This window comes from Bradyrhizobium cytisi, from assembly GCF_008123515.1.
Classification (GTDB): Bacteria; Pseudomonadota; Alphaproteobacteria; order Rhizobiales; family Xanthobacteraceae; genus Bradyrhizobium; species Bradyrhizobium cytisi.
Map to the genome: position 1 here is coordinate 1 of NZ_VSSR01000016.1, position 52,773 is coordinate 52,773.

Annotated in this window: 63 protein-coding genes and 1 riboswitch (1 of these 64 only partly in view); of the genes, 31 read left to right on the top strand and 32 right to left on the bottom strand. The window is 64.2% G+C overall.

What is annotated here, in order from left to right; translation table 11 throughout:
* Nucleotides 1-143: 143 nt before the first annotated feature.
* Nucleotides 144-707, bottom strand: coding sequence for an NUDIX hydrolase (locus tag FXB38_RS09050; RefSeq protein ID WP_148750527.1), 564 nt, complete (start codon nucleotides 705-707; stop codon nucleotides 144-146).
* Between the two features lie 67 nt (nucleotides 708-774).
* Nucleotides 775-1,638, bottom strand: coding sequence for an archaetidylserine decarboxylase (gene asd, locus FXB38_RS09055; protein WP_148750528.1), 864 nt, complete (start codon nucleotides 1,636-1,638; stop codon nucleotides 775-777).
* A gap of 35 nt (nucleotides 1,639-1,673) precedes the next feature.
* Between asd and FXB38_RS09060 the strand changes: the two genes are divergently transcribed.
* Nucleotides 1,674-3,338, top strand: coding sequence for an aminotransferase class III-fold pyridoxal phosphate-dependent enzyme (locus tag FXB38_RS09060; RefSeq protein ID WP_148750529.1), 1,665 nt, complete (start codon nucleotides 1,674-1,676; stop codon nucleotides 3,336-3,338).
* A gap of 146 nt (nucleotides 3,339-3,484) precedes the next feature.
* Here FXB38_RS09060 and FXB38_RS09065 read toward each other — a convergent pair whose 3' ends face one another.
* From FXB38_RS09065 to FXB38_RS09075, 3 genes are all read right to left on the bottom strand, one after another.
* Nucleotides 3,485-4,144, bottom strand: coding sequence for a hypothetical protein (locus FXB38_RS09065; RefSeq protein WP_148750530.1), 660 nt, complete (start codon nucleotides 4,142-4,144; stop codon nucleotides 3,485-3,487).
* A 150-nt stretch (nucleotides 4,145-4,294) separates the two neighbouring features.
* Nucleotides 4,295-4,984: a class I SAM-dependent methyltransferase gene (locus FXB38_RS09070; protein WP_148750531.1), complete on the bottom strand. Its 690-nt coding sequence runs from the start codon at nucleotides 4,982-4,984 to the stop codon at nucleotides 4,295-4,297.
* 32 nt (nucleotides 4,985-5,016) lie between these two features.
* Nucleotides 5,017-6,069 carry a glycosyltransferase family 4 protein gene (locus FXB38_RS09075; RefSeq protein ID WP_187434758.1) on the bottom strand — a complete coding sequence of 351 codons (1,053 nt, stop codon included), beginning with the start codon at nucleotides 6,067-6,069 and terminating at the stop codon, nucleotides 5,017-5,019.
* Nucleotides 6,070-6,343: 274 nt separating this feature from the next.
* On the opposite strand from FXB38_RS09075, the gene FXB38_RS09080 reads away from it, so the two are divergent.
* Together FXB38_RS09080 and FXB38_RS09085 are read left to right on the top strand one after the other, a co-directional pair.
* Nucleotides 6,344-7,048, top strand: a complete 705-nt coding sequence (locus FXB38_RS09080) for a L,D-transpeptidase (RefSeq protein ID WP_148750533.1) — start codon at nucleotides 6,344-6,346, stop codon at nucleotides 7,046-7,048.
* Nucleotides 7,049-7,286: 238 nt separating this feature from the next.
* Nucleotides 7,287-7,625: a GIY-YIG nuclease family protein gene (locus tag FXB38_RS09085; RefSeq protein WP_148750534.1), complete on the top strand. Its 339-nt coding sequence runs from the start codon at nucleotides 7,287-7,289 to the stop codon at nucleotides 7,623-7,625.
* A 162-nt stretch (nucleotides 7,626-7,787) separates the two neighbouring features.
* Here FXB38_RS09085 and FXB38_RS09090 read toward each other — a convergent pair whose 3' ends face one another.
* Both FXB38_RS09090 and FXB38_RS09095 read right to left on the bottom strand, forming a co-directional pair.
* Complete coding sequence (locus FXB38_RS09090) at nucleotides 7,788-8,060, bottom strand: hypothetical protein (RefSeq protein WP_148750535.1); 273 nt, start codon at nucleotides 8,058-8,060, stop codon at nucleotides 7,788-7,790.
* Nucleotides 8,057-8,842, bottom strand: coding sequence for a DUF899 domain-containing protein (locus tag FXB38_RS09095; RefSeq protein ID WP_148750536.1), 786 nt, complete (start codon nucleotides 8,840-8,842; stop codon nucleotides 8,057-8,059). Before FXB38_RS09095 ends, FXB38_RS09090 begins: the two co-directional genes overlap by 4 nt.
* Nucleotides 8,843-8,941: 99 nt before the next feature.
* Here FXB38_RS09095 and FXB38_RS09100 point away from each other — a divergent pair, with 99 nt between their 5' ends.
* The 7 genes from FXB38_RS09100 (at nucleotide 8,942) to FXB38_RS09130 (ending at nucleotide 17,395) form a co-directional block, all read left to right on the top strand.
* Nucleotides 8,942-10,162: a helix-turn-helix domain-containing protein gene (locus FXB38_RS09100; RefSeq protein ID WP_148750537.1), complete on the top strand. Its 1,221-nt coding sequence runs from the start codon at nucleotides 8,942-8,944 to the stop codon at nucleotides 10,160-10,162.
* A 27-nt stretch (nucleotides 10,163-10,189) separates the two neighbouring features.
* Nucleotides 10,190-10,828, top strand: a complete 639-nt coding sequence (locus FXB38_RS09105; protein ID WP_148750538.1) for a Vgb family protein — start codon at nucleotides 10,190-10,192, stop codon at nucleotides 10,826-10,828.
* Nucleotides 10,829-10,958: 130 nt separating this feature from the next.
* Nucleotides 10,959-12,527, top strand: coding sequence for a DUF4403 family protein (locus tag FXB38_RS09110; protein WP_148750539.1), 1,569 nt, complete (start codon nucleotides 10,959-10,961; stop codon nucleotides 12,525-12,527).
* Nucleotides 12,528-12,837: 310 nt separating this feature from the next.
* Entirely contained in the window at nucleotides 12,838-13,962 is a 1,125-nt protein-coding gene (locus FXB38_RS09115; RefSeq protein WP_148750540.1) for an ABC transporter ATP-binding protein, read from the top strand.
* A gap of 67 nt (nucleotides 13,963-14,029) precedes the next feature.
* Entirely contained in the window at nucleotides 14,030-15,088 is a 1,059-nt protein-coding gene (locus FXB38_RS09120; protein WP_148750541.1) for an ABC transporter substrate-binding protein, read from the top strand.
* 217 nt (nucleotides 15,089-15,305) lie between these two features.
* Nucleotides 15,306-16,568 (top strand): ABC transporter permease, encoded by a 1,263-nt coding sequence (locus FXB38_RS09125; RefSeq protein ID WP_148750542.1) that lies wholly within the window; start codon nucleotides 15,306-15,308, stop codon nucleotides 16,566-16,568.
* Entirely contained in the window at nucleotides 16,565-17,395 is an 831-nt protein-coding gene (locus FXB38_RS09130) for an ABC transporter permease (protein WP_187434759.1), read from the top strand. Before FXB38_RS09125 ends, FXB38_RS09130 begins: the two co-directional genes overlap by 4 nt.
* A 163-nt stretch (nucleotides 17,396-17,558) precedes the next feature.
* Here FXB38_RS09130 and FXB38_RS43715 read toward each other — a convergent pair whose 3' ends face one another.
* The 14 genes from FXB38_RS43715 to FXB38_RS09195 all read right to left on the bottom strand — a co-directional run bounded on the left by FXB38_RS43715 (nucleotide 17,559) and on the right by FXB38_RS09195 (nucleotide 28,520).
* Nucleotides 17,559-17,948, bottom strand: coding sequence for a hypothetical protein (locus FXB38_RS43715; protein WP_246229768.1), 390 nt, complete (start codon nucleotides 17,946-17,948; stop codon nucleotides 17,559-17,561).
* Nucleotides 17,949-18,073: 125 nt separating this feature from the next.
* Entirely contained in the window at nucleotides 18,074-18,835 is a 762-nt protein-coding gene (locus tag FXB38_RS09140; RefSeq protein WP_148750543.1) for a hypothetical protein, read from the bottom strand.
* A gap of 781 nt (nucleotides 18,836-19,616) precedes the next feature.
* Nucleotides 19,617-19,838 (bottom strand): hypothetical protein, encoded by a 222-nt coding sequence (locus tag FXB38_RS09145; protein WP_148750544.1) that lies wholly within the window; start codon nucleotides 19,836-19,838, stop codon nucleotides 19,617-19,619.
* A 124-nt stretch (nucleotides 19,839-19,962) separates the two neighbouring features.
* Nucleotides 19,963-20,328 carry a hypothetical protein gene (locus tag FXB38_RS09150; protein WP_148750545.1) on the bottom strand — a complete coding sequence of 122 codons (366 nt, stop codon included), beginning with the start codon at nucleotides 20,326-20,328 and terminating at the stop codon, nucleotides 19,963-19,965.
* On the bottom strand, nucleotides 20,315-20,731 hold the full coding sequence (locus tag FXB38_RS09155; protein WP_148750546.1) for a P27 family phage terminase small subunit: 417 nt from the start codon (nucleotides 20,729-20,731) through the stop codon (nucleotides 20,315-20,317). The genes FXB38_RS09150 and FXB38_RS09155 overlap by 14 nt, the downstream gene beginning before the upstream one ends.
* A 680-nt stretch (nucleotides 20,732-21,411) precedes the next feature.
* The gene (locus tag FXB38_RS09160; protein ID WP_148750547.1) at nucleotides 21,412-21,636 is read right to left on the bottom strand and encodes a hypothetical protein; all 225 of its coding nucleotides are present in this window, start codon (nucleotides 21,634-21,636) and stop codon (nucleotides 21,412-21,414) included.
* Complete coding sequence (locus FXB38_RS09165; RefSeq protein WP_148750548.1) at nucleotides 21,629-22,168, bottom strand: hypothetical protein; 540 nt, start codon at nucleotides 22,166-22,168, stop codon at nucleotides 21,629-21,631. Before FXB38_RS09165 ends, FXB38_RS09160 begins: the two co-directional genes overlap by 8 nt.
* Nucleotides 22,169-22,172: 4 nt before the next feature.
* Nucleotides 22,173-23,489, bottom strand: coding sequence for a hypothetical protein (locus FXB38_RS09170; RefSeq protein WP_187434760.1), 1,317 nt, complete (start codon nucleotides 23,487-23,489; stop codon nucleotides 22,173-22,175).
* Between the two features lie 382 nt (nucleotides 23,490-23,871).
* Nucleotides 23,872-24,126 carry a hypothetical protein gene (locus FXB38_RS09175; RefSeq protein WP_148750550.1) on the bottom strand — a complete coding sequence of 85 codons (255 nt, stop codon included), beginning with the start codon at nucleotides 24,124-24,126 and terminating at the stop codon, nucleotides 23,872-23,874.
* Nucleotides 24,126-24,602 (bottom strand): hypothetical protein, encoded by a 477-nt coding sequence (locus FXB38_RS09180; protein ID WP_148750551.1) that lies wholly within the window; start codon nucleotides 24,600-24,602, stop codon nucleotides 24,126-24,128. Before FXB38_RS09180 ends, FXB38_RS09175 begins: the two co-directional genes overlap by 1 nt.
* Nucleotides 24,603-24,839: 237 nt before the next feature.
* A complete protein-coding gene (locus tag FXB38_RS09185) occupies nucleotides 24,840-26,228 on the bottom strand; it encodes an AAA family ATPase (protein WP_148750552.1) in 1,389 nt (462 codons plus the stop codon).
* 314 nt (nucleotides 26,229-26,542) lie between these two features.
* Nucleotides 26,543-26,680: a hypothetical protein gene (locus FXB38_RS42625; protein ID WP_187434761.1), complete on the bottom strand. Its 138-nt coding sequence runs from the start codon at nucleotides 26,678-26,680 to the stop codon at nucleotides 26,543-26,545.
* Between the two features lie 4 nt (nucleotides 26,681-26,684).
* On the bottom strand, nucleotides 26,685-26,996 hold the full coding sequence (locus FXB38_RS09190; RefSeq protein ID WP_148750553.1) for a helix-turn-helix domain-containing protein: 312 nt from the start codon (nucleotides 26,994-26,996) through the stop codon (nucleotides 26,685-26,687).
* Nucleotides 26,997-27,272: 276 nt separating this feature from the next.
* Complete coding sequence (locus FXB38_RS09195) at nucleotides 27,273-28,520, bottom strand: site-specific integrase (protein ID WP_148750554.1); 1,248 nt, start codon at nucleotides 28,518-28,520, stop codon at nucleotides 27,273-27,275.
* A 443-nt stretch (nucleotides 28,521-28,963) separates the two neighbouring features.
* On the opposite strand from FXB38_RS09195, the gene FXB38_RS09200 reads away from it, so the two are divergent.
* Nucleotides 28,964-30,172 (top strand): ABC transporter substrate-binding protein, encoded by a 1,209-nt coding sequence (locus FXB38_RS09200; RefSeq protein WP_148750555.1) that lies wholly within the window; start codon nucleotides 28,964-28,966, stop codon nucleotides 30,170-30,172.
* A gap of 58 nt (nucleotides 30,173-30,230) precedes the next feature.
* On the opposite strand, the gene FXB38_RS09205 is transcribed toward FXB38_RS09200, so the two are convergent.
* Entirely contained in the window at nucleotides 30,231-30,785 is a 555-nt protein-coding gene (locus FXB38_RS09205) for a PRC-barrel domain-containing protein (RefSeq protein WP_148750556.1), read from the bottom strand.
* A gap of 213 nt (nucleotides 30,786-30,998) precedes the next feature.
* Nucleotides 30,999-31,571, bottom strand: a complete 573-nt coding sequence (locus tag FXB38_RS09210) for a hypothetical protein (protein ID WP_148750557.1) — start codon at nucleotides 31,569-31,571, stop codon at nucleotides 30,999-31,001.
* A 179-nt stretch (nucleotides 31,572-31,750) separates the two neighbouring features.
* On the opposite strand from FXB38_RS09210, the gene FXB38_RS09215 reads away from it, so the two are divergent.
* Together FXB38_RS09215 and FXB38_RS09220 are read left to right on the top strand one after the other, a co-directional pair.
* Nucleotides 31,751-32,491, top strand: coding sequence for a response regulator (locus FXB38_RS09215; protein WP_148750558.1), 741 nt, complete (start codon nucleotides 31,751-31,753; stop codon nucleotides 32,489-32,491).
* Between the two features lie 15 nt (nucleotides 32,492-32,506).
* Nucleotides 32,507-33,832: an ATP-binding protein gene (locus FXB38_RS09220; protein ID WP_148750559.1), complete on the top strand. Its 1,326-nt coding sequence runs from the start codon at nucleotides 32,507-32,509 to the stop codon at nucleotides 33,830-33,832.
* Between the two features lie 2 nt (nucleotides 33,833-33,834).
* Here FXB38_RS09220 and FXB38_RS09225 read toward each other — a convergent pair whose 3' ends face one another.
* A complete protein-coding gene (locus FXB38_RS09225) occupies nucleotides 33,835-34,050 on the bottom strand; it encodes a hypothetical protein (protein WP_187434762.1) in 216 nt (71 codons plus the stop codon).
* A 239-nt stretch (nucleotides 34,051-34,289) separates the two neighbouring features.
* On the opposite strand from FXB38_RS09225, the gene FXB38_RS09230 reads away from it, so the two are divergent.
* The 9 genes from FXB38_RS09230 to FXB38_RS09275 all read left to right on the top strand — a co-directional run bounded on the left by FXB38_RS09230 (nucleotide 34,290) and on the right by FXB38_RS09275 (nucleotide 41,948).
* Nucleotides 34,290-34,736 (top strand): lytic transglycosylase domain-containing protein, encoded by a 447-nt coding sequence (locus FXB38_RS09230; protein ID WP_148750560.1) that lies wholly within the window; start codon nucleotides 34,290-34,292, stop codon nucleotides 34,734-34,736.
* Between the two features lie 54 nt (nucleotides 34,737-34,790).
* Nucleotides 34,791-34,935, top strand: a riboswitch (TPP riboswitch).
* The gene (locus tag FXB38_RS09235) at nucleotides 34,924-35,943 is read left to right on the top strand and encodes an FAD-dependent oxidoreductase (protein WP_148750561.1); all 1,020 of its coding nucleotides are present in this window, start codon (nucleotides 34,924-34,926) and stop codon (nucleotides 35,941-35,943) included. It overlaps the preceding riboswitch by 12 nt.
* Nucleotides 35,934-36,131 (top strand): sulfur carrier protein ThiS, encoded by a 198-nt coding sequence (thiS, locus tag FXB38_RS09240; protein ID WP_148750562.1) that lies wholly within the window; start codon nucleotides 35,934-35,936, stop codon nucleotides 36,129-36,131. Before FXB38_RS09235 ends, thiS begins: the two co-directional genes overlap by 10 nt.
* A 174-nt stretch (nucleotides 36,132-36,305) precedes the next feature.
* A complete protein-coding gene (locus tag FXB38_RS09245) occupies nucleotides 36,306-37,088 on the top strand; it encodes a thiazole synthase (protein WP_148750563.1) in 783 nt (260 codons plus the stop codon).
* Nucleotides 37,075-37,701: a thiamine phosphate synthase gene (locus FXB38_RS09250; protein ID WP_148750564.1), complete on the top strand. Its 627-nt coding sequence runs from the start codon at nucleotides 37,075-37,077 to the stop codon at nucleotides 37,699-37,701. The genes FXB38_RS09245 and FXB38_RS09250 overlap by 14 nt, the downstream gene beginning before the upstream one ends.
* Before the next feature lie 166 nt (nucleotides 37,702-37,867).
* A complete protein-coding gene (gene thiC, locus FXB38_RS09260; protein ID WP_148750566.1) occupies nucleotides 37,868-39,766 on the top strand; it encodes a phosphomethylpyrimidine synthase ThiC in 1,899 nt (632 codons plus the stop codon).
* Between the two features lie 164 nt (nucleotides 39,767-39,930).
* On the top strand, nucleotides 39,931-40,344 hold the full coding sequence (locus tag FXB38_RS09265) for a hypothetical protein (protein WP_148750567.1): 414 nt from the start codon (nucleotides 39,931-39,933) through the stop codon (nucleotides 40,342-40,344).
* Between the two features lie 208 nt (nucleotides 40,345-40,552).
* Complete coding sequence (locus FXB38_RS09270) at nucleotides 40,553-41,095, top strand: mismatch-specific DNA-glycosylase (RefSeq protein WP_187434787.1); 543 nt, start codon at nucleotides 40,553-40,555, stop codon at nucleotides 41,093-41,095.
* A gap of 196 nt (nucleotides 41,096-41,291) precedes the next feature.
* Nucleotides 41,292-41,948, top strand: a complete 657-nt coding sequence (locus FXB38_RS09275; protein WP_148750569.1) for a glutathione S-transferase family protein — start codon at nucleotides 41,292-41,294, stop codon at nucleotides 41,946-41,948.
* Here the strand turns inward: FXB38_RS09275 and FXB38_RS09280 are convergent.
* The 3 genes from FXB38_RS09280 to FXB38_RS09290 form a co-directional block, all read right to left on the bottom strand.
* Nucleotides 41,945-42,673 carry an SDR family oxidoreductase gene (locus FXB38_RS09280; RefSeq protein WP_148750570.1) on the bottom strand — a complete coding sequence of 243 codons (729 nt, stop codon included), beginning with the start codon at nucleotides 42,671-42,673 and terminating at the stop codon, nucleotides 41,945-41,947. The genes FXB38_RS09275 and FXB38_RS09280 overlap by 4 nt on opposite strands.
* Before the next feature lie 190 nt (nucleotides 42,674-42,863).
* Nucleotides 42,864-43,301: a VOC family protein gene (locus FXB38_RS09285; protein ID WP_148750571.1), complete on the bottom strand. Its 438-nt coding sequence runs from the start codon at nucleotides 43,299-43,301 to the stop codon at nucleotides 42,864-42,866.
* A 319-nt stretch (nucleotides 43,302-43,620) separates the two neighbouring features.
* On the bottom strand, nucleotides 43,621-44,106 hold the full coding sequence (locus tag FXB38_RS09290) for a DUF4262 domain-containing protein (protein WP_148750572.1): 486 nt from the start codon (nucleotides 44,104-44,106) through the stop codon (nucleotides 43,621-43,623).
* Nucleotides 44,107-44,288: 182 nt separating this feature from the next.
* On the opposite strand from FXB38_RS09290, the gene FXB38_RS09295 reads away from it, so the two are divergent.
* A complete protein-coding gene (locus tag FXB38_RS09295) occupies nucleotides 44,289-44,741 on the top strand; it encodes a hypothetical protein (protein ID WP_246229770.1) in 453 nt (150 codons plus the stop codon).
* An 11-nt stretch (nucleotides 44,742-44,752) separates the two neighbouring features.
* The gene (locus FXB38_RS09300; RefSeq protein WP_148750573.1) at nucleotides 44,753-45,445 is read left to right on the top strand and encodes a glutathione S-transferase family protein; all 693 of its coding nucleotides are present in this window, start codon (nucleotides 44,753-44,755) and stop codon (nucleotides 45,443-45,445) included.
* A gap of 134 nt (nucleotides 45,446-45,579) precedes the next feature.
* Here FXB38_RS09300 and FXB38_RS09305 read toward each other — a convergent pair whose 3' ends face one another.
* On the bottom strand, nucleotides 45,580-46,014 hold the full coding sequence (locus FXB38_RS09305) for a hypothetical protein (RefSeq protein ID WP_148750574.1): 435 nt from the start codon (nucleotides 46,012-46,014) through the stop codon (nucleotides 45,580-45,582).
* 434 nt (nucleotides 46,015-46,448) lie between these two features.
* On the opposite strand from FXB38_RS09305, the gene FXB38_RS09315 reads away from it, so the two are divergent.
* Both FXB38_RS09315 and FXB38_RS42630 read left to right on the top strand, forming a co-directional pair.
* Nucleotides 46,449-46,832 (top strand): RidA family protein, encoded by a 384-nt coding sequence (locus FXB38_RS09315; protein WP_148750576.1) that lies wholly within the window; start codon nucleotides 46,449-46,451, stop codon nucleotides 46,830-46,832.
* A 154-nt stretch (nucleotides 46,833-46,986) separates the two neighbouring features.
* On the top strand, nucleotides 46,987-47,247 hold the full coding sequence (locus FXB38_RS42630; protein ID WP_187434763.1) for a hypothetical protein: 261 nt from the start codon (nucleotides 46,987-46,989) through the stop codon (nucleotides 47,245-47,247).
* Between the two features lie 335 nt (nucleotides 47,248-47,582).
* On the opposite strand, the gene FXB38_RS43720 is transcribed toward FXB38_RS42630, so the two are convergent.
* Both FXB38_RS43720 and FXB38_RS09330 read right to left on the bottom strand, forming a co-directional pair.
* Nucleotides 47,583-47,870, bottom strand: a complete 288-nt coding sequence (locus FXB38_RS43720) for a hypothetical protein (RefSeq protein ID WP_246229772.1) — start codon at nucleotides 47,868-47,870, stop codon at nucleotides 47,583-47,585.
* A 172-nt stretch (nucleotides 47,871-48,042) separates the two neighbouring features.
* Nucleotides 48,043-48,528, bottom strand: coding sequence for a J domain-containing protein (locus FXB38_RS09330; protein ID WP_148750577.1), 486 nt, complete (start codon nucleotides 48,526-48,528; stop codon nucleotides 48,043-48,045).
* A 111-nt stretch (nucleotides 48,529-48,639) separates the two neighbouring features.
* Between FXB38_RS09330 and FXB38_RS09335 the strand changes: the two genes are divergently transcribed.
* From FXB38_RS09335 to FXB38_RS09345, 3 genes are all read left to right on the top strand, one after another.
* Nucleotides 48,640-49,407: an SDR family NAD(P)-dependent oxidoreductase gene (locus FXB38_RS09335; protein ID WP_148750578.1), complete on the top strand. Its 768-nt coding sequence runs from the start codon at nucleotides 48,640-48,642 to the stop codon at nucleotides 49,405-49,407.
* A 199-nt stretch (nucleotides 49,408-49,606) separates the two neighbouring features.
* Nucleotides 49,607-49,855, top strand: a complete 249-nt coding sequence (locus tag FXB38_RS09340) for a helix-turn-helix domain-containing protein (protein ID WP_148750579.1) — start codon at nucleotides 49,607-49,609, stop codon at nucleotides 49,853-49,855.
* Nucleotides 49,856-49,977: 122 nt separating this feature from the next.
* Nucleotides 49,978-50,496, top strand: coding sequence for a collagen-like domain-containing protein (locus FXB38_RS09345; RefSeq protein ID WP_148750580.1), 519 nt, complete (start codon nucleotides 49,978-49,980; stop codon nucleotides 50,494-50,496).
* Between the two features lie 13 nt (nucleotides 50,497-50,509).
* On the opposite strand, the gene FXB38_RS09350 is transcribed toward FXB38_RS09345, so the two are convergent.
* Nucleotides 50,510-50,725, bottom strand: a complete 216-nt coding sequence (locus FXB38_RS09350; protein ID WP_148750581.1) for a hypothetical protein — start codon at nucleotides 50,723-50,725, stop codon at nucleotides 50,510-50,512.
* Between the two features lie 96 nt (nucleotides 50,726-50,821).
* A complete protein-coding gene (locus FXB38_RS09355; RefSeq protein ID WP_148750582.1) occupies nucleotides 50,822-51,088 on the bottom strand; it encodes a DUF2277 domain-containing protein in 267 nt (88 codons plus the stop codon).
* Nucleotides 51,089-51,322: 234 nt separating this feature from the next.
* Between FXB38_RS09355 and FXB38_RS09360 the strand changes: the two genes are divergently transcribed.
* Together FXB38_RS09360 and FXB38_RS09365 are read left to right on the top strand one after the other, a co-directional pair.
* Nucleotides 51,323-52,384, top strand: a complete 1,062-nt coding sequence (locus FXB38_RS09360) for an alpha/beta fold hydrolase (protein ID WP_148750583.1) — start codon at nucleotides 51,323-51,325, stop codon at nucleotides 52,382-52,384.
* Between the two features lie 140 nt (nucleotides 52,385-52,524).
* A protein-coding gene (locus FXB38_RS09365; protein ID WP_148750584.1) for a hypothetical protein crosses the window boundary here: on the top strand, nucleotides 52,525-52,773 show its 5' portion. 96 nt of this gene lie beyond the right edge of the window; 249 of the gene's 345 nt are visible here — the first part of the coding sequence; its start codon is at nucleotides 52,525-52,527; its stop codon lies off the right edge, out of view.

Genomic DNA, 52,773 nt, shown 5'->3' on the forward strand with positions numbered 1-52,773 from the left:
TCCCCATGTGAGCAATCCAGAGTCCCTCCGCGGAAAGATTCTGGATTGCTTCGCTATGCTCGCAATGACGACGCGGAGAGAGCTGGCTCTCGTCCATCCGCATCAACGCGCGGATGTACCCGCAAGCGAGGCGCGCAGACTGCTCACGCCTCGCCGCGCAGCCAGGCCCGCACCTTTTGCAGCAGGCCGTGCCGCAGCTCATCGACGGAGGCAGCCTCGGCGGGCGTCAGGGTCTGCAAGGCCCCGTCGATATCGTCGGCCGCGAGCGTCGGCTCCGGCGCGGGTGACGATGCGAGGCCGGCCGCGGCGATCGCGATCGGGCCAACCTGGGTGAGGAAGGCGCGCTCGTATTCGCGCGACAGGCGCGCGAGCGCGTCGTCCAGCGTCAGCCAGTCGACGGCCTTGATGTCGTTCATGAGCTTGCGGACGGGACCGGCCCCAGCCTCCATCCGCCAGAAATGCACGATCTTGATGGGGCCGCCGGACTGGTAGGCGATCGTGCCCAGAAACTCTTGCACGACCACGTCGTGGCCGGTCTCCTCCAACACCTCGCGATGCGCGGCTTGCTTCGGCGTCTCGCCATCGTCGAGCTTGCCCTTGGGCAAAACCCATTCATTGCGCTTGCGTTGGCGCACAACCGCGATCAGCGGCGTGTCGCCACGCCGCAGCACAATACCACCCGCCGCCATCACCGGCGCCCGCGCCATCACAAGATCCGTGTCGATCGAATTGTCCCGGCGGACGATATAGGCGGCCGAGACGGCGGATTGAAGGCTAGTTTTTCCTCAGCAGCGCTTGACCGGCGCGGATGCGCGTCCCCTCAGTGATACCGTCGCAGAACGAAAAATCACCGGGCGCCAGGATGATGATGGTCGACCCGTGCTCGAACCAGCCGAGCTCCTCGCCCTTGGTCACACTGACGTCGCAGGGGAAGTTGACGGGACCGCGTGTCTGCGCATTCAGCACCATGTCGAGGAAATGCAAGCGGATGCTGGCGACCAGGATCGCGGCGACCGGCACCAGCGTCACGGCCTCGCCGGTCGACAAATGCGTGCGGATCACCGCGCGCTCGTTCTTGCAAAACAGCCGCTCGACCCGCTTCAGCGCGATCGGGTTGACGTTCCAGACGTCGCCATGGATCAGCGTGACGCGCTCGATATGCGCATCGAACGGTGCGTGGAAGCGGTGATACATGCTCGAGGTCAGCCGCAGCGTCACGAAGCTTCCGTTGCGGTGCTGCTCGACCAGCGCGGGATCGCCAAGCAGGTCGAGCAGCGAATAGGGCGCGCCCTTGACCTGGAACAGTTCGGTGTCGGCGATACGGCCATGGGCGCCGACAATGCCGTCCGAGGGACTGGCGACCACCGACGGATCCGGATCAAACGGCCGTAGGCCCGGCTTGAGCTCACGGGTGAAGCAGTCGTGCAGACTGCTGAAACGGTCTTTCTTCGCCTCCGACAGATCGAGGTCGGAGAACAGCTTCCACAGCGCGATGGAGCCGTCCCGCACCAGCGGGTTCTCGATCTTGGAGAACCACCCCATGAAGCGGGTCAAGCCTGCGCGGGGGATGCGGTTGGTCAACAGGAAGTTGAGGTCTTCCTGCTGGGTGAAAGAGGCGATGAGGGCTTTGACTGTCATGAATCTGTCAGCTCGCAGTATTAGCGCTTGTTGTCATGGAAACGACACTCCCGATTCTCTCATTTTCCGTGGCCGCCGCAGCGTCCGCTGCCGCCGCCCTCCCGAAGCTGAAGGCGCGGATCGAACTGTCCCGCGCCAAGCACCGCTCGCTCGCCGGGCACTCCAAGATGTCGCGCCGGGTGGCAAAGCTGCTGCCGTTCTACGAGTTCGAGGGCGACAAGTATTTCGGCTGCGACGGCGCGCCTGACGACGTGGTGATGCAGCGCAAGGAGGCCTTCTTCCGCCTCGCAGCTCTCTACGCCGATCGCTACCCCAAGGGCCGCGCGATGACGAAGGAAGCGGCCGAGACGATCTCCGACCTGCATTTCACTGAAACCTACCGCGTGCCGTTCCAGTTCTCGCGTCTCGTCCGCGAGCATCTCGGCACCTCGACCTTCATGGAATCGTCGAGCGGCGTTACCGTCACGGATGTCGACGGCAACACCTCCTACGACCTCACCGGGTCCTATGGCGTCAACATCTTCGGCAACGATTTCTACAAGGAATGCATCGAGGGCTCCCAGAAGCGGGCGCACGTGCTCGGCCCGGTGCTCGGCCCCTATCATCCCGTCATCCTCGAGAACGTGCAGCGGCTCTGCCAGATCTCGGGTCTCGACGAGGTCTCGTTCCACATGTCCGGCACCGAAGCGGTGATGCAGGCGGTGCGGCTCGCGCGCTACCACACCAAGCGCACCCATCTGGTTCGCTTCGCCGGCGCCTATCACGGCTGGTGGGGCGACGTGCAGCCGGGTGTCGGCAATCCGATCAATGCGCACGAGACCTACACCCTCTCCGAGATGTCGGAGAAGACGCTGCACGTGCTGCGCACGCGCAAGGACATCGCCTGCGTGCTGGTCAATCCGCTGCAAGGGCTGCATCCGAACGCCAACGCGCCCGGCGATTCCTCGCTGGTCGACTCGTCGCGCGGCGGCAATTTCGATCGCGTGGCCTACACCGAGTGGCTGAAGCAGCTGCGCGAGGTTTGCACCGAGCGCGGCATCGTGCTGATCTTCGACGAGGTCTTCGTCGGCTTCCGGCTCGCCGCCGGCGGCGCCCAGGAATATTTTGGCGTCAAGGCCGACATGGTGACCTACGGCAAGAGCCTCGCGGGCGGCCTGCCGGTCGGCGTGGTCTGCGGCAGACACGAGCTGATGCGCCGCTTCCGCGACGACCGTCCCGCCGACATCTGCTTCGCCCGCGGCACCTTCAACTCGCATCCCTATGTCATGACGGCCATGGACGAGTTTTTGAGCCGGCTCGCCAGCCCGAACTTCCGCGCCATCTATGACGGGCTGGACGCGACCTGGAACGGCCGCGCGCAAAAACTCAACCAGATGATGACCGACGCCAAGCTGCCGGTGGAGTTCGCAAACTTCTCGTCGATCTGGACGGTGAAATACACCACCCCGTCCCGCTACAACTGGATGCTGCAATATTACCTTCGCGCCGAAGGCCTGTCGCTGAGCTGGGTCGGTACCGGCCGGCTGATCTTCAGCCTGAACTACACCGACGCCGACTTCACTGAGGTCGCCGTCCGCTTCGTCCGCGCCGCCGGGAAGATGAAGGCCGACGGCTTCTGGTGGCACGATGGCGCGCTCACCAACAAGAACATCAAGCGGCAGATCCTGAAAGAGATGCTGGCCAAGCGCTTCGGGCGCTGAGGCTAGTTCCTCCAACGCCGTCATGGCCGGGCTTGTCCCGGCCATCCACGCGCTTCTGCACGAAACTTCCAAGACGTGGATGCCCGGGACGAGCCCGGGCATGACGTAACCATCAGACATCGGAGTGGTCGGTGTGCGCAGCGCGTTCAGGCGTGCTGCTCTTCGAGCGTGGGCTCGGAGATCAGGCCCAGCGTGTGCTCGGGGTTGAGGTGCAGGCCGGGGTCCATCAGCTCGCCGCGCATCAAGGCGAGCGGGGCGCTGCGATAGAGCATCAAATCGTGGAAGGGGTCGGTCAGGATCTTGGTCATCCAGACCAGGCCGGTCTCGACGTCGCGGATGAAGAACAGGTGCACGGTGCGGAACAGGAGACCGCCGCCGCCGATCACGAGCCAGATCTTGGCGACCTGCCGCATGAAATCGGTCGCGCTCGCCCAGGGGGTAAACAGGCCGAACAGCGTGGGGTCGACGAACAGCACTAGCGGGGATGCCGCCCAGATCGCCATCAGCACCACCTTGCGCTGAAGGTTGTAGCCGACCTTAATGTCTTCCTTGTACTCATGCGTCGCCTGGTTGATGTGGTCGTAATCATGCGGCTCGAAGAAGAAGTGACCGGCCTGGCGCGAGGTCATCGAGACCAGCCAGCCGACCAGCGCCGAGATCATGGGATCGACGAACAGCCAGACATAGGCAAAGAGAAAGCTCAGCGCGCTGACGAAGTGCAGGCTCTGATTGATGCGGCTGTGGTGATAGTAGCGATGGTCGTCCCAGCGCTGGATCCGCAGCTGCTCGATATAATTCTTGATCATGCTCTCCCCCAAAATGCTTTCGGGTTCAGGATTTACAGGGATTCGATGTAGGCCGTGTGACATCATGATTTTGTCATGTGACGATGCAGCGACGCGATGACGCACGCGAACGCGTGAGCGGCGGATCGCGCCGCTCCGACGCAGACTTGCTCAGGCTGCCTTGGCGACGTCGACCTTGCGGAAGCGCACCAGCGAGAAATGACCGAGCGGCGGAATCAGGCGGCGCTCGGCAAGCTCGATGCCCTTGGCGCCAGCCAGCCACTTCGCATAGCGCGACCAGGCGAACTCGGCGGTGCGGAAGCCGAGCGGACGCACCACCGGCTGGAGCTTCTGCTCGATGAAGCGGCGCATGCCGGTGTCGGCGCTGACGCGGGTGAGGATGATCAGCTCGCCGCCCGGACGCAGCACGCGAGCGAATTCATCGAGCGCGACTTCCGGATTCGGCACTGCGGTGACGACATACTGCGCCATCACGACGTCGAAGGAATTGTCGGGGAATTCGAGCTTCTCGGCGTCCATCACCGCGAGGCCTTCGACGTTCTTCAGGTTGCCCTCGGTGACGCGCTGGCGTGCCTTGTCGAGCATCGCTTCCGAAATGTCGGTGCCGAAGATGCGCAAGTTCGGGGCATAAAGCGGCAGCGAGATGCCGGTGCCGACGCCGACCTCGAGCACGCGGCCGCCGATCTTGTTGGTGGCTGCGATCGCGGCCTGACGGCCCTTGGCGAATACGCCGCCGAACACGAGATCGTAGACCGGCGCCCAGCGATCATAGGCCTGCTCGACCGTGCCGCGGGTGAGATCGAGCTGCTGGGTGCCGTCAAGGTTCATGATCTTAGCCATCGATGAGGTTCTCGCTGTGGGTCAAAGTATGATCAGCCGCGCACCGGCCGCCGCGCCATGCGAGGCGAGGCGCGCAGGATGCGGCTGGGCTGGAGTGAGGTGAGATTGCCGACGAACTGGCGCGCGCTGTTCTCCCAGGAACGCTCCAGCGCGAAGTTGCGGCAGGTCTCGCGCGACATGGTGAGTGCGCGCAAGCAGGCGGCGCGCAGATCGTTGTCGATCGCGCCGATCGGATGATCGGCGATGACGTCCTTCGGTCCCGTCACCGGAAACGCCGCAACCGGCGTGCCGCAGGCGAGCGCTTCGAGCTGCACCACGCCGAACGTGTCGGTGAGGCTCGGGAACACGAAGACGTCGGCGGCGGCGAGATGCGCGGTCAGATCCGCGCCCTTCTTCTCGCCGAGGAAGACGACATCGGGATATTTCTTCTCGAGCGCCGCCTTCTGCGGGCCGTCGCCGACGACGACCTTGGTGCCGGGCAGATCGAGCGCGAGGAACGCCTCGAGATTCTTCTCCACCGCAACGCGGCCCATGGTCATGAAGATAGGACCCGGCAGGTCGAGCCTGGCCGGAGCGTCCGGATGAAACAGCTCGGTGTTGACGCCGCGCCCCCAGAAGCCGAGCCGCTTGAAGCCGCGCCCCGACAGCTCCTGCCGCAGCGACGGCGTCGCCACCATGGTCATGGCGGCGGCATCGTGGAAGTGGCGCAGCACGGCATAGCCGACGGCATCAGGGATGCCGGTCCGCACCGAGACGTATTCCGGAAAGCGCGTCGTGTAGGAGGTGGTGAAGGCGAACCCGTTGCGGCGGCAATAGGCGCGCGCCGCCCAGCCGATCGGGCCTTCGGTTGCGATATGCAGCGCTTCGGGCGCGGCCTTCTCGATTCGCCGCGCGATCTCCTTACCCGCAGGCAGCGCCACGCGCAGGCCCGGATAGGTCGGCAGCGGCCACGACCGGAAGCCGTCCGGCGTCAGGAAGTCGATCTCGACATCGAGGGCCTTGGCGGCGGCCGCCAGCGAGGTCAGCGTCCGGACCACACCGTTGACCTGCGGATGCCAGGCGTCAGTCGCGATTAATACCCGCATGGGGAAATCCCGAGAGTTTGATGATTCTCGGCTTAGGACCATCAACCACGGATATTTCAGGCGTGTGACGTCACATAAGTGTCGGCGCGCTGTTTTGTTCGTTAACAGCCCGGCCGGGCCACGAAACTGTCATGAAACAATCCTTGCCGCGACGAAACCGTTTTCGGTTTTCCGTGCAAACGTCCCGAAACTTCTTGTCGTTAGTGATTGACGCAACGGAGCACCGAAACGGTGCCGGGGTGACCAAGAAACACCACGCAGACAGGGGCGATCAATGTTCAATCTGGACACGTTCAAGACGTTTTCGCGTGCCGTTGCCGTCGGTGCAGTGGCTGTGACCGCAATCGCATTTGCCGGCCCGGCCAAAGCCGCGCCCGTGCAGCTCTTCCCGTTCTTCCAGCCGCTGCCGACGATGACTGCGCCGCAGCCGCTTCAGCCGTACCAGCCCTATCAGGCGCCGACCTATCAGACCGCACCGTCCGAGGATCAGGACGCGGTCGAGACGCCGGCCCGCTTCCGCCGCCAGACCGTCAGCTACGCAACACGTGAAGCCCCGGGCACCATCATCATCGATACGCCCAACACCTATCTTTATTACGTGCTCGGCAACGGCCAGGCGATCCGCTACGGCATCGGCGTGGGCCGCGATGGCTTCACCTGGTCCGGCACGCAGGCGGTGACCAAGAAGGCCGAGTGGCCGGACTGGACCCCGCCGCCGGAAATGATCCAGCGTCAGCCCTATCTGCCGCGCCACATGGCCGGCGGCCCCGGCAACCCGCTCGGCGCCCGCGCCATGTATCTCGGCGGCACCGTCTACCGCATCCACGGCACCAACGCCCCCGACACGATCGGCAAGCACGTCTCCTCCGGCTGCATCCGCCTGACCAATGACGACGTCTCCGACCTCTACGCCCGCGTCAACGTCGGCACCAAGGTGATCGTGCTGCCGATGACCGAGCGGAGAGCGGAGCTTCGGTAGCGCGAGGCGTAAGCTGCGAACGAGATTAGGATGCGAACAGCCCCGGCGACGCCGGGGCTGTTTTCGTTTGAGGCCGGTGATCGTGGCCATCCTTCGAGACGCCCGCCTTCGGCAGGCTCCTCAGGATGAGGACGGAGTGCGCCGCGGCTCCGCAGCGCTTGCGCTACATCGCCGATGCCAGTTAACCTCATCCGGGGAGCGCGCCCTTGCGCGCGTCTCAAATGATGGGGCGTTCACGATGACCGAAGGCGCCTACCTCTACATTCTCAGATGCGCCGATGGCAGCTACTACATCGGCACGACGCGGACCGAGCTCGAAATCAGAGTTGCGCAGCACAACGCTGGCACTTTTGCCGGCTACACAAAGTCACGCAGACCCGTAACGCTAGCCTTCTCCCAATGGTTCGACCGCATCACCGATGCGATCGAATGCGAACGCAAACTCAAGAAATGGAGCCGCGCCAAGAAGGAAGCCTTCATGCGCGGCGACTTTGCTGAACTCCATGAACTAGCGAAGCGCGGCTCTCATCATCCTTCGAGACGCCCGCCGTCGGCGGGCCCTCGGGATGAGGGCTGAGGCCGGCGCGAACAAAAACCAGGTTGCCGCAAAACCGGCGCGCGCTAATCCCATGCTACGCCGCAGATGCAAGTTAGCCTCATCCTGAGGAGACCGCGAAGCGGTCGTCTCGAAGGACGAGGCGTTCACGCGGGCGGAGGCCCCTCACCTCTCGCCCACGCGTCACCGCTCCGTTATCAATCGCAGCCACGCCGCCGCGTGAAACGCGCTCATCAGCAGATACATCGGCACCATCCCGCCGAGCATCGAGCCGTGCCCGGCGGCGCAGAGCATGTCCGCCGGACCACCGCCGAGAACCGCCGTCAGCAGGGCCATGACCGCGAAGGTCGGGGTAGCCGCAAGACCCAGCCATCTGGCGACGTGGGATGCGGTCACCACCTCTCCGCCAGCACGGCCGGCGTCGGCAGCCGCGCCGGCGGGATGGGCCTCGGTCACTGCGCGCCCTTCTCGCGAAGCGCCTTTTCTCCGGCATCGGACACCTCGACCCACTTCTTGTCGGGCGCGCTACCGTCCTCGTAGCTGTCGTGCCAGTTCCACCATTTGTAGGTCGGCGTCTGCGGATAGCCGGCCGGCGAGTCCTCCCAGACCTCCTGGCGGCCGAGCGGGGTGATGTCGAGATAGTTCCAGGTGCCGCCCATCTGCTCGTCGCCGCGGCTCTTGATCAGATAGGTGCGGAAGATGCGCTTGCCGTCGCGGTAGAACACGTTGGTCCCGTGCCATTCGCCGACACCGAAATCGGCATCAAAACTGTCGGTGATGGTGACCCACGGGATGTTCCAGCCCATCCGCGCCTTCAGCCGCGCGATATCCGGCTGCGGGGCGCGCGAGGCGAACACCAGCGTGGTGTCGCGGGCGTTCAAATGCGCGACATGGGCGACCTGGTCGGCCACCATGGAGCAGCCGCGGCAGGCATGGTCGGGCCAGCCGAACACGCCCGGCTCGAAGAAGGCCCGGTACAGGATCAGTTGCCTTCGGCCCTGGAACAGATCGAGCAGACTGGCCTTGCCCGAAGGCGTCTCGAATGCGTAGGTTTTGTCGACTTCCATCCACGGCATGCGCCGGCGTTCGGCGGCGAGTGCGTCGCGGGCACGGGTATGCGCCTTTTCCTTCACGAGCAGTTGCTGACGGGCTGCCTCCCAGTCCTGCGGCGACACCACTGGTGGTGTTTGCATGGCGGGCTGTCCGTTGGTTCCTGCTTTTTCTGCTGATGTCATCATGGCTCTCCAAACTTCTTGCTCACCGCACATTGTCGGCCGTCAACGACTTCTGGCACCGGACGGTTGCCTGGTGGGAGTAACAAGTGTGGCGGGATTTTCATGGAATCGCTGATCACGGCCGCCGCCCGCGCGCTCGAAGCCGGCGATCCGCTCGGCGCCCTGAACCGCGTCGCGTTGCGCAACGATGCGCCCTCGCTGGCGCTGCGCGGCATCGCGATGGCGCAGCTCGGCGATCTCGCGAAAGCGAAGACGCTGCTGCGCAGCGCCGCGCGCGCGTTCGGGCCGAGAGAGGCGGTCGCGCGCGCCAGATGTGTGGTGGCCGAGGCCGAGATCGCGCTCGTCTCGCGCGACCTGAGCTGGCCGGCGCCGTCGCTCGCAAGCGCGCGGGCGACGCTCGCAAGCCATGGCGATCTCGCCAATGCCGCCCATGCCGGCCATATCGAGGCCCGCCGTCTTCTCCTGCTCGGACGCGTCGACGAGGCCGAGCGCACGCTGGCCGAGATCGGCATCTCCCCGCTCCCGCCTGCCTCTCTCGTCGTTCGCGAGCTGGTGGTTGCCGGCATCGCCATCAGGCGGTTGAAAACAAGAGATGCGCGTACAGCCCTCGACCGCGCAGGCAAGGCAGCGCAGCTGGCCAAAATCCCGGCGCTCGCCGCCGAGGTCGACGCAGCGAGCCTGATCCTGAACACGCCGGCCGCGCGCCTGATCGCGCGCGGCAGCGAGCACCCGCTGCTGCTCGGCGAGGTCGAGAGACTGGCGACCTCGACAGCGCTCGTCGTCGACACCTTCCATCATGTCGTGCGCAGGCAAGGCACGGCCGTGTCGCTCGGAACGCGACCCGTGCTGTTCGCGCTCGCCCGCCTGCTGGCGCAGGCATGGCCTGCGGATGTCTCGCGCGAGGCGTTGATATCAGGCGCGTTCCGGGCAAGGCATGTCGACGAGTCGCACCGCGCGCGATTGCGCGTCGAGATCGGGCGGCTGCGCACCCAGCTCAAGCCGCTGGCCGAGATCAGCGCGACCAGGCAGGGTTTTGAGCTGGCGCCGCGCAAGACGCGCGACGTCATCGTGCTGGCCCGGCCCGTCGAGGAGAAGCACGCCGCGGTCCTCGCCATTCTCGCCGACGGCGAGCCGTGGTCGAGCTCGGCGCTCGCGCTCGCACTTGCCATGAGCGCGCGCACGGTGCAGCGGGCCCTCGAGGAGCTGGCGCGGTCGAACAAGGTGCAGTCGTTCGGCCACGGCAGGGCGCGCCGCTGGGTGACCCCGCCCGTCCCCGGATTCCCGACAGGCTTGTTACTCCCGGGACCGCTATTAAAGGCTTAGGTTGGTCGCATCACAGGGATCGAGCAGATGAAACGTTCCGCCGCAGAGATCGTCAAGGAGTACGGGCCGTTTCCGGGCGTCGAGGCCGTGCATGGCATCACCTATGACGGCACCCATGTCTGGTTCGCATCGGGCGACAAATTGAATGGCCTCGATCCGGCCAACGGCAAGATCACGCGCTCGCTCGATGTCGCCGCACATGCGGGCACGGCGTTCGACGGCCGCCACCTGTTCCAGATCGCGGAGGATCGCATCCAGAAGATCGACGCCGCGACAGGCAAGGTGCTCACCACGATCCCCGCGCCCGGCGGCGGCGGCGATTCCGGGTTGGCCTGGGCCGAAGGCTCGCTCTGGGTCGGTCAATATCGCGAGCGCAAGATCCATCAGATCGATCCGGACACCGGCACCGTGCTTCGCACCATCGAGAGCAAGCGTTTCGTGACCGGGGTCACCTGGGTCGACGGCGAGCTCTGGCATGGCACCTGGGAAGGTGAGGACAGCGACATCAGGCGGATCGACCCTGAAACGGGCAAGGTGCTCGAGCAGCTCGACCTGCCGGCCGCGACGATGGTTTCAGGATTGGAATCCGACGGCGGCGATCGCCTGTTCTGCGGCGGCGGCGCCGCCGGCAAGGTGAGAGCGGTCCGCCGTCCCAGGCGCAGTTAGCTGTGCACTGAGGGCCTGGATCGACGGAAACAGCCGTTAACCGATTTGCCGCAATTCCACCCCATCGGTGCGCTCTAGCGCCCTGCTCGCCTGCCCTGTAAAATCCCCGTCGGGGCGGCTTGGGGGATCGATGCGACTAACCTTGAACTTGAAGACTGTCCTGATCGCCGTTGTGGTGCTAGCTGCGTCGTTTTTCATCAGCCTGAAGGCGATGGACTTGCTGTCGCCGCGCGCGACCAATTCGGCGCCGCCGGTCGCGCAACTGCCGCCGCTGCCGCCAGTGTCCAAGAGCTCGATCGTGGTGGCGCCCGTGGCGATCGCGCTGTCGGCGATCCGGGACCAGGCCGAGAAGGCATCACCGCGCAACTTCGCCGGCAAGGCCGAAAATCCGATCTCGCAGATCCTGCAGGACGCCGATATCGGCTGGGCCGCCGTCCGCGGGCCGATGTCGGCGACCGGCGACAAGGACGTGCTGACGCTGTCGACGCCGATCAGCGGCAAGCTGAACGTGACGGGGTCGCTGTCGGCGAAAGCGACCGGCGCGCTCGGCGATGCACTAGGCAGCGTGCTCGGCGGCGACGCGGCGAAACGGATCGGCGCGGTCAACATCAAGAACTTGAACGCCAGCGCCGAGATCAAGGGCAATGTGGTCGTCACCTCGCGCCCGAAGCTCGCGGCCGCCTGGCATCTCGAGCCGAATTTGGGCGCACAGGTCAATCTCGGCGACACCAACCTCAACGTCGCCGGCGCCAAGGTCAACGTGCCCGCGCAGGTGAAGCCGCTGATCGACAAGACGGTCGGCGATCAGCTCAACGTCGTCTCGGAGCGCATCCGCAACGATCCCAGCCTGCGCGAGAACGCCAAGGTGCAATGGGCCAAGGCCTGCCGCTCGATCCCGCTGCAAGGTAGCGGTTCCTCGGCCGCGCTGCCGCCGCTCTGGCTCGAGATGAAGCCGACCCGCGCGATTGCAGCGCAGCCGCGCGTCGACGCGCAGAACGTGACGCTGCTGCTCGGCCTCGAGGCCGAGACGCGCGTGACCTCGACGCAGACCAAGCCGGACTGCCCGTTCCCCGACAAGATCTCGATCGTGCCGCCGACCGGCACCGGCGTGAACATCGGCGTTCCCATCGACGTTCCCTTCACCGAGATCAACAAGCTGATCGCAGCCCAGATGGTCGGCCACACCTATCCAGAGGACGGCTCCGGTCCGGTCGAGGTCACGGTGAAAAGCGTCAACGTCGTCCCCTCCGGCGAGCGGCTTCTGATCTCGCTGCTGGTGCGCGCCAAGGAGAAGAAGAGCTGGCTCGGGCTCGACGCCGAGGCGACCGTGCACATCTGGGGCCGGCCGATGCTCGACCAGGCGCAGCAGACGCTGCGGCTCGCCGACATCCAGCTCGCGGTGGAGTCCGAGGCGGCCTTCGGTCTGCTCGGCGCCGCGGCCCGCGCGGTGGTGCCTCAAATGCAGCAGGCGCTGGTGCAAAAAGCGACACTCGACCTGAAGCCGATCGCCGCCAACGCGCGCGAGAAAATCGCAGGCGTCATTGCCGACTTCCAGAAGAGCGAGGACGGCGTCAAGGTCGAGGCCAATATCAGCAGCCTCACGCTGGCCGATATCGCCTTCGATTCCAGGACGCTGCGCGTGGTCGCCGAAGCCGGCGGAACGCTGAATGTGTATGTGACCAGGCTGTCGGGGATGTAGAGCGCCTTCGCGCACCTGCCCCCGCAGGGCGATCGCGTATGGCATTTTGCACAACCTGAGTGGCGCCTCGTCCTTCGAGACGACCGCTTCGCGGTCTCCTCAGGATGAGGCTTAAGCAACATCGGTGCTCGTCAAAACTACAGCCGCACACTCGGTCCTCATCCTGAGGGCCCGCCAACGGCGGGCGTCTCGAAGGATAGCCACAGGGGAATCACTCCCATGCGACTGCCCTGCCGCGCGCCGCTGGCGTTCTCGTCGGAGGGTGCTAAGCTGTTTCTCGATAGCATCGTAGGGGACACGCGAGGACAACATGGAAGCCGGCCTGGTCACGCCTGCGCCGGCACTGGTGCGCTTTTCCGGCATTCAGAAGACCTATGATGGCGAGCATCTCGTGGTGAAGAACCTCGATCTCGACATCAGGAAGGGCGAGTTCATCACCCTGCTCGGCCCCTCGGGCTCGGGCAAGACGACCACGCTGATGATGCTGGCCGGCTTCGAGGTTCCGACCCAGGGCGAGATCTACCTCGCGGACCGGCCGATCAAGAACATGCCGCCGCACCAGCGCGACATCGGCATGGTGTTCCAGAACTATGCCCTGTTTCCGCACCTGACGATCGAGGAGAACGTCGCCTTTCCGCTGTCCGTGCGCAAGATCAACAAGGCGGAAACGCAAGCGCGCGTCAAAGCGGCGCTGCGCATGATCAAGATGGAAACGCTGGCGCAGCGGCGGCCCGGGCAACTGTCCGGCGGCCAGCAGCAGCGCGTGGCGCTGGCCCGCGCGCTGGTCTTCAACCCGCAGCTCGTGCTGATGGACGAGCCCCTGGGCGCCCTGGACAAGCGCCTGCGCGAGCAGATGCAGCTCGAAATCAAGCAATTGCACGAGACGATGGGCATCACCGTCGTCTATGTCACCCATGACCAGAGCGAAGCACTCACCATGTCGGACCGCATCGCCGTGTTCAACGACGGCATCGTGCAGCAAATCGACCGGCCCGACGCGCTGTATGAGCATCCGGTCAACAGCTTCGTCGCCAACTTCGTCGGCGAGAGCAACGTGCTGGCCGGCACCGTGGAGACGATCGAGAAGGACTATTGCCGCGTCGCGCTGGCGGCCGGCGGCTCCGTCATGGCCCGTGCGGTCAACATAGCAGGCGCAGGTGCTTCGACCTCGTTGTCGGTGCGGCCGGAGCGGATCGCCATTATCCCTGATGGCGCCTCCAGCGACGGACCGAACCGGCTGCCGGCCAAAGTGCAGAACACGATTTATCTCGGCGACCACGCGCTGGCCGTGCTCGATGTCGCAGGGAACGCCGAGTTCATGGTCAAGCTCCAGCCGGGGGCGCATGATAGCCTGCGGCATAGCAGCCTAAGACCTGGCGAAAACGTGTTCATCACCTTCCGCCCCGAGGACTGCCTCGCCCTCGATCCCGTCTGATCCCGATGCGAGTGGCACCTGCATCGATCAACCTCAACGCAACGCAGATGAAGAAGGAACAAGGACCATGCTGAAGCGCAAGATTGGCAAGATTGCTCTGGGTTTCGCCGCGGCGTTCAGCGCCAGCGCCGCGCTGGCCACGGTCGCGCAGGCGCGTGACCTCACCGTCGTGTCATGGGGCGGCGCGTATCAGGATGCCCAGAAGAAGGTCTATTTCGAGCCGTTCAAGAAGGCGGCCGGTGTTGCCATGAACGATGAGTCCTGGGACGGCGGCGTCGGCGTGTTGCGCGCCAAGGTCCAGGGCGGCGCCGCCACCTGGGACCTCGTCCAGGTCGAGAGCGACGAGCTCGCGGTCGGCTGCGAGGAAGGGCTGTTCGAGAAGCTGGACTATTCCAAGATCGGCGGCGAGGCCGCTTACATACCACCGTCGGTCAATCCCTGCGGCGTCGGCGCCATCCTCTACGATTTCGTGCTCGGCTACGACAAGGACAAGCTGAAGGATGCGCCCAAGGGCTGGGCCGACTTCTTCGACACCAAGAAGATTCCGGGCAAGCGCGCCCTGCGTCAGGGCCCGAAGACCACGCTCGAGATCGCCCTCATGGCCGACGGCGTCGCACCGAAGGACGTCTACAAGGTGCTGGCGACCGACGAGGGCGTCGATCGCGCATTCAAGAAGCTGGACACCATCAAGGGCGACCTCGTCTGGTGGAAGGCCGGCGCCCAGCCGCCGCAATTGCTCGCCTCCGGCGAGGTGGCGATGACCTCGGTCTATAACGGCCGCATCGACACCGCGAACAAGAACGAGAAGAAGAACTTTGGCATGGTGTGGGACGGCGCGCTCTTCACCCTCGACAGCTGGGTCATCCTGAAGGGCAGCCCGAACAAGGACGCCGCCTACAAGTTCCTGGACTTCGCCGGCAAGGCCGAGAACCAGTCCAAATTGTCGGAGAATATTGCCTATGGCACCTCGAACAAGGACGCCGCCGCGCTGATCCAGCCGGCCGTCCTGAAGGATCTGCCGACCGCGCCCGACAACATCAAGAACGCTGTCGAGATCAACGTCGCCTTCTGGCTCGAGAACATCGATCGCCTGACCGAGCGCTTCAACAAATGGGCCGCGAAATAACGCGCCGGCGAAACGGCGTGCGGCGCGCATTCAGAGCATCTTCGTTGCGGCCATCCTTCGAGACGCCCGCTTTAGGCGGGCTCCTCAGGATGAGGACGGAGTGTGCGGCGGCCATTTCGCAGGAACTGGTGTTGATGAGCCTCATCCTGAGGAGACCGCGAAGCGGTCGTCTCGAAGGACGAGGCGCGCGCTCAGACCGATCGAAGAGGCTCTCCACATGACGGCAACTTCCTTGACCGGCGCCAATGCGTTGACCGAGGTGCCACTCAAGCGCCGATTGCGGCGTGCAGAGCGGACACGCCAGGTCAAGGCATTGGCGCTGGTGCTGCCGCTTCTCGTCTTCCTGCTCTTCACCTTCGCGGGCCCGATCGCCGGCATGCTGTGGCGCGCGATCGATGACCGCGAGGTACGTCAGGCTCTGCCCCAAACCGTCGCGGCTCTCGCCAGCTGGGACGGCAAGGACCTGCCGGATGAAAAGGCCTACGCGGCGCTGGCCAGCGACATCCTGGCGGCGCGCGCCTCCGGCACCATTGCCATCGCAGCCAAGCGGCTCAATTACGCCCTGAACGGCTTTCGCACGATCCTGACCAGCACCGCACGCAATCTGAAGGCGGTGCCGGAGCCCGGCACGGCCAGGGAGACGCTGGGCAAGATCAACCCGGCCTGGCGTGAGCGCACCACCTGGACGACGATCAAGGATGCCGGTGGCCCGGTCACGGGCTTCTATCTATTGGCGGCACTCGACCTGACGCGGAACGTGGACGGCGCGATCGTCGCGGCCCCGCCGGATCAGGCCATCTACCGCGATGTCTTCGGACGCACCTTCCTCATCAGTCTCGGTGTCACCGTACTCTGCCTGCTCCTCGGCTTCCCGGTCGCGTACCTGCTGGCGACGCTGCCGCCCGGCCGGTCGAACCTCTTGATGATCTTCGTGCTGCTGCCGTTCTGGACATCGCTTCTGGTGCGCACCTGCGCCTGGATCGTGCTGCTGCAGAGCAAAGGCGTCGTGAACGACAGCCTGCACTGGCTTGGCATCATCGACGAGCCGTTGCGCCTGATCTACAACCGCTTCGGTGTCTGCGTGGCCATGACCCATGTGCTGCTGCCGTTCATGATCCTGCCGCTGTACAGCAGCATGAAGGCGATCTCGCCGGCTTACATGCGTGCCGCCGCCTCGCTCGGCGCGCCACCCCTCACCGCTTTCCTGCGAATCTACCTGCCGCAAACCCTGCCCGGCATCGGCGCGGGAGGCCTGCTCGTCTTCATCCTCGCGCTCGGCTACTACATCACGCCGGCCCTGGTCGGCGGCGCCGCCGATCAGATGATCAGCTACTTCATCGCGCTCTACACGACCGAGACCGCCAATTGGGGCCTTGCGTCGGCGCTGGGGGCGGTGCTGCTGCTGGCTACGATTCTGCTCGCTCTCGTCTACGGCAAGCTGGTGCAGGGCCAGCAGGTCACGGGAGGGATGAAGAATTGAGCGACAATGCTTCCCTCCGCACGCCCAGCCAGCGCATCGCGTGGACCGCGACCATCGTCATCTCGACGCTGGTGTTCATCTTCCTGATCGCGCCGATTCTCGCAATCATGCCGCTGTCCGTCAGCTCGGGCTCGTACCTCACCTACCCGCTGCCCGGCCTCTCCTTGCGCTGGTACGACGACTTCATCAACTCGCCGCGCTGGATGAATTCGCTGAAGAACAGCATGATCATCGGCGTCGCTTCGACGCTTCTGTCCATGGTTCTCGGCACGCTGGCCGCATTGGGGCTCGCGCAGTGGAAAAGCCGGTTCAAGCCGCTGGCGCTGGCTTTCGTGCTGTCGCCGGTCGTCGTGCCCGGTGTCATCACCGCGGTCGGTCTCTATTTCTTTTTCGCGCCGATCGGACTGACCGGCAGCTATCTCGGCTTGATCCTGGCTCACACCGCGCTGGCGACACCCTTCGTGGTGATCACGGTCGGCGCGACGCTGCAAAGCTTTGACACCAACCTCGCGCGCGCCGCCGCCTCGCTCGGCGCCTCGCCGCTTCAAGCGTTCCGCCGCGTGATCCTGCCGCTGATCCTGCCCGGCGTGGCGTCGGGCGCGCTGTTCGCCTTCGCGACCAGCTTCGACGAGGTGGTGATCGTGCTGTTCATGGCAGGGCCAGAGCAGCGCACCCTGCCGCGGGAGATGTTCAGCGGCATCCGCGAGAACATCAGCCCGACCATCACGGCAGCGGCGGTGATCCTGACGACGGTCTCGGTCATCCTCCTCGCCACCCTGGAAGGCCTGCGCCGGCGCAACGAACGGCTCAAGGGCAGCAGCGCCTGAGCGGGGACCTCCTTCCTTCTCCCCTTGTGGGAGAAGTATTGCGTTGATCTTATTGGCCTTTTTTGGCCAGTGTCCAGCCGGTGTAAAAAACAGATTTATTTGCTGGAAGGTGCCCGAAAGGCCGGCGAGCGACCGAAGCCGCTCGCCGAGTCGCGATTGATCTTTACGCCGTGCGCCCGATGCGCTGGGCGGCTTCGTCCTTGCTGCCGGCGTGCGTGATGCCCTTGAGCACATGGTTCACGGCGCGCGGGTTGATCACATAGGCCGCTGCGATCTCGTGCTGGTACTGCCCGCTCCAGCGGCGCAGCCACACGTCAACAGCTTCTTCGAATGTGAACTTGGTTTTGCGGGGTTGGTTGTCTTGAACGACCGGACTAGCCACGCTAGGGTCTCCTTGTGGTTGATGGACATGCGAAAGCATTTTCAGCGACAAAAGCCACGGAAAGCCGAGCCCGCGTGCAAAGTGTGCTCGGCTTTTCCATGCGTGATTCGGGATCACGTCCCCCAGTAGGCCAAAGCCGTTGGGGTCGCGCAAGGTGGCGCGGAAAGCCATCCGTTTCAAGGGATTGGGGACTGGTTCCCCACGATTTACAGGCATAAGCCAATAGCGCCGCCCCGGTCAAAATGACCTATCCCCAAAAGATCACCTTCGGCGAGATGGCGCGAAGTCGGCGCGCCTTAGTCGTTTTGAGCCGCCAGCCGTGCGGCTTCCGCTCGCTGCCATCGTTCGGTGGCCTTCATCTCATCCATGAGGGCGACCACCCTGTTTTCCAGCGTCGTTAAGTGGCCGTCGAAGCCTTCGATGAACTCAATGACGTTGCGCCCTTGGTTGACTTCCCGGAAGAGCTTCATCACGTCGAGTGCGACGGCCGCCGCTAGCCATAGATCAAGCTTGACGTGATATTCGTCTTCAACGTCGAAAAATGGCGCATGAGCCTGATCGCCTTCAACGCGGAAGACGCCGTGCGATGCGACGACGTTCGCGTGAGTCTGCGACTCGTTGAGCATGTCCTTTTTAGCCTTGATCGCGTCGGAAAATGGTTTGTGGTTTTGCGCCAACCAATCGTAACGCTTGCCGGGAAGTTTTGGCGGAAGAACGAGCAGGCCATTTTCCCATTTAAAGAAATGTTCGTCGCCGGGATTGGCGATAGCGAAAGCGGCGTGCGCGCCAGCTTCGAGAACTTGGCGCAGATTCCACATTGCTTGCGACTTGTGCAAGCGAACTGCCGACATGATCGCTAGCAGATGATGCTTTTTCAGGATCGCAGTAAAGCGGCCGACGTGCATCCGGTCGTGGTCTATCGCAACAATGCAACGCGAAAGAAAAATCGAACTCGCGCGGGCTTCGACCCAGTGCTTCCCGAAGCGAGCTTCGGCCTCCAGCACCATTTGCCGTTCGCTTTCCGCCAGCTCCTGAAGCGTAGATTGAGGATAGGTCATGCGAATCGCCTTTGTCGCGCGTTTATAACACGGTCCGCGCCACGCTGGCCGCAGCGTCATCCGAGGGAAGGTGCGGCCGAAGTCTCCTTCGCCGGCATGAACGAGCACGACCGGCAGCGCGTCACCGCCGCTCCACTAACGGATCGTTCATGCGATGGGGTGAAGGTCAGAGCTGATGCCATCTCCCGCTAGGAAGGACCAACCACTGTGACCGATGAACAATTCGACGAGATAGCGACCGCGTGGGAAAACTTTGAGGACGAACCTAATCCTCGGACGGCTTGCGCGCTGTTGGAAGCAAACAACCCGGACCGCTATCGCCAGCGCGACCGATAACGTGCCTGCCGACAAGCGTCGCTGCATGACTGCGCGTCGGAGCGGCGCGGCGTGAAGCTCTTGCCGCATCCTGCGCATTTGCGTGGCTTGACGACGGTGCGCAGCTTGGCACGGCGGTGACGCCAGTAGCACGCCTTGGAGCAATGATAGACCAGCGGTCGCCCGATTGCCGACGCACACCCACCCACGCCGCACTGCCAGCGTCGTCGAAGGCGGTCGTAACCGGAGCTGAGGTCGATGCAGGGGTCGCCGCAGTGGATGGCCGCGCCGCACTTCAGGCAGCGAACGGGCTTGCAGGCTTCGGCGTGCTTCACTCGTGGCATAGCACTCAAGTGTAACACGCCAGCATGCGCAGATCATCCCGCCATCATCACCGCCAGCACGACCAAGATCGAGACGATGGCCACGAAGGCCAGCGCCTCGATGTTCGACAGTCGCCACACCGTCACCAGCCGAACTTGCTGACGCCGTGGTGGTGCAGTCGCGACGGGTTGAGATGTTCGCGCTGCACCTCGCGCACGACGCGACCGATCAGGCCGGCGCCGATCTCCGGATGGCGCGCCAGCTCGGCGGCGACATCGCGCAAGAACTGGCTGCGCTGGTGCGGCTGCAGCGGCGCGGCGGCGGCCATGACGGTTTGCAATTCGGTGTCGGTGAGCGAGATCACGGGTGCGGCACTCCAGATTTCCAAAATTACCTCGCGCGGTAATTTGGGATTTTCATTTACCCTGCGCGGTAAATCGTTTTCGGTCGCCTCGCGGCCTAATCTCTTACCGCGCGCGGTAAGAGATTCACTTCACCGCCTGCCGCTGCCCGGCCTCGACACGCGCAATCGCGGCCAACGGGTCGGCCTCGTAGATGCTCAAACCGAGCGACCGCAATTTCCGGACGATCTCGGCGCCTTCGCGGCGGCCGGACGCATCGCTGAACGGCACGCGCAAGGCGTCGTCGAGATGGTTGGCGATGGTGGGCGAGCACGGCGGAAGTTGCCACGGCTTCAGATTCAGCGCGGCCGATTGGCAATGACAGGCGCAGGATCTCGCGGCACTTTCCCAGCCGCGCTCGGCGAGCCATCGATCAACGCGACCGTGCAGCGCCGGATCATGGCGCGCGAGGTCGAAGGCGCGCTGCAGGGCGTCGCGGTCATTGTCGTCCATCGCGCGCGGCCTCCAACGCGAATTTCTCATAGCCGCTGATCAGCTCGGGCTCCGACGACGGCGACGGCACCAGCAGACGCGCGGAGGGATTCAAGCGCAACATTCTCGAATAGGTGCTGATGGTCCGCTTCGCGTCCGCCAGCACGTTGAGCCAGCCGCTCGGCTTGCCATCCGCCATGACATAGCCGTCAGCCGCGAGTCCCGCGCTGGCGGCCTTCTCCTGCACGATGGCGCGGCAAAAGACGGCCAGCGTCGGCGCATCGCTCGCGTTGAAATGATCGGCCCTCGTGGCGATCACCAGATCGCAGAACACGCTCCTCGCGGCGCCGGCCAAATCGTCGGGCGGCTGAATGCGGGTGGTGGGTTCGGAGAACGGCAGGGTGGCACTGGATCGGCGGGGCATCAGCTCGGCTCCGGTTGGACGGCGGTTCGCTGGCGGTCCGGGCGGCCCCCAGCGATTTGGACCGGCGGCCAGCCCCAGACACCGGGCGGGAGCGAACGGCGCTCCAGCGGGCTCCGGACGGCTTTTCCGGGTCGGGTGCGATCATGAGCACTATCGCGGCGGTTGAAAAGGGGTCGAAACGGCTGGAACCGGGCTCGTAGCATAAATCTACTGCCGTTCCGACAAAGTTCCATCGGCACAACCGCCAAGTGTTCCACGTAGGGTTCCAACTGTGCATCCGCGTTGGAGGATATGGAACCCGGCAAAAAGTGGACCTGCCCCTCAGCCCCCAAAGACGATCAGACGGCCTTGCGGGCCTTAACTGGTGCGTTTGCCCTTGCCAGATGGCCTTTGCCAGCTCGCCAGCCGATCCAACGCATGGGCGGGCTTTGTAGGGCCTCGCACCTTGTGGGCCTTAACCCGCTGATCTAATTGGGCTCTTAGCAGCCTGACACGCATCTCTAACCTTTTGATTTCGCTACATTATTTCTAGAAAAATCTCGAGCGGCGATCACACGGGCCGGTTGCGGTTCCGGAGAAGGACTTTCCAAAAGCCAGCACCGGGTTCCATTGCAGCCGGTGCGCGTCCGATGCCTTTGAGACTGGTCATTTCAGTTTACAACCTGAGATCAGCATCGCGGTCAGGCCACCAAACCGAGCGCCCTGAGCGCGTTGGCCTGCAGATTTTGCAGCAGGACGTGGAAATAGACCTCGCGCGGGCTCGCCGTCTCCGGCAGCTTCGGCAGTGGCGCCGCGATCTCCTCGACCAGCCGCGCGAAGTAGCGACCATCATCGATCATGGCGTCGCCGACCAGCGACTGATGCAGCTTGCGGATCACCTTGGCGGGCTCGTCGTCATCACGCACGGCGGCCTCGCAGCGGGTTCGGCAGATCGATGATGCGCGCGGACCGCGCTCGCTTGGCCTTCTGCTCGGCCAGCCACTTTGCGCGGTTGCGCGCTCGGATCGGCCCCATGATGGTTTCGTCAACCGGGTGATCGACGGCGCGGAGGATCGGGCCATGCAAATCGGCGTCCTGCTTCGTGCCGTCGTCATCGAGGTAAAAGAATTCCTCGGCCGGTTGCGGCTGCGCCTTCGCCATTTCGGCGCGCAGCTCGGCCACCAGACCCTTGAGCACCGCGCGCGTCACCGGGCGCATCTGCTTGCTCTCGTGATAGCCGACGACGGCGGCAATGATCCGGTCGTCGATCCACTTTTGCCATCGCAGCGTTTCGGAATCGGTCAGCGAAGGCGCTGCGCGCTCAGGCTCAGGCACGGGTTCGGGCTCGGGCCGCTTCCAATATTCAGTGGAGTGATCGCGGTGCTCGACCGTGATGCCGGCAGTGCGCGCCAGTGTCGCGCGGGCTTCTGCGAAAATTCTGCGGCCACGTTCATCCATCACGTCACCATGCCGTTGTCGTCAACCATGCCACCGCGCGCGGGTCGCGCTTCGCCCACGTCACCGGCCAACGTACCCTGAGCCCCAGCATATCGGTCTGGAATAGCGATTGCGACGTTGCTGCGACGAGCGGCGGCGTGCCGTCCGTGCTGATGTTCGTCGGCATGTCGTCCATGTGGATCAGGGACTCGGTTGACTCACTGATTTGCGGCGTCGTGCCTGTCGCGCTGACGATGGCAGGAGGCGCGACCGCGATCAGATCATCGGCGGCGATTCCATTGGTCGGCAGGATGACGAACGATGAATTGAGCGCAAGGCCGATAGCGTCCAGCGGCATCGTCCGGGCGCGGGCCGGTTCGGCGAGAAGAACAATCGGCTCGGTCCTGCTCACAGCAGCCACGACACGGGTCAGCGTCTTGATGTCGGCGATCATCGCGGCGGTCGGATCGCTCGCCGCGCTGGCGGTGCTGGCCGCGACGCCGTTGCGTAGACCGGCCGGACGTTCGTCCGCGATGGCAGGATTGCTGTCGAACAGCGCTACGTCGAGCGCGAGGCCGACGCTTTGCACTAGAGCATCGCCAACCATCTTCTGCGCATTGCCAGCGCTGGCGTTGCAAACTTCGTTGCTCAAAATGGTGAGGGTGGCGAATTTGTTCGGCTCCAGCTTGAGTGACGAGGCCAGCAACATGCGGACCGGGATCGGCGCACGTTCACGGACAAAACCCACAAGACCAGCATCGGCGATGAACGACGGCACGCTGATCGTTTCGTACCTGTTGAATTTCAGTTGCAGCGTCTTGTCGAGCAGGATCGATCCAGCCGAGACGGCCGCGAGCGCGGCGATGACGTATTCCGTCAAAGTCTGGGTCAACGCAGGCGCGTCCGACGTACTGGTCGGATCGACCGCCGCCTTGACCACCAATCCGACTTTCGTGTCTTTCGGCCACATCCGCGCGGCGACTTCAATCGGATTTTGCTTGGGCGAATCGCGACGCTCGGCGGCGAGAACATGCGCGGTCGCGGCGCGCGTGAAGATCGCGAGTCCAGCGCGGCGCGTGGCATCGCGGTCGGGTCGGAGCGGAATTGGTTCAAGGTCTGGGCTCATGGCCGGCAGGATGGCACGGCTTCCGGTTGGCCGATGAAGTAGGGTCACGGTTTTTTTCGTCAGCTCACGTCGGAGGCCGATACGGCTTGTGCTCGATGGGCGGGAATCGGAGAGCAGCGGCCGACGCCTTGACCTGTTCGATGCTCGCCTCATGCTCTTCCCGCGAAAGCCGGGGCACCTTGAGAGCGACGGATGCCTCGATGCGCTGCCGATCATCAATCGAGATGCGGTTACCGAGCTGATCGAGTCGCTCGTAGGCCGCATCCCAGAAGTAGCGGCGCTGGTGATCAATTTCGATTCTGCTCTCGGTGATGCTCGCGAGCCATGCCACATGCTTTTGGCGCGGCTTGCCGTCAATCCTCACGCTCTCGACGATGACGGCAGTCCATCGCACATCCTGCCCGACCGATCCGTCAGCGCGATGTCGCGTGCGCAGATAACTCCCGCGCGCGTTGCGAACGAGGCCAAACTCGTCGCGCAACTGTGGCCCATAGTCGCCAATGTCCGGCTGCTGCCGCTTTCGACTCTGCCATCGCACATACATGGCCGTAGTGTCCCAACTTCGTCCAATGTGATCAAGTTAATGCACTACGCTTTCTCACCGCTTCGCCGCGTCCGCCGCTTCCGTCAGCCCGCGCGTGATCGCCTCGCCCATCTTGCCCGCATCGTCGGCGTCGGCCTCGTCGAGCCAGTGCACGCCGCGCACCAGATAATCGAGCAGCATTTCGCCGACCCTCACGGGCGCGATGGCAACGCGATCTTTCTTGTTCTGCCGGTAGCGTCGCTGCGCCAGCCGCCGACGCTCGCGCTTGGCGGCGCGGCTGCGGCGGCAGGATGGTGGGCGGGTGAGCATCAGTGCAGCGTGCTACGCGCGGCTGGCGGCTCGGTGAGGCGGTGCGAGTGCTTTTCGAGAAACGCTCTCGCGCGCTCCTGAACCGCATGCACACTTTCGAGGATCGCATCACTCGCCGCTCGCCGATCTAAATCAAACTCGGCGCGGAATTCATCGTCGATCCGGCGGAGAGCGGTGGCGTCGGCCTCGTCCATCCGCGCGCGCACCCACGGCGCATCGTTGGCATGACCTTGTGCGAACGCCTTGGCCTCCTGCAGGCTCTTCAGGCGAACATTGTGGATGTATCTCACGTACCATTTCCCCGATGATCGACCGACCGCGAAGCGGGCGATGTGATACCCAATGACGCCGGTCGGACGGCCGCCGGGGCCGCGAGTTTCCCATCGATGAATTTCATATCGGCGCTTGGCTGCGGTCTGGGATTTCCAACCGTCCTTGCTCGTGCGCCGCCACTTCAGTTTGGTTTGCCGGATCATGGATCATCTCCGCTGCGCGTTGCCGGCATCCGGCCGGCGCGGGTTAAGTTTCTGAACCTAGCTTCGTCCGCCGCATCGCCTCCTGCGCGCTCCAACGCGGTGCCGGCGGCGCGTGCTTGGTTTGGATGTCGCGGCCCCAAATCCCCTGCATGCATGCAGCCTGCACGCTGCATGCAGGGGTTATAGGGGGGGCGCGTACAGGGGAGCGTGCAGGAAGCGTGCAGGGAGCGTGCAGGGTCATGGGGACCACCCCCTTCGCACGATGCGGCTGGTGCCGCGCGAGGCGGCGCCGTACGGTTCCACGGCGACCTTGGCGGCGGCTATCAGCCGGTCGAGGGCGTCGGCGAAATGGCCGGTGGTGAACTTTGCCGCCTTGCCTTCGGTGGTCTTGGCGAACAGCGTCGGCGCGTAGTTGTTCGCGTTCTGCTTCGGGCTGACGTTCTCGCCCTTCGCCGTGAACCTGTCGAGCAATTGCAGGAAGAGCGCATCGGCCGCCGCGTTCCTTGCCGCCTGCTCGGGCGCACTCGGTGCGCGCACCGGCACATACAGGCCGTTCGCCCATTGCAGCTCCACGCGCTCGGACAGTGCCGAGTAATTGCTCTTCATGAACTCCAGCACGCGGGTGCCGCTGCGGTCGTCGCTCTCGATGTGCATGTACGCGCGGGCGCGCATCGAATTGTGCCATTGCGTGCTTCCGCTCAGCCCGGTCTTGCTGGCGATGCCCGCGACGCTGGGATGGCTCGACATGATGACGTAGCCATTGGCCGCGATGGCGATCTGCCTCATCAGCGCGACGAATTGCCGAACCTGACTGCGGTCAATCTCGCTGCCGCCGTACACGTCGGCGACGTTGTCGATCACGGTGCAGATCGGCTGCACGGCGCGCGCTCGCTCCAGCAATTGGGCATAGAGCGGCGTCGGCACGATGCGCCCGCTGCGATCAGGCAGCGCCAGCAACGGGTCTTGGTTGGCCAGCGAGAACACATGCAAGTCAGCCGCGATGTCGCTGAATTTCGCACGATAATTTTTCAGGATGGGATCGAGGCGGCGCACCAGCTCGTCGCCTTCGTCCTCGCAATTGACGAGCAGCACCGGCCCTTGCTCGGGCATCGAGCGCAGCCAATCGCGACCCAGCGCATGGGCGACGGCCAGTTGCAGCAGCGTGATCGATTTACCGACTGCGCCTTCGCCAGACAACAGACAGACGGCACGTCGCGGGAAGCGGTCGCGCACGCCCCATTCGCGCTCCGGGATCGGCGCGGTGTCGTACTTAGCCAGATCGATCCGCGCCAGTTCGGGCGGCGGTGCGGGGTCGGTCGGCGGTTGCTGCTCGCGCCCACGATCCGTGCCACGCGCTGACGCACTTCCATCATCGTTAGCGCGGCGAAGTGGGATCGCGGCTTCGGCCTTGGCAAGCGCGAGCTGGTCTTCGAGAGCCTCGCAGAAGCGAAGCTCGGGTGGCTGCAGTCTGGTGATGCCGTATGATTTGTGGCGATACTCGTGCAGCAATTGTGCCTGCTGAAAAGAAAGCTGCGGCGCTTCCTGTCGAATGCAGGCGATCTCGTATCGATCAGAGTCGGTCAGGGTGAAGCGCGAGCCGTCGAATTGGGTGTCGGTGATCTTCATATTGCGAAGCCCGATGGATTCGCGCTACACGTCACCCGCTCTTTGCTGGAGCAACACTCAGGTGACAATCTCCATTGTTGTCGGTTGCGCCGCCCCGGTCTCCACCGGGGCGGTCGCGCATCGGCAACAGTGAAAGGCGCGAAGGCGGTGCCTGATCTCGGTCAGGTCCGCGCAGTGGGTTTCGGCTTGCCCGCCGGTTTGCAGCTCAGCACGGACATTGCGGTCCGTGGTCGTTCTTAACTGTTCACCTCGACGTTCTCCGGCGTGGCGTAGACTCCAATCGCTTCGCCGTTCGGAAGCAGAATGTCGATTTCCTATGCGCCATCTTGCAAGACGAGCGTGACGCTGCACCCGGTGGCGCAGACCGCTGGCGCGTTCTTGTCCTTCGTGAAGCCGAGCCGCACGAGTTGGGCGAAACCGTTGATTCCGGAATCCGTGATGTGGGTATCCATGGGCTCAGGCCTCCGCGCTCGCGGCTTGAGAGGCAGTGCTCTCTTTCTGCGTCGTGGCCTTTCCGCCCTCGCGCCACGCCTTGGCAGCTTCGACGCTGATCCGGGTGGCGTGTCCGATCTTCTTGATCTCCGGCCCGGTGCCGGTGCGCGCCATGCGGTAATAGGTTTCGAGGCTGATGTTGTGCGCCTCGCAGAACTGCGGGATCGTGTACATCGTCGATTCAACCGGCAGCTTCGCCTGCTCGGCCTTCGCCTTCTTAAGTTTTTCCTTCGCGGTGACGCGGGGTTTTTTTGGGCCGGTCTTTTTGCGAGCCATGGCGGCGACTCCACTCGATGGATACTGCCGCTAAGCTACCGCTCGTGTTGTTGCGCGCGCAAACCAGCGCACAGCCGCGCGCTTTCCTTAAGCCAGCTTTTTAGGCCGAGTTTTATTGAAAGGCCTGACAGAATCCGTTTTGAGATTTTTTTTCGAGCGACGGCGCGATGCCGGCCGGCGGCACCGAAACGGCGCGGCGAATCATGGGAACTGGCAAAAGAAAACCCGGCGCCGCGAACGACACCGGGTCTAGGTTCAGATGTTCTGAAGGTGGCCTCAGCTCGCCATCGCCATGTCGGCATCGTCGTGATGCAGCAGCGCCCGGCGGCTGATGTCGTCAGCGTGTTCAACGATGAACTTCGAATAGTGCCGCTCAATCGCCGCGACGGATGTGTCGTGCGAGGCCGCGACGATCCGCACCGGGACGTTGAGCAGCAACGCGCGCACGATGCTGCTGTGCCGCAAGGCGTACATCGACACCGTGTCGGGGTCCTCCCCGATGGCGGTGACGACGGCGCGGATGTCCTCGCGGTAATTGTCGCTCGGCCGCTCGCCCCATGGCGCGCCATCGGCCTGCAGCAACAGCGGCGCATCCGGCGCCCGGCCCTTTGCGGCGGCCTTCAGCTTCAGCGCCAGCGCCGCAGTGATCGCCACCGAGAAGCGCTCAGCCTTGCGCGCAGCGCGGTTCTTGGAGCCGCCCTTGCCGCTCTTCGGCATCCGCAACCGTGGCGCCTTCGGATGCACCACCAGATCGGCGACCAGCAGCCGCGACGCCTGCGACGGTCGCGCGCCGGTCACCGCCAGCGTATCGACGTACAGGCCGAGCGCGCCGTCGCGCACATAGGACGCGCGGACGAAGGCGCTCACCTGCTTGTCGGCCAAGATGACGTTGCGGTCGTTGTCGGCGTCGGGCAGGCTTTCGAGGCCAACCTCCCAAGCGTCCGCGTTGACGATGCGCGGATCGTGCCGCGCCGCCAGCTTCAACGCGGTGCGCAGACACTTCAGCATCCGGTTGATCGATGAATCCGCCAGCGCGCCCCCGATCAGGCTGTCGCGCCATTTTTTCAGCTCGGTCGCGGACAACATCGCCACCGGCTTCATCAGCAGCGCGACGCTCAAATGCTTGCGCGGCATCCGCGCGTTGTAGATCGAACCTTGGCGCGCTTCGAGATCGCGCTCATAAGCGGTCAACGCCTGATCGACGTTGACCGGCGCGAAACTACTCGCGGTCTCGGTGTCGCTGTCGCCGCGTGCCACCGTGCGCGCCTGCTTGATCGCCTGATCGTAGTTGAACACGCGCTTGTCGTCGGCGGGCTCCATGTCGTCGGCGATGCCGAATTTGCGCATCCAGCCATTCGGACTGCCATCAGCGAAGCGCACGCTCCACGTTCCGAAGCCGCTCGCATTGCGCCGATAGCCGAGCGCGATGTGCGGCGCGACGCGAACGAAATAGGACGCCTTGCGCGGCGTGAGCTTGGCGCGCGCGGTCGGAGTCTCCAGCGCGATCTTGCGGGGCTTGGGCATGGCGGAAGCGTCCTCGGTTTTAAGCCAGTGTAAAAAACAGCGGTAGCCTAGTGGCAGATAAGCACCAGCATAGCGTCAGCTAGTTTCACATGGCATTTCAAGGGGTTACGCGCAAGTCTAGCACCGTCCAGCGCTACGCTACAACTTGCAAATTCTCCCCTTGTGGGAGAAGGTGGCGCGAAGCGCCGGATGATGGGTTCTCTCAGCACGCTCGACTGCAAGAGGCGGACTCGCGGAGACAACCCCTCACCCGTCTCGCCGCTATCGCGGCGAGCCACCCTCTCCCACAGGGGGCCCACAGGGGGAGAGGGTAAAAATACCGCAGCTCCCTACTTATTTCTCACCCCTCTTCACCCGTCCCCTGCTTTGCGACCGCGACCGTTTCTCGCTAGAACAGTCCCCGCAACAAAGCCCCAAACAACAATGCTGAGGGAGAAAACGACATGCAAAAACTCATCGCCGCCGTCGCGGCCAGCTTCGCTATCGCCGCGACCTGCGGCGCAGCGCAGGCGCAGATTTCCGACAACGTCGTCAAGCTCGGCGTGCTCACGGACATGTCGAGCCTTTATGCCGACGCGACCGGCAAGGGGTCGCTGGCCGCCGTCGAGATGGCCGTCGCCGATTACGGCGGCAAGGTCGCTGGCGTTCCGATCCAGATCGTTTCCGCCGACCATCAGAACAAGCCCGACGTCGGCGTCAATATCGCCCGCAACTGGTACGACAACGAGAAGGTGGACGCGGTCCTCGACGTGCCGACCTCTTCGGTCGCACTGCCGATTTCGGCGCTGACGCGCGAGAAGAACAAGATCAACATCAACTCCGGCGGCGGCTCATCGGACATCACCGGCACCGCCTGCTCGCCCAACACGGTGCACTGGACCTACGACACCTACGCGCTGTCGAACGTCGCCGGCAAGGCGATGGTCAAGCGCGGCGAGGACACCTGGTTCTTCATCACGGCAGACTACGCCTTCGGCATGGCGCTGCAGCGCGACGCCGCCAATGTCGTCAAGGAGAGCGGCGGCAAGGTGCTCGGCGAGGTCCGCCATCCGCTCAACTCGTCGGACTTCTCGTCCTTCCTGCTGCAGGCCCAGGCCTCGAAGGCCAAGGTGGTTGCGCTCGCGAACGCCGGCGGCGACACCACCAACGCGCTGAAGCAGGCGGCCGAATTCGGCCTGACGCAAGGCGGGCAGAAGATGATCGCGCTGCTCATGGAGATCACCGACGTTCACTCGCTCGGCATCAAGGCGACACAAGGCCTGATCATCACCGATGCGTTCTACTGGGACACGAACGACGAAACCCGTGCCTTCTCCAAGCGCTTCAACGAGAAGGTCGGCCACATGCCGACCATGATCCAGGCCGGGCTCTATTCGGCGACCATGCACTATCTGAAGGCGATCGAGGCCATCAAGACCGATGAGGCGCCGAAGGTGATGGAGCAGATGCGCAAGACGCCGATCAACGACTTCTTCGCCAGGAACGGCAAGATCCGCATCGACGGCCGCATGGTCCACGACATGTATCTGTTCGAGGTGAAGAAGCCGGAAGAGTCCAAGGGCGAGTGGGACCTCTACAAGCTGATCGCCACCGTGCCCGGCGACGAAGCTTTCCGCCCGCTCGACAAGGGCGGCTGCCCGCTGGTGAAGTGAACTCGACAGCGCGCCCGGTGAAAACCGGGCGCGCTTCGTTTAGGAGGTCAGAAGCGCATTACTCCGAGTACTTGAACTCGGGCATCTTCTTCAGATCGTCCTTGCTGGCATTGAACACGGCGTGGTCCGGATACCACTTCGAGCCAGACGACGCCGTCGCAGTCTTGTCGGTGCCGGTCGCCGCGCCCGTGGTGGTGGTCGACTTGCTCATGGTGCCGGGTCCGCCTGGGCTCATGCCGGGCGCGCCGGGAGCCGTACCGCCGCCAGAATAGGCCACCGCCTCATTGGTGAATTTCAACTTGTCGTAGGGAACGGCGACCAGATGCTCGCCCATGCCGAGGAAGCCGCCGACGCCGATCACGGCGGTCTTGATCGCACCGCTCTTGTCCATCAGGAGGTCGTTGATCGAGCCGATGTTCTCGTTGGCGTCGTTGTAGATCCTCAGGCCGGCCATCTTCGATGCGCGCCAATCACCCGACGCGCTCGTGGTTGTGGTGGTCGCGGTAGATGCGTTTGGCGACTTGTCGGTGGTGGCCGTCGGGTTTTGTGCAACCGCAACGGTCGCAAGCAGTGCCGTGCCGGCAAGGCCGGCGGCGATTGATTTCATCAACATGGTTGTCCTCTCCTTCAGCAGAAACTTGTGCGGAGAGAACAAACACGATCAGCGGCAGTTCCTGTGCTGCGGCAATTTCGTTGCGCAGTTGCGCTGCGTTGCGAGGAAGGTTCCTGCGTCACGCAGAACGTTGTGCGGTTCCCCGCCGACGATCTTGCGCCCTGGGATGTAGCTCGATCGCGGCGAGGAACGCGCCGACCTGCGTCGATCAGGTCAGCTCTGGTAATCGATCAGCAGCGCCGAAAAATCCGAACTGCTCGACGAGCTCGTGGTGCCATTGGCACCGTAGGACGAGCTCGATGACTGCGACTGCTGCAGGGCCTGGAGGAACTGCTCGAGGACCTTGGCCGTGCTGGACTCGGTCGAGCTGCTGCTCGTCGAGTCCGTCGACGACGCGGAATCCGAAGCGCCGTCATCCGACGGCGGCGGACCGGGAGGCGGGCCACCCGCGCCGCCGGGACCGCCGGGGCCCCTGGCGAAGGCGGACTGAAACACGCCCTTCAGCTCGTCGGCCTGGTCCGACGTCAGCGTCCCGTTCGAGACCTCGCTGGAGATGAGATCGTCGATCTTCGATTTCAGGCCGTCCTTGGACGGCTTGGTGCCGCCGGACTGATCGCTGGAGCGGCTCTGCTGAAGCGCCGTGTCGATGTCCTGCAGCGCGCTCGTGAGCGCCGACTGGTCCGAGGACGAGATCGTGCCGTCCGACACTTCCGATTGCAATTCCTGCTGCAGCTTCTGCAGCGGCGACTGGTAATGACCGGCGGAGGCCGCCGAAATCGAGGTCATGATGGCACCGTGGTTTTTGCGGGTTTCGTATCCAACTGCGCCACGGTATGGTTAACGGGCTTAACGAGACCTTGCCGTATGACGACCCGGTCGTTGCGGGGTGTTGCGGACATACATTTGGAAACAATCTGAAACAAAAATCTTCGCCTTTTGGCCCGAATCTTGGACAAACAAGGCTCATGGCCATTTCTTCTCCCAACATCCTGGTCGTCGAGGACGACCGCGAGACCCGGACGTTGATTGCGAAATATCTCCGCAACAACTCCTGCAACGTTACCGCTGTGAGCGACGGCCGCGAGATGTCGCGCGCCATGGCCGACCACCGCGTTGATCTCATCATCCTGGACGTCATGCTGCCGGGCGAGGACGGTCTCAGCTTGTGCCGCAAGGTGCGCGCGGAAGCACAGACGCCGATCATCATGCTGACCGCGCGCGGCGAGGACGTCGACCGCATCGTCGGCCTCGAGATGGGCGCGGACGATTATCTGCCGAAGCCGTTCAACCCGCGCGAGCTGCTCGCCCGCATCAACGCGGTGCTGCGGCGCCAGGCCTCCGCGCAGGCCGCGAGCTCGATCGAGGGCGCCTCCACGCTCGCCTTCGAAGGCTGGCGCATCGACCTGCGGCTGCGCGAGCTGCGCAATCCGGAAGGCGCGCGCGTCGCGGTGACCAGCGCCGAGTTCGACCTGCTCAGGACGTTCTGCGAGCGTCCCGGCCGTGTGCTCTCGCGCGACAGCCTGCTCGACCTCACGCAGGGCCGCAACACCGGCTCGTTCGAGCGCTCGATCGACGTGCTGGTCAGCCGCATCCGCCGCAAGATCGAGCCCAATCCGGCCGATCCCACCATCATCAAGACGGTGCGCTCCGGCGGTTACCTGTTTACGCCCAGAACGGAAGCGGTTACGACGCCCCTGAGCAACTGACGGGGCGTTAAGACGATGAGGCCGTTCGGGTTCTTCCACCTCAAGGGCATCGGCGGGCAGATCGCAGCACTGGTGCTGGCCTCGACCGTCGCGCTGCATCTCGTCGTCACCACCGCGTTCCTGATCAGCCGGCCCGACCGCCCGGACACGCCGCCGGACGGCGCACCCCAACTGGCGGATGCCGCGCTGCTGCTCGGCTCGGCCAAGCCGGACGAGCGGCCGCGCCTGATCGCCGATCTCACGCGCGCCTTTCCGAAGCTCAACATCGAGACATCAGCACCAGGCACCGCGACGGTGATCGAGGACAGCGAAAGTCAGCACCTGCACGGGCTCCGCCGCCATCTCGGCCGCGGCTACAAGGTGGTGCAGCTCGCGCCCGAGGGCGGCGCCCACCGCATCGGCGTGGTCCTGCCTGACGGCACCATGATCGCCGGCCATGTCGACGGCGGTCCGCGTCCCTGGTTCTGGGGCGCGCCGTGGCTGGTGACGCTGCTGACCGCCTTCATCTCCATCAGCGTGCTCGGCCTGTGGGCGGCGCGCGCGCTGGCGACGCCGTTGTCGTCCTTTGCCAAGGCGGCTGAGGATTTCAGCCTCGACGGCACCTCCGAGCCGCTGCCCGAACGTGGCCCGGAGGAGATCCGCCTGGTCGCCCGCGCGCTCAACCGCATGCATGAGCGGATCGGGCGGCTGATGGCTGATCGCACCCGGATGCTGGCTGCGATCAGCCACGATCTGCGCACCCCGATCACGCGGCTGCGCCTGCGCGCCGAGTTCATCGAGGACGAGGGCAACCGCAAGCGCATGCTGATCGACCTCGACCAGATGCGCTCGATGCTGGAGAGCGTGCTGTCGCTGCTGCGCAACGATCGCAAGATCGAGGCGATCACGCTGGTCGACATCGCGAGCACATTGCAGCTGATCGCCGACCAGTTCGGCGACATGGGCCATGTCGTGCACTACGAGGGCCCGCTATCTGCGACCGCCGCGGCGCGTCCCGACGATCTGCATCGCGGCGTCACGAACCTGGTCGAGAACGCTGTGCGCTTCGGCGCCGAGGTGACGATCCGTCTCGATGTGTCAGGCACAAAGCTCGTCATCGACGTCGAGGATGACGGCCCCGGCATTTCCGATGCGCGCAAGCAGGAGATGCTGGAGCCGTTCGTGCGCGGCGACGACGCGCGCACCATGGACGAGTCCACCGGCTTCGGCCTCGGCCTGTCGATCGCGCGCGCGATCGCGCTCGCCCATGGCGGCGAGCTGTCGCTGCACGACCGCCCGCCGCACGGGCTGATCGTGCGGATGCAATTGCCGGTGTGGCAACAGCCGCGGCTGGCGGCGTAGCTTCAGGCTGCGAGCGGCGGGTGCTCGACTTCCATCTCGTCAAAGATCGCGATCGCCTCGAAGCGATAGCCGCAGGCGCTGCAATTCCAGAGATATGAGATGCGTCCCTCGCCCGGTTCGATCCAATCAGGTTGCGGGATCGGCGTCCCGCATTGCGCACAGGGATTTCGCCTGGGGATGTCGCCGATGTGTGCCTTCACCACGTTTGCTTTTGTCATGGCACCTCTCCCGATTTGCAGCGTTTTGATACTCGCTTTCGCGTCTGCGCGCGAATAGACAGGCTCGTTGTCACGAGCTGCGGTCTTCCACCCGAGGTGAACCCTTACGGCGGCATTGCGTCGTAACAGCGGCTCTGCGTCGCAAAAATCGTGATCGGCGACGTTTCGCCACATCATCGCCGCGTTCAAGGGTCCTAACGGTTCCAGTGCAGGTCGCCCAGGAACCGCGGGGATATCCGATGAAAATTTTACGGGTTGTCGCGCTCATCGCGGCCGGGCTGGTATCACCGCAGGCCGCATTTGCGGGCCAGGCCGAATATGCCGAGATGGTCGCCATGCATGCGCGCACCAACGGCGTGCCGGAGGCGCTGGTGCATCGCGTCATCATGCGCGAGAGCCGCTATCAGCCCGGCCTGGTCGGCCATGGCGGCACCATCGGGCTGATGCAGATCAAGCTCGCGACCGCCCGCGGCCTCGGCTACACCGGCGATGCCGCCGGCCTGCGCGACCCCAACACCAACCTCACCTATGCCGTAAAATACCTCGCCGGCGCCTATCAAGCCGCCAACGGCGACCACGACCGCGCCGTGCGTTATTTCGCGGGCGGCTATTACTACGTTGCAAAGCAGCAGCGCCAACAAATGGTGCAGCACGTCCGCAACGCGCGGGCGCAGGCACTCAAGTAATCCCCTGTTCCGGGCCAAACGCGTTGACCACCCCGCCCCGCTGGCCTACATTAGAGCCGTTCCGAGGGGTGCTCCGAGGAGGAGCTGAGATACCGCTAAATGGGCAAAGCCTGCAATTCAGCAAGCCTGCCCAGGACCGCGGTGACCCTTTGAACCTGATCCGGGTCATGCCGGCGAAGGGACAGGGATGTTACAGACGACCAAGCGACCGGATTCTCCGGTATCCATCATCGGAGCAGGCATAGCCGGAGCCTGGCAAGCGCTGTTGTTCGCGCAGGCCGGCCATGCCGTGACGCTACACGAGCGCAGTGACGCAGGAATGACCGATGCCACCAGCCATTGGGCCGGCGGCATGCTCGCGCCTTATTGCGAGGCGGAGGTCGCCGAGCCCATCATCAGCCGCCTGGGGCTACGCTCGCTCGACATCTGGCGGCGCGAATTGCCTGATACCCCCTTCAATGGCTCGCTCGTCGTGGCCCATCCGCGCGAGCGCAACGATTTTGAGCGCTTTGCAGGGATGACCGAGGGCCACCGCCGGCTCGATGCAGCGGCTTTAACCGCGCTCGAACCGTCGCTCGAGGGCCGCTTCCGCGACGCGCTGTTCTTCCCGACCGAAGGCCATGTCGAGCCGCGCCGCGTGCTGCCGAAACTGCACGCGCGCATCGTTGCCGCCGGCGGCACCATCAAGTTCGGAAGCGATATCACCGCCCAAGATCTGCAAGGCCTCGATGGCATCGTGATCGACTGCCGCGGCCTGACCGCGCGCGAGGAACAAGGCGAGCTGCGCGGCGTCAAGGGCGAGATGATTTTGATCGAGACCAGCGAGGTCAGGCTTTCGCGCCCGGTGCGGCTGATCCATCCGCGCTGGCCGCTCTACGTGATCCCGCGCGAGGGCAATCTGTTCATGCTGGGCGCGACCTCGATCGAGGCAGAGGACACCGGCGTCAGCGTCCGCTCGGCGCTGGAGCTGCTGGGCGCGGCCTATGCCGTGCATCCGGCCTTTGGCGAGGCCCGCATCGTCGAATTCGGCTCGGGCCTGCGCCCCGCGTATCCCGACAATCTGCCGCGCATCGGCGTGCGCGGCGGCAAGATCAGCGTCAACGGGCTCTACCGCCACGGCTTCCTGCTCGCGCCGGCCCTCGCCGAGCTGACGCTCAGCTATGTCGAGCGCGGTCAGATCGACAATGAGGTGATGCAATGCGCGTGATCGTTAACGGCGAGCAGCGCGAGATCAATGCGGCAAGCGTGGACGCGTTGCTCAGCGAGCTCGACTACGAGGGCACGCATTTCGCCATCGCGCTCAACTACGATGTCGTGCCGAAAAGCCGCTGGGCCGAGACGGCGCTGAACGCGGGCGACGAGATCGAGATCATCACGCCGCGGCAGGGAGGGTGAAGTGATGTCACTCCATTTATCGCCTCGGCGCGCGCCACACACTCCGCCGTCATCGCCCGGCTTGACCGGGCGATCCAGTACGCCGCGGCTCCTCGTTTCCAGCCGCACTGCCGCGGAGTACTGGATCCCCGCTTTCGCGGGGATGACAGCATCAATTGAGGAGACACCTCGGACATGGTGACCTTCTACGGCAAAACCTTCCCCTCCCGTCTCCTCATCGGCAGCGCGCTCTATCCCTCGCCCGCGATCATGCAGGACGCGATCCGCGCCTCCGGCTCGAACATCGTCACGGTGTCGCTGCGGCGCGAATCCGCCGGTGGCAAGACCGGTGACGCCTTCTGGAAGCTGATCCGCGAGCTCGATGTCACCGTACTGCCGAACACCGCCGGCTGCCGCAGCGTGCGCGAGGCCGTGACCACCGCAAAGCTCGCGCGCGAATTGTTCGGCACCAGCTGGATCAAGCTCGAGGTCATCGCCGACAACGACACGCTGCAGCCCGATGTCGTCGGCCTGGTCGAGGCCGCGACCATCCTGATCAAGGACGGTTTTGAGGTGTTCCCCTATTGCACCGAGGATCTCTCGGTCGCCAACCGCCTGGTCGACGCCGGCTGCAAGGTGGTGATGCCGTGGGCCGCCCCGATCGGCTCGGCCCGCGGCATCACCAACCGCGACGCACTCAAGCTGATGCGCGAGCGGCTGCCCGACATCACGCTGGTGGTCGATGCCGGCATCGGCGCGCCCTCGCACGCGGCCGAGGCGCTCGAGCTCGGCTACGACGCCGTGCTGCTCAACACGGCGATCGCAAAGGCCGCCGATCCCGTCGCCATGGCCAACGCCTTCCGCCTCGGCTGTGATGCCGGCCGCACCGCATTTGAAGCCGGGCTGATGAACGCCCGCGACTTCGCCTCTCCTTCAACCCCTGTCGTTGGGACCCCGTTCTGGCATGCCGTATCCTGATCGCAACGCGTATCCTGATCGATTTTACCCCGTCGTCGACAGCCTCAAATGGGTCGAGCGCCTGACAAAGCTCGGCGTCGGCACCATTCAGCTGCGCACGAAAGACCTCAACGACGCCGACGCGCTGCAGGTCGTCACCGACGCGCTGGCGATCACCAAGGGCACGCAGGCCAAGCTGGTCGTGAACGACTATTGGCGCGCCGCGATCGTCGCCGGCGCAAAATACCTGCATCTCGGCCAGGAGGATCTCGCCGACGCCGACCTCAAGGCGATCCGCGAGGCCGGCCTGTCGCTCGGCGTCTCCACGCATGACGAGGCGGAGCTTGAAGCCGCGCTTGCGGCCAAGCCGGATTACGTCGCGCTCGGCCCGATCTTCTTCACCACGCTCAAATCGATGCGCTTCGAACCGCAGGGCATTCCAAAGATCACGGAATGGAAGAAGCGCTTAGGCCACATCCCGCTGGTCGCGATCGGCGGCATCAAGTTCGAGCACGCCGCGGAGATCTTTGCCGCAGGCGCGGATTCCATCGCCGTCGTCAGCGACGTCACCCAGAACGCCGACCCGGACGCCCGCGTGCGGCAGTGGCTCGGCCAGTCGAAGGAGGCTGCGTGATGGCCCCACTCTCACCACTCGTCATTGCGAGGAGCCCTTGCGACGAAGCAATCCAGAATCCCTCCACGGATGCAGTCTGGATTGCTTCGCTGCGCTCGCAATGACGGAGCAAGAATTCACCGCCGTCGCTCAAACGCACGCGCACCGAAATTAACCGGAGGACCCCATGAACATCCGCTCCAACCCGCAACAGACCGTTCCCGCCGTCACCACCGGCCCGCTGCCCTCGTCGCGAAAAATCTTCGCCTCGCCCGATGCCGCGCCCGACCTGCGCGTTCCCTTGCGCGAGATCATCCTGTCCGAAGGTGCCGGCGAGCCGAACCTGCCGGTGTACGACACCTCGGGCCCCTACACCGACCCAAGCGTCACCATCGACGTCAACGCCGGTCTCGCCCGCGGCCGCAAGCAGTGGGTGCTGGAGCGCGGCGGCGTCGAGGAATATGCGGGACGGCAGATCAAGCCGGAGGACAATGGCAGCGTCTCCACCGACAAGGCCGCGCGCGCCTTCGCCGCCTATCACCAGCCGCTGCGCGGTCTCGACGGCCACAAGATCACGCAGCTCGAATTCGCCCGCGCCGGCATCATCACCAAGGAGATGATCTACGTCGCCGCCCGCGAAAATCTCGGCCGCAAAGAACAACTCGATCGCGCGGAAGCCGCCCTCGCCGACGGTGAGAGCTTTGGCGCCTCGGTGCCCGCCTTCATCACCCCGGAGTTCGTGCGCAGCGAGATCGCGCGCGGTCGCGCCATCATCCCCTGCAACATCAACCATTCAGAACTGGAGCCGATGATCATCGGCCGCAACTTCCTGACCAAGATCAACGCCAATATCGGCAACTCGGCGGTGACGTCGTCGGTCGAGGAAGAGGTCGAGAAGATGGTGTGGGCGATCCGCTGGGGCGCCGACACCGTGATGGACCTCTCGACGGGGCGCAACATCCACACCACGCGTGAGTGGATCCTGCGCAATGCGCCGGTGCCGATCGGTACCGTTCCGATTTATCAGGCGCTGGAGAAGTGCAACGGCGATCCGGTGCAGCTGACCTGGGAGCTCTACAAGGACACGCTGATCGAGCAGTGCGAGCAGGGCGTCGACTATTTCACCATCCACGCCGGCGTGCGCCTGCAATACATCCACCTCACCGCCAACCGCGTCACCGGCATCGTCTCGCGCGGCGGCTCGATCATGGCGAAGTGGTGCCTGGCGCATCACAAGGAAAGCTTCCTCTACACCCATTTCGACGAGATCTGCGACGTCATGCGCAAGTATGACGTCTCGTTCTCGCTCGGCGACGGCCTGCGCCCCGGCTCGATCGCGGACGCCAACGACCGCGCCCAGTTCGCGGAGCTGGAGACGCTCGGCGAGCTCACCAAGATCGCGTGGGACAAGGGCTGCCAGGTCATGATCGAAGGCCCCGGCCACGTGCCGATGCACAAGATCAAGATCAACATGGACAAGCAGCTCAAGGAGTGCGGCGAAGCGCCGTTCTACACGCTTGGACCGCTGACCACCGACATCGCGCCGGGCTATGACCACATCACCTCAGGGATAGGTGCGGCCATGATCGGCTGGTTCGGCTGCGCCATGCTCTGCTACGTCACGCCGAAGGAGCATCTCGGCCTGCCCGATCGTAACGACGTCAAGGTCGGCGTCATCACCTACAAGATCGCCGCCCACGCCTCCGATCTCGCCAAGGGCCACCCCGCCGCCCAGCTGCGCGACGACGCCCTCTCCCGCGCCCGTTTCGACTTCCGCTGGAGCGACCAGTTCAACCTCGGCCTCGATCCGGATACCGCGAAAAACTTCCACGACGAGACCCTGCCGAAGGAAGCCCACAAGGTCGCGCATTTCTGCTCGATGTGCGGACCAAAATTCTGCTCGATGAAGATCACGCAGGACGTGCGGGATTATGCGGCGACGCTGAACGATCCGAACTCGATCGGCATGTCGCTGAGCGGCACCGCCGAGGACGGCATGAAGCAGATGAGCGCGAAGTTCAAGGAGATGGGCTCAAGCGTGTATCTGGATGCGGAGAAGGTGAAGGAGAGCAATCGGGTGCTCTGAGTCATCCCTTTCAAGACACACACGTCCATAAGAAGCCGGGCTATTGCCCGGCTTCTTTTTATCCGCTGGACACCAACGACTCAACGCGACATATTCTATCTAAGGTAGATTATACTTTCCAACAGGACTTTTGTTTCAAGCACCTTGAGATTTGGAGCGAGACAATGGGAAACGATGGTGAAGGCTCATTGGTCGAACAATGGACACGAAGGCTCAAGAACCGCCCCTTAGTCGCCGCGATAACAATATTTGCGACGGTGGTTGCGGGAGTCGGCTCGTTCACCAATTCGATCAACGATTTTCTTGGTCTCTTCAGGGAGAGCCAAAAATCGCCGCCTGTAGTTCTGACTCTTCCATCACCGTTGCCTCAGCCGCCCAAACGGATTTCGTTTAACGAAGACTTTCAGTTGGGAGAGGTCGCCGCATATTCTTCGACACACGGCGTGTCCGTCCGCACGCAGTTTATCACACCTGACGCGGCGCAAATTGGCGCATCGGCGGACGGCCAGTCAATTCGCTACAGCAACACACAAGAGGCGACCAGATGTCTCTGTACAGACAAGACTGCGATCGCTTGATCGTCACTATCAGGGTTATCTCTTTTGAAATCAAAGGTGGATTGACTCTTGAGGAGGTGCAGAAGCTTGGCCGGGCGGGCGAGATGCTTGTCGACAGAAAGGTCGTTGGAAGCATTTCCGGAAAATGTGAAGAGTAGCAAGTATGGGCAAGTGAAGCGACATTCGGGATTGACGGTCGCGCCGAATATCGCCGATGGTCTCGCTGACTATGTCACTGCGGACGATTGATTTGCCAAGCTCCATCCGCACCCGCCTTCCCGACCAGCTCTGTCCCAACCTGCGCCTCGTCTTCGTCGGCACCGCCGCCAGCACGCGTTCGGCCGAGCTCGGGCACTATTACGCCCATCCCGGCAACCGCTTCTGGCGCGCGATCCATGAGGCCGGGATCACGCCGCGGCGCTATCAGCCGGGCGAGTTCGCCGCGCTGACCGAACTCGGGATCGGCTTCACCGACCTTTCCAAGTCGGGCGCTGGGATGGATCATCAGATCGCGGCTGAAGCAATCGACGTGCCGGGGTTCAGGACCAAGATCGACAAGTATCGGCCGCGGACGATTGCGTTCACGAGCAAGAAGGCGGCGAGCTTGTTTTATGGCAGGCCGTCGAGCGGGATTGCGCTCGGGCGGCAGCCGCGCGACGAGAGCCTGCCGGAGATATTTGTGTTGCCGTCGCCGTCCGGCGCTGCGTCCGGGCATTGGACGCTGGAGCCGTGGCGGGAGCTGGCGGAGTGGATCGCTGCGGAGGGTGGCTAATCAATAGCGCCCCAGACGCAGTGCCGTAGGGTGGGCAAAGGCGCCCCTGCGCCGTGCCCACCATCTCTCCACCAATCCGCTAGAACGGTGGGCACGGCTCGCGAACGGCGCGCCTTTGCCCACCCTACGAGACTGTCGGAATCCGCACCAGTCGTTCGTCCTCTGCACACCGACCTGATCAACACGGAGACCTCAATTGCCCCCCACCATCACCGCCTTCGCAAACTCACCCGACCGCGGCAGGGGACACGCGCGCGACATGCGGGTGCGCTGGGCACTCGAGGAGGTCGGCCAGCCCTACGATGTTCGCCTGGTGTCGTTCGAGGCCATGAAGCAGCCGGGGCATCTTGCGCTGCATCCGTTCGGGCAAATCCCGACTTTCGAGGACGGCGATCTCGCCCTGTTCGAGACCGGCGCAATCGTGCTCCATATCGCCGAGCATCATGACGGGCTGCTGCCGGCCGGGACGAACGCCAGGGCGCGCGCCATCGCGTGGATGTTTGCCGCGCTCAACACCCTGGAGCCGCCGATCGTCGAGCTTGGAATGGCGATGCTGCTTGAACGCGACAAGAGCTGGTATGACGAGCGCCTGACTGTCCTCAACCATCGCGTCCGTGTCCGGCTCGGCGAATTGTCGGTCCGACTCGGCGACGCCGACTGGCTCGACGGCGCGTTCAGCGCCGGCGATCTCCTGATGGTGACCGTGCTACGCAGGCTGAATGCCTCGCATATCCTCGGCGACTATCCGACCCTTTCATCCTATGTTGCCCGCGGCGAAGCACGCCCGGCCTTCCGCCGCGCGTTCGAGGCGCAGCTGACGGTTTTCACAGCGGCGTCGAAGCACGCGCCTTAAAGATCGAAATTGGTCGGCAGCATGACCACGTCACGAATGGTCATGCCGCGCGGCCGGGTCAGCATGAACATCACCACGTCAGCCACTTGGCTGGCCTCCAGCAGGCTGCCGGAGTCTCTGGCTTCCTGCAGCTTCTCGGGCGGCCAGTCCGCGAGCAGCGAGGTGACGACCGGGCCGGGCGAGATCGAGCCGACGCGAATGCCGTGCTTGAAGACCTGGCGCCGCACCGTCTGGACAAAGCAGTTGATCGCCCATTTGGACGACGCATAGACCGGCTCCCACGGCGTCGGAAAATGCGCGGCAAGAGAACTCGTGACGATGATGTCGCCGGTCCGGCGCGCGATCATGTGCGGCAGCACGTCGTGCACATTCTTCATCACGACGTTGACATTGAGGTTCAGCATCCGGTCGATCGCCATATTGTCGGCATCGACCAGATCGCCACCGACATAGGTGCCCGCATTCGCATGCAGGATGTCGAGCTGCCCTGCCGTCTCCAGAACGCGCGGCAGCAGCGTTGCGCAGTCTTTGGGATCCAGGAGGTCGACGACCAGCGGGATCACCGCGTCGCCATGCTTGTTGCCAACCGCCTTCAGCGCGGCCTCGTCGCGGTCGAGCATCACCACGCGCGCGCCCGCGGCCAGCATCGCCTCGGCACTCGCCAACCCGATGCCCGACGCGGCCCCGGTCACGGCGGCAACCTTGCCCGCCAATTCGCTTCCCATGAGATCACCATTCAGCCGATGGTCGGCAGTATAGTGATTCAAAGGCGAGTTGGCGAAGCGGATCGCCGGCTTCGTAGGGTGGGCAAAGGCGCCCTTGCGCCGTGCCCACCATCTCTCCACAAATCCGCCAGAACGGTGGGCACGGCGCGCGAACAGCGCGCCTTTGCCCACCCTACCGCACCGTCAGCCCTCACCCTGCATACGCCTTGTCCAAATCGGCAACCACGATCTTCTTCATCCCCATCATGGCCTGCATGACGCGGTTGGCCTTGGTCCGGTCGGGGTCGCCGAGATAGCGGCCAAGCGCTGTCGGAACCACCTGCCAGGAGAGCCCAAATTTATCCTTGAGCCAGCCGCATTTGGATTCCGCACCGCCGTCGGCGGTGAGGCGGCTCCAGAAATAGTCCACCTCGCCTTGCGTCTCCACGCTGATGAAGAACGACACCGCCTCGTTGAAGCGGTGCTGCGGCCCGCCGTTGAGCGCGTTGAAGCGCTGCCCTTCCAGCTCGAACACCGCCATGAAGTCGCTGACGGTCTCGACCTTGGCGTTGGGGAACACCGATTTGTAGAAGGCGACGGCCTCCGGAACGTTGTTGTCGAACCAGAGAAACGGCGTGATGGACGTCATGTGCGGATATCCTTCTGCGAAACCGGACGCGCACGCGCGCGCCGTCGCTCGAAGGACGAACGCGCGGCCGGTGATCCGACAGGCGGAACAGCACTTTTTTCGATCCCGAGAGGTTGCCTGGCCTCCGCCAAACCGTTGATGCCGGGCATCCTCCGATTAATCGACGTCGCGCGCGGATTATTGCAAGTCTCGTAGGGTGGGCAAAGCGGAAACGTGCCCACCAACTTTCTCGCGTACCACTGACACCGATGGTGGGCACGGCGCTTGCGCGCCTTTGCCCAGCCTACGGCACCTTTTGCGACCACGCTGGATCAGCCTCTCACGAAAGCGGCCGCAACAGCGGCTGATGATCCTTCAGCCGCGCATCGCATCCAGCCTCCCATGGAAACCGCCCGTCCTGATCCGGCCACACGATCTGGAGGCAGGGAAACGGCCGCGGCAGCTTTGCATAGAACCAGATCGCCGTGCCCAGATAGGCATCGTAGACCTCGAGCGGCACCTCGACGAAGCAGACCTTCCGATCGAGCGGAAGGTCGTCGCAGACGTCGCCGGCGACGTAGCGCTGTCCCGCAGCAGCGCGGTCGCGAACGGCGTTGATAACAGCGCAAGCGTCTGTTGGGTCGAGCCCGAACAAGACCAGTTCGGCGTGCGCGTAATTGAGGTAGAGACCGATCGAGAAAACATAAGCCGGGGCCTGCGCCTCAGCGGCGATGCCCATCAGATGACAGCCGTGTTCGCGGACGTTGCGGAACAGTATCTCGTCGGGAGCCCCGTCAGGCTCGGGCCATACGAAACTGTCGAGCATGCGCAGCTCTCGCGACGGGGTGAGGAAATCAGCATCAATGTACCAGCTTCCGGCCACAGTGCTACAGCGATTGCCTCTCCAAATTCCGCCCGCCGAACGGTTGGCATCCTCCGATCGATCGACGTCGCGTGCGGACTATTGCAAGGGCGTGATGGCGGCGATACGACTTGGAGCGGAAGAACGTGGGACGGAACAGCCGGGCCTCAACCGGCGCTCATCATGTCGAGGAAGCCACTGCTGTGAGCGACGATCTCTCCGGTGTCTGGGACGGCACTTACATCCAACCCGGCACGGGAATGGTCACCTTCACGGCGACGCTGGTCGAGGCCGGCGGCGCGATCGAAGGCCACGTCACCGAACCCTGCTCGAATCCGCGCTGCCCCTTACGCACCCACAGCGCCTCGGTCACGGGCCATCGCGCCGGTAGCGTCGTGTCCTTTGTCAAGCGCTACGAGCCGCCGGGTTACGGCTTCGACATTGTCCAGTACGACGGCATCATGAACGGAGAGGCAACCGAGATCGACGGTCGCTGGCGGCTGCCGGGCACATCAGGATCGTTCCTGATGATCCGCGCCAGCAAGCGCGCACAGGCGAACATCACCGGCACACGGGCGGACGAACCGGCCCGCGAATAAACGGAGCCACCATGCTGACCCTCTATTCCTACCCGCAATTGTTCGGCGTCGCCGACAACAACGGCTACGGGCTCAAGGTCTATGCCTTCCTGAAGCTCGCCGGCGTCACGTTCGTGCACGAGCACGTGTTCGATGCCTCCACAGCCCCACGCGGGCAGCTGCCTTATGTCGTCGATGACGGCGAGACCATCGGCGACAGCGAGACGATCATCGCGCACGCGATTGCGAAGTATCATCTGACCATCGATGCCGCGCTGTCGCCTGCGCAGCGCCGCACCCATCATTTCGTCACGCGCATGCTGGATGATCTCTACTGGGTGATGTCCTATTCGCGCTGGAAGGACGAGCGTTATTATCCCGCATTTCGCGACGGCTTCATCGCGCAGCATCCGCAGATCGATGCCGCCGGGTTCGAGAAGGCGAAGGCCTACAATGCGCAGCGCTATCACTACCAGGGCATCGGCCGCTACGCGCCCGAGCAGGCTTATGCGCGAGGGCTGGCTGACTTGCAGGTGCTGGCCGAGATCGTGCCCGCGAACGGCTTTGTGGATGGCGAGCGGCCGACCAGCTGCGATGCCGGCATCTACGGCTTCATCGCGAACATCTATTACTTTCCGATTCCGACGCCGCTGAAGGCGTTCGTCGATGCGCAGAACAACCTCGTCGCGCATTGCGAGCGGGTTCATGCGATGGTGAGCGCGTAGTCCGCAGGTCCTGTAGGGTGGGCAAAGCGGAAGCGTGCCCACCAACTTTTTCGTATGTCGCGGACACCGATGGTGGGCACGGCGCTTGCGCGCCTTTGCCCACCCTACGGCACCGAGTCCTGCGACACCGTCCTCTACCGCATCGTAATCGCAAGCCCGCTCAGATCCGCGTTCGCCATCAGGCCGGTCTGGTAGCCCGACAGCTCCAGCACCGCGCCCTTCTGGTTGGTCAGCACGATGGCGCGGGCGCCGCGGCCGACGGCGAGGCCGGCACCGGCGGCGCCGTAGACGCCGGCGACATCGGAAGGACGGTTGATGTTGGAGACGCGGCCGCGCAGCACGGTCTTGGAGCCGCCGAAGACCAGCCCGTAATCGAGCCCGCCGGTCGAGAGCGAATAGGAACGGCCGCGGAAGTTCAGCACGCCGCTCCCGCCAGAACCGCCGATGAACCAGCCCGCCTTGTAGATCGTCAGCACCACGGTGCCGCCATCGGCCTGCGCCGCGGTCGAGAGGCCGGCCAGCGCGGCAATGGCGACGAGCGCGGCACGCAAGGTGGAAGCAATCTTCATGGGGCGTCTCCGGGGGCTATTTTTCAAGGGGAATGCGAATCAGATGCTGCAATCTATCCGATCGATCGCGGCGGCAACATGATGGGGGGAGTTTCTGCAAGTGCGGTGGCGACTGGACTCGCGGAAGGTCCGCATCCTCCGTCATTGCGAGCGGAGCGAAGCAATCCAGAATCTTTCCGCGGAGGCAGTCTGGATTGCTTCGCTGCGCTCGCAATGACGGGTGGATGGATTCCGGCCTCTCGGGCATGATCGCCACCATGCCATCCTGCCGGTGTTTTGCCCGACGGGTCAAGCGATATTTCTTCCTTCCCGAATTCCAATTCCGCCAATCATTTCTACTGTGCATGGGGTTGTTTTCGCGTTTCCTGTTGGAGCAAGCCCCGCATGCCGCTACGCTTCCTGCGAACGCCATCAATGTTACATCCGAGGTCCCCATGCCGATCCAGCATTTCGCGCCCCCGCCGCATGTCAAGGCGCCGCCGCTCTCGTTCGCGACCCGCGTCGGCGACCTGCTGTTCGTCTCCGGCATTCCCGGCTTCGACGCCAACGGTGCGCTGCCCGACGGCTTCGAGGCGCAGTTCGCCAATGTCGTCGTCAACATCAAGCGCGTGCTCGACGAGGCCGGCGTCACGACGCGCGACCTCGCCAAGGTCAACGTGCTCTTGACCCGCGCCTCAGACGTTGCCGCGATGAATGCGCTCTATGCCGGCGCGTTCGGCCCGCCGCCTTTTCCTGCACGCACCACCTGCGTGGTGCAGGCACTGCCCGATCCAAAGATGCTGATCGAGATCGAGGCGGTGGCCTCGCTGGCGAAGTGAGCCATGCTGAGCGCGTGTGTCTTGCCGGGCACTCGGCCGAACCAAGTGCACGACTCCATCTGACATATCCGTGAACGGCCGCTCCTCGGCTTGCAAAGGACCTGCTTTTACCGCACGAATTTTCAGGTCACACTTCCCCATCAGGAGATTTTGCATGCGTCGCGTTCTCGCCCTCTGTGCCGTTGCCGGCATCGCCACCTCCGTGTTTGCCGTGCCGGCCTCCGCGGCGGTCGGCTATTACGTGATCCGCTGGGACAACACCGGCATCTGCCAGGTCTGGAACGAAGACCTCCGCTACAAGCCGTTCCAGTGGGGCGCCTCGACTTACAAGGTCGTCAGCAAGCCGGTCCCGACCTTCACGGCCGCCTCCGAGCTCCAGATCAAGCTGCGCGCCGAGCGCCGCTGCACGCTCTGAGCCGATCCGCCAGTCCGCTCGCCCTGAAGGATCACGCGTTGAAGGCCGGTCACTGCAGCTGGTAAGAATTCGATTGGCGGACGACAAGGGCCGGGCAAGGATGCGATGCCAGCATCCTTGCCCGGTCGTTTTTTTAACCCGGATTTTTGGAGCAGGCCGATGCGCGCACGGACGATGATGCTAGCCGCTCTCACCGCATCGCTCCTGCTCGCCGCAACGGCGCAGGCGCAGGCTCCGCAATCCCTTCGCGTGATCTCGCCGATCTTCAGCCAGCTCGTCAGTTTCGCGATGCCGTCGACTTTCGCGGCCGTGTTCGAGAACACCAAAGGCGGCCACTACATCCGCGAAGCCGTGCTCACGGGCGAGACGCCCGAGCGCTGGACGCAGATGATCACGGTCACCGGCGAGAAGGGCATGACGCTGACGCCAGGCGCATCGCCGCAGATCTTCGCAGGCACCATCGCAGGCCGGTTCAAGACGGCCTGTCCCGACAGCTTTGCCGCCAGGCCGCTGGGCGCCACCACGTTCGGCCGCTTCGAGGGCTTTGTTGCCGTGATCGGATGCGGCCGCATCGACAGCGGCCCGACGCGGCACAGCGAAACCGCGCTGCTGATCACGCTCAAGGGCGCGACCGACTATTACACCATCCAATGGGCCGAGCGCGGCCCCGAAAGCGACGAGCCGCCGGTCAACGACGACCGCTGGGAAGCCCGCCTGCGCGATCTGAGCCCGATCGACCTCTGCCCGATCACGCCGCGCCCTATCCGAGCTGCGTCAACAAGAGCTGAGGCGCCCTCACGCGTCCTTGTGCGCGCCGGGATGAATCAAAACGTCGCGCGCGGTGGAAAGGTCGATGAAGGCCTGCGCGCTGCCGCCCTGGTCGGGATGTATGCCCTTGGCGGCGCGGCGATAGGCCTGGTTGATGTCGTCGCAGGTGAGCTGCACGGCGAGCGGCAGGCCCAGCATCTTGCGCGCGCGATCCTCGCTGGACAGTTTCTTCGGCGCCGCGTTGCGGCGGCCGAAGCGCGGCGCGGTCAGATCATGGACGACATCAAGGATCACGCCTAGGCGGCGCCGGGCCGCCAGCGTGACGCCGTGGTCGTCATTGTCCGCGGCTTGGCGCAGCACGGGCAGCGCCTGCTCGGCGGCCTGCCGCAGCGTGGCGTCGCTGCTCATCCGCACGATCTCGGCCACCAGCCGCCCTACCTCGGCCCAGTCGGCGAATTCCGCCGACCGCAGGCGCTCGAGCGCCAATTTCCAGGATTCAAGTCGTTCCATCATGCGCGCAACGTTTAGCAATGGGAATCAGTATGCCAAGGCGGCCGTTTCCGACCCCTTAATTTCGAGTTAGCCTTTCATGAAACTTAGAAACGAATCCGGGAGGAAAATGTCATGGCATTGCTTGCAAACCACATCGCTGTCGTCACGGGCGCGGGTTCCGGCATCGGCCGGGCGATCGCCGCCGGCTATGCGCGCGAGGGTGCGCAGGTCGTGCTGCTCGACGTCAATGCCGAAACGGTCGCGGAGGCGGCCCAAGAGATCCGCAAGGCCGGCGGCAAGGCCGAGAGCTTTGCGCTCGACGTCACCAGGCGCGACGATTGCTTTGCGCTGGCAAAGACCGTCGCCGACAAGGTCGGGCAGGTCTCGATCCTCGTCAACAATGCCGGCATCACCCGCCGCAACCCCTTCACCGCGGAGACGGAGACCGTGGCGAAGGACTGGAACGACATCATCTCGCTCAACCTCAACGGCGTCTTCAATACGACGCAGGCCTTTCTCGCGCCGTTGCGCGCGAGCAAGGGCCGCATTGTCAATATCGGCTCGATCCAGTCTTTCGTGCATCTGCGCACGCCAAGCTCGGCGGCGTACACGACCTCGAAGCATGGCGTGCTCGGCTTCACCAAGGCGCTCGCGGTCGAGCTCGGCAAGGAGGGCGTGCGCGTCAACGCGATCGGGCCGGGCTTCATCGAGACCAATCTCAACGCCAATGTACGCGCCACCAATCCCGCGCTGGTGCAGGCCTTCGTCGATCACACTCCGCTCGCGCGCGCCGGCAAGCCCGAGGACATCGTCGGCCCCGCGATCTTCCTCGCCTCGGACCTGTCGTCCTACGTCACGGGAACAATCGTGATGGTGGACGGCGGATATCGCACAGTGTGAGAGGCGAGATCGGTCCGCATCGCTATGCATCTCGTGCCAATCGCGGCGGCGCGGCGGCATTCCCAAGGTCAATTCGTGCGATGGCGCGCGATTAACCTTTCATTAACCAAACCCGGCCACCGTAGATCTACGGCTTGGGGGTCGTTGTTCTCGATCCGCTTCCAACGATGGAAGCGGGCGTTGATCGGGGAGTATGTTGATGACCACTGTTCACGTCGCGGCGCCCGAGCAAGGCGCGCAATTCCTTGCACCCAACGAGATCGTTCCACTTTTGATCGGCGCGACCGTCGGCGAGGTCGAGCGTGAGCTCGTGCTTCAGACGCTCGCGCGCTGCGACGGCAACCGCACGCGCGCCTCGCGCGTGCTCGGCCTGTCGGTGCGCACGCTGCGCAATAAGATCAGGCTGTACGCGGCCTCCGGCATCGAGGTGCCGGCGTATCACGATTGACGCGTGGGGCCGTGCCCCGTCGGGCCGATTGATGTTAATCAAGCCCGGCATCATGCGCGGGCGGAATTGCTGCTGTCGTCAAACGCCGCTAAGTAGCTTGCGTGCGCAGAAGGAGCAGCGGCGTGGCAGACGATCAGCGACGGCAGGGATCTCAGGGTCCGCGCGGACGGCAGGGCGAGCCGGGACGGCCGGGGCCGCAGGGTCATCCGGGCAAGCGGGGCCCCGACGGCGCACGCGGCAAGCCGGGACCGCAGGGCAAGCCGGGACCGGCCGGAAAGGCCGGAGCGCAGGGCAAGGCCGGTCTGCCGGGCAAGCCGGGCGAAGCCGGTGCGCGTGGCACAGCCGGACCGCAGGGCGCCGTGGGTCCGCAAGGCCCCGCCGGCCCTCAAGGCCCGCGCGGCGAGGCCGGTCCGCCCGGCCAATTGCCGTCGATCGAGCAGGTGCTGCCGTGGCTCGAGCAGTTGTTCGACGCCTGGGACGAGCGTCGCCGCCAGCGCGAGCAGGAGGCCGCGGAGCGCGCCGCGTTAGAGGCCGCCGTGCACGAGGCTGAAGATGCGTCCTCCGACGACGACGCCGAGAGCGACGATGCCGAAGGCGACGCGCACAAGAAAAAGAAGAAAAAGAAGAAGCACGGCCACTAGGACCAGCAGGCGCCTACTTCGCCTGATCCTCACGCCGCGGCAGCATGCCCATGCGCTCGAATTGCCAGCGCATGGCGCGGTACCAGAGATAACCCACCGCTGCGCCGCAAACGGCCAGGATCACCACATTCGCGCTCGAGAACGAGCCGCTCCACCACATCATCCACGCGGTCCACAACAGCGTGAAAACGATGGCACCTGCTTTCAGTGGAATAAGGCGGCGGCTCATGATCGTGCTCCGGGTTGTCAAAACCCCGGCGAACATCATCGCGCGTGATGGGCATCGCTTCCGTGAGCCAGATCACGGTCGTGCCCGGCGGAACCGCTAACCGAAGCGCAGCCGCGAACGTTCCTTCGCTTTTTCCGCCTCGACCTCGCGGTCGCGCGTCGGTGCATGGGTGTGCAGCGAGGTCAGCAGTTTTCGCGCAGCCTCCGAGACCTCGGCGACCGCGCGGTCGAATGCCGCCTCATTGGCCTGCGACGGCTTGTTGAAGCCGGAGAGCTTTCGCACGAACTGGAGCGCGCTGGCATGAATCTCGTCCTCGGTCGCGGGCGGCTCGAAATTGAACAGCGTCTTGATGTTGCGGCACATGCAGTCTCTCCCGTAGAAGCCCGATTTGATCCAAGGACGGATGGAGAAGCCGAAATTCTACATCGCATGCAGCCGCATGTCACAGGGGTCCGAATATTCCACTTGCGCGCCGCAACATCGAGGGAATGTTTTTCAGGGGGTGAGCAGCGGTCCGCTCTCGATCCCAGGCGGCCTGCTGATAAGATCGCGCGCAACGCGGCCACGAGCCATGAGCCGCACATTTGGGAGACAAACATGAAAGTTTCTTGCGCGGCGCTGTCGGCCGTTGTGCTGTCCATCTCGACATCGGTATTCGCCGCCGACTATCCGGCGCCGAAACAAGGCGATTGGGTCGCCAGGGATTTCAAGTTCCACACCGGCGAAGTCATGCCGGAGCTGAAGCTGCATTACACCACTGTCGGTGAACCGACCGGACAACCGGTGCTGGTGCTGCACGGCACCGGCGGCTCGGGCGCGAGCATGCTGACACCCGCCTTCGCCGGCGAGATGTTCGGCGCCGGACAGCCGCTCGATGCGTCCAAATATTACATCATCATTCCCGACGCGATCGGCCACGGCAAATCGTCAAAGCCGTCCGACGGCATGAAGACGAGCTTCCCGAAATACAATTACGACGACATGGTCGAGGCGCAGCATCGCCTCGTAACCGAAGGCCTCGGCGTCAAGCATCTGCGGCTCGTGATCGGCAATTCCATGGGCGGAATGCAGACCTGGCTGTGGGGCGAGGCATATCCCAAGGACATGGACGCGCTGGTGCCGATGGCCTCGCAGCCGAGCGAAATGGCGTCGCGCAACTGGATGATGCGGCGGATCATGCTCGACACCATCCGCAACGATCCCGATTACAATGGCGGCAATTACGCCAGCCAGCCGCGCATGATGAAGTACGCCATCACGGCCTACGGCATCGCCAGCATCGGCGGCACACTCGCCTATCAGCAACAGGCGCCGACCGCGGCGAAGGCGGACAAGATCGTCGACGAACGGCTGGCGACGCCGATCACGGCGGATGCCAACGACTTCGTCTACCAGTGGGAGTCCTCGCACGACTACAATGCCGCCGAAAAGCTGGAGGAAATCGAGGCCTCGCTGTTGCTGGTCAATTCCGCCGACGACGAGCGCAACCCGCCAGAGACCGGCGTGACGGACGCTGCGATGAAGCGGGTCAAGAACGGCAAGCTGTATCTCATCCCCGCAACCACCGAGACGCGCGGCCACGGCACCACCGGCAACGCAAAATTCTACAGCGAGCAGGTTCGGCAACTGCTGCAAACCGCGCCGCAGCGCACGATGTAGGCATCGCCAGAGCTGCCCCGATATCGCAACGCATCATATGCGGCGCCTCGGCGCCGCATATTATTTGAGCATGCAATGAGCCGACGGCTCGGGCTTAATCGCGTCAACGATACGAATCGACACGCGATGAGGAGGATCGCATGCACAGGCTTGCGCTGTGCGTTTGGCTCGCCGCGATGACGAGCGCCGCGTTCGCGTTCGACAACGGCCAGTACGACAACGTTTCGCCCGACATCCGCGCCTGGTTCAAGAGTGTAATCGCGCCGAACGGCGTACCTTGCTGCGACATCTCCGATGGCCATCGCACCGACTACGACGTGCGCAAAGGCACGTATTGGGTGCCGATCGAGGGACAATGGATGGAGGTGCCCGAGCGCGCCATCATCCGC

Bases quoted from the DNA above. Each gene is read 5' to 3' on its own strand.
- FXB38_RS09050 (WP_148750527.1), bottom strand. From the start codon at position 707: ATGGCGCGGGCGCCGGTGATGGCGGCGGGTGGTATTGTGCTGCGGCGT.
- asd (WP_148750528.1), bottom strand. From the start codon at position 1,638: ATGACAGTCAAAGCCCTCATCGCCTCTTTCACCCAGCAGGAAGACCTC.
- FXB38_RS09060 (WP_148750529.1), top strand. From the start codon at position 1,674: ATGGAAACGACACTCCCGATTCTCTCATTTTCCGTGGCCGCCGCAGCG.
- FXB38_RS09065 (WP_148750530.1), bottom strand. From the start codon at position 4,144: ATGATCAAGAATTATATCGAGCAGCTGCGGATCCAGCGCTGGGACGAC.
- FXB38_RS09070 (WP_148750531.1), bottom strand. From the start codon at position 4,984: ATGGCTAAGATCATGAACCTTGACGGCACCCAGCAGCTCGATCTCACC.
- FXB38_RS09075 (WP_187434758.1), bottom strand. From the start codon at position 6,069: ATGCGGGTATTAATCGCGACTGACGCCTGGCATCCGCAGGTCAACGGT.
- FXB38_RS09080 (WP_148750533.1), top strand. From the start codon at position 6,344: ATGTTCAATCTGGACACGTTCAAGACGTTTTCGCGTGCCGTTGCCGTC.
- FXB38_RS09085 (WP_148750534.1), top strand. From the start codon at position 7,287: ATGACCGAAGGCGCCTACCTCTACATTCTCAGATGCGCCGATGGCAGC.
- FXB38_RS09095 (WP_148750536.1), bottom strand. From the start codon at position 8,842: ATGATGACATCAGCAGAAAAAGCAGGAACCAACGGACAGCCCGCCATG.
- FXB38_RS09100 (WP_148750537.1), top strand. From the start codon at position 8,942: ATGGAATCGCTGATCACGGCCGCCGCCCGCGCGCTCGAAGCCGGCGAT.
- FXB38_RS09105 (WP_148750538.1), top strand. From the start codon at position 10,190: ATGAAACGTTCCGCCGCAGAGATCGTCAAGGAGTACGGGCCGTTTCCG.
- FXB38_RS09110 (WP_148750539.1), top strand. From the start codon at position 10,959: ATGCGACTAACCTTGAACTTGAAGACTGTCCTGATCGCCGTTGTGGTG.
- FXB38_RS09115 (WP_148750540.1), top strand. From the start codon at position 12,838: ATGGAAGCCGGCCTGGTCACGCCTGCGCCGGCACTGGTGCGCTTTTCC.
- FXB38_RS09120 (WP_148750541.1), top strand. From the start codon at position 14,030: ATGCTGAAGCGCAAGATTGGCAAGATTGCTCTGGGTTTCGCCGCGGCG.
- FXB38_RS09125 (WP_148750542.1), top strand. From the start codon at position 15,306: ATGACGGCAACTTCCTTGACCGGCGCCAATGCGTTGACCGAGGTGCCA.
- FXB38_RS43715 (WP_246229768.1), bottom strand. From the start codon at position 17,948: ATGGCTTTCCGCGCCACCTTGCGCGACCCCAACGGCTTTGGCCTACTG.
- FXB38_RS09140 (WP_148750543.1), bottom strand. From the start codon at position 18,835: ATGACCTATCCTCAATCTACGCTTCAGGAGCTGGCGGAAAGCGAACGG.
- FXB38_RS09150 (WP_148750545.1), bottom strand. From the start codon at position 20,328: ATGGACGACAATGACCGCGACGCCCTGCAGCGCGCCTTCGACCTCGCG.
- FXB38_RS09155 (WP_148750546.1), bottom strand. From the start codon at position 20,731: ATGCCCCGCCGATCCAGTGCCACCCTGCCGTTCTCCGAACCCACCACC.
- FXB38_RS09165 (WP_148750548.1), bottom strand. From the start codon at position 22,168: ATGGATGAACGTGGCCGCAGAATTTTCGCAGAAGCCCGCGCGACACTG.
- FXB38_RS09170 (WP_187434760.1), bottom strand. From the start codon at position 23,489: ATGATCGGCAGCGCATCGAGGCATCCGTCGCTCTCAAGGTGCCCCGGC.
- FXB38_RS09175 (WP_148750550.1), bottom strand. From the start codon at position 24,126: ATGCTCACCCGCCCACCATCCTGCCGCCGCAGCCGCGCCGCCAAGCGC.
- FXB38_RS09180 (WP_148750551.1), bottom strand. From the start codon at position 24,602: ATGATCCGGCAAACCAAACTGAAGTGGCGGCGCACGAGCAAGGACGGT.
- FXB38_RS09185 (WP_148750552.1), bottom strand. From the start codon at position 26,228: ATGAAGATCACCGACACCCAATTCGACGGCTCGCGCTTCACCCTGACC.
- FXB38_RS42625 (WP_187434761.1), bottom strand. From the start codon at position 26,680: ATGGATACCCACATCACGGATTCCGGAATCAACGGTTTCGCCCAACTC.
- FXB38_RS09190 (WP_148750553.1), bottom strand. From the start codon at position 26,996: ATGGCTCGCAAAAAGACCGGCCCAAAAAAACCCCGCGTCACCGCGAAG.
- FXB38_RS09195 (WP_148750554.1), bottom strand. From the start codon at position 28,520: ATGCCCAAGCCCCGCAAGATCGCGCTGGAGACTCCGACCGCGCGCGCC.
- FXB38_RS09200 (WP_148750555.1), top strand. From the start codon at position 28,964: ATGCAAAAACTCATCGCCGCCGTCGCGGCCAGCTTCGCTATCGCCGCG.
- FXB38_RS09205 (WP_148750556.1), bottom strand. From the start codon at position 30,785: ATGTTGATGAAATCAATCGCCGCCGGCCTTGCCGGCACGGCACTGCTT.
- FXB38_RS09210 (WP_148750557.1), bottom strand. From the start codon at position 31,571: ATGACCTCGATTTCGGCGGCCTCCGCCGGTCATTACCAGTCGCCGCTG.
- FXB38_RS09215 (WP_148750558.1), top strand. From the start codon at position 31,751: ATGGCCATTTCTTCTCCCAACATCCTGGTCGTCGAGGACGACCGCGAG.
- FXB38_RS09220 (WP_148750559.1), top strand. From the start codon at position 32,507: ATGAGGCCGTTCGGGTTCTTCCACCTCAAGGGCATCGGCGGGCAGATC.
- FXB38_RS09225 (WP_187434762.1), bottom strand. From the start codon at position 34,050: ATGACAAAAGCAAACGTGGTGAAGGCACACATCGGCGACATCCCCAGG.
- FXB38_RS09230 (WP_148750560.1), top strand. From the start codon at position 34,290: ATGAAAATTTTACGGGTTGTCGCGCTCATCGCGGCCGGGCTGGTATCA.
- FXB38_RS09235 (WP_148750561.1), top strand. From the start codon at position 34,924: ATGTTACAGACGACCAAGCGACCGGATTCTCCGGTATCCATCATCGGA.
- thiS (WP_148750562.1), top strand. From the start codon at position 35,934: ATGCGCGTGATCGTTAACGGCGAGCAGCGCGAGATCAATGCGGCAAGC.
- FXB38_RS09245 (WP_148750563.1), top strand. From the start codon at position 36,306: ATGGTGACCTTCTACGGCAAAACCTTCCCCTCCCGTCTCCTCATCGGC.
- FXB38_RS09250 (WP_148750564.1), top strand. From the start codon at position 37,075: ATGCCGTATCCTGATCGCAACGCGTATCCTGATCGATTTTACCCCGTC.
- thiC (WP_148750566.1), top strand. From the start codon at position 37,868: ATGAACATCCGCTCCAACCCGCAACAGACCGTTCCCGCCGTCACCACC.
- FXB38_RS09265 (WP_148750567.1), top strand. From the start codon at position 39,931: ATGGGAAACGATGGTGAAGGCTCATTGGTCGAACAATGGACACGAAGG.
- FXB38_RS09270 (WP_187434787.1), top strand. From the start codon at position 40,553: ATGTCACTGCGGACGATTGATTTGCCAAGCTCCATCCGCACCCGCCTT.
- FXB38_RS09280 (WP_148750570.1), bottom strand. From the start codon at position 42,673: ATGGGAAGCGAATTGGCGGGCAAGGTTGCCGCCGTGACCGGGGCCGCG.
- FXB38_RS09285 (WP_148750571.1), bottom strand. From the start codon at position 43,301: ATGACGTCCATCACGCCGTTTCTCTGGTTCGACAACAACGTTCCGGAG.
- FXB38_RS09290 (WP_148750572.1), bottom strand. From the start codon at position 44,106: ATGCTCGACAGTTTCGTATGGCCCGAGCCTGACGGGGCTCCCGACGAG.
- FXB38_RS09300 (WP_148750573.1), top strand. From the start codon at position 44,753: ATGCTGACCCTCTATTCCTACCCGCAATTGTTCGGCGTCGCCGACAAC.
- FXB38_RS09305 (WP_148750574.1), bottom strand. From the start codon at position 46,014: ATGAAGATTGCTTCCACCTTGCGTGCCGCGCTCGTCGCCATTGCCGCG.
- FXB38_RS09315 (WP_148750576.1), top strand. From the start codon at position 46,449: ATGCCGATCCAGCATTTCGCGCCCCCGCCGCATGTCAAGGCGCCGCCG.
- FXB38_RS42630 (WP_187434763.1), top strand. From the start codon at position 46,987: ATGCGTCGCGTTCTCGCCCTCTGTGCCGTTGCCGGCATCGCCACCTCC.
- FXB38_RS09330 (WP_148750577.1), bottom strand. From the start codon at position 48,528: ATGATGGAACGACTTGAATCCTGGAAATTGGCGCTCGAGCGCCTGCGG.
- FXB38_RS09335 (WP_148750578.1), top strand. From the start codon at position 48,640: ATGGCATTGCTTGCAAACCACATCGCTGTCGTCACGGGCGCGGGTTCC.
- FXB38_RS09340 (WP_148750579.1), top strand. From the start codon at position 49,607: ATGACCACTGTTCACGTCGCGGCGCCCGAGCAAGGCGCGCAATTCCTT.
- FXB38_RS09350 (WP_148750581.1), bottom strand. From the start codon at position 50,725: ATGAGCCGCCGCCTTATTCCACTGAAAGCAGGTGCCATCGTTTTCACG.
- FXB38_RS09355 (WP_148750582.1), bottom strand. From the start codon at position 51,088: ATGTGCCGCAACATCAAGACGCTGTTCAATTTCGAGCCGCCCGCGACC.
- FXB38_RS09360 (WP_148750583.1), top strand. From the start codon at position 51,323: ATGAAAGTTTCTTGCGCGGCGCTGTCGGCCGTTGTGCTGTCCATCTCG.